We start from the raw sequence: 57,671 nt of genomic DNA on the forward strand, positions 1-57,671 counted from the left end.
GCTTTCCATACTGGGTGCTTACCATTCTACAAATATTTCCAAACTGCGGTAAAAAGCTGTTCACAAGGTGGCGTTCGCGGTGGTGCAGCCACCCTCTTCTACCCAATGTGGCACTTAGAAGTTGAATCACTCCTTGTACTCAAAAACAACCGAGGTGTAGAAGATAACCGTGTACGTCATTTAGATTACGGTGTGCAAATCAACAAACTGATGTACCAACGCCTGATTAAAGGTCAAAACATTAGTTTGTTTAGCCCGTCAGATGTCCCTGGGCTTTACGATGCATTTTTTGAAGATCAAGAAGAGTTTGAACGTTTGTATCTTCAATATGAACAAGATGACAGCGTTAGAAAAACCGTGGTTAAAGCAGTCGATTTATTCTCTTTGATGATGCAAGAGCGTGCATCAACTGGACGGATTTACGTTCAAAACGTCGACCATTGTAATACCCACAGCCCATTTGACTCTAAAGTTGCCCCGATTAGACAATCAAACCTTTGCTTAGAAATCGCATTACCAACAAAACCACTAAACAATATTGACGATCCAGAAGGTGAAATTGCACTGTGTACATTATCGGCGTTAAACCTTGGTGCAATACAAAGTCTCGATGAAATTGAGCCTCTTGCAGATTTAGCGGTCCGTGCTTTGGATAATTTACTCGATTATCAAGATTATCCAATTATTTCAGCAAAAACAGCATCAATGAACCGTCGAACCTTGGGTATAGGCGTCATTAACTTTGCCAACTACCTCGCGAAAAATGGTAAGAAGTATTCCGATGGCTCGGCAAATAACTTAACTCACAAGACATTTGAAGCCATTCAGTTTTACCTTCTTAAAGCTTCGATGTTATTGGCAAAAGAGCAAGGCGCTTGCCCGAAATTCCACGAGACGACCTATTCAAAAGGTATTTTGCCTATTGATACTTATAAGCGTGATTTAGATAAAGTCTGTGATGAACCATTGCATCTCGATTGGGAAACACTTCGCCAGGACATCAAAGCACATGGCCTCCGTAATTCAACGCTGTCAGCATTAATGCCATCTGAAACCTCTTCTCAAATTTCAAATGCGACCAATGGCATTGAACCACCTCGCGGCTTAATTAGTGTTAAAGCGAGTAAAGATGGACAACTCAAGCAGGTTGTTCCGGATTTTGGAGAGCTCAAACACAGCTATGAACTGCTTTGGGATATGCCACAAAACGATGGATATTTGCAACTGGTGGGCTTGATGCAAAAGTTTGTCGATCAAGCAATATCCGCCAACACCAACTATGACCCTACGCGCTTTGAAGCAAACAAAGTCCCGATGCAGGTGTTATTAAAAGATTTGTTGACGGCTTATAAACTCGGTGTCAAAACCCTTTACTATCATAACACTCGTGATGGCGCTTCAGACAAGCACGACAACATCACCAGTGTTGAAGTAGAAGAAGATGACGGCTGTGCAGGCGGCGCTTGTAAAATTTAAGCCCCTGTCGACCAAATCCCGTCGACCATTGTTTTATAGGTATTTAGGCGGCCGAGATTCGGCCTCAACTTGTTTGAAACGGAATAGAAATGGCTTACTCAACTTTTTGTCAAACAGCAAATGATGCAACAAAAGAACCCATGTTTTTAGGTCAGCCGGTAAACGTGGCGCGATACGACCAACAAAAATATGAAGTGTTTGAAAAGCTCATTGAAAAACAACTCTCCTTTTTCTGGCGACCCGAAGAAGTAGATGTCAGTCGCGACAAAATTGACTATGCGAGTTTGCCAGATCATGAAAAGCACATTTTTATTTCTAATCTGAAATATCAAACATTGCTAGATTCTATCCAAGGCCGTTCGCCAAATATTGCGCTGTTGCCTTTAGTCTCGTTACCAGAGCTCGAAACGTGGATAGAAACATGGTCATTTTCTGAGACAATCCATTCTCGCTCATATACCCATATCATTCGTAATATTGTAAACGATCCATCTACCGTGTTTGACGATATTGTTGTGAATGATGAAATCCTTAAACGTGCCGGAGATATTGCTGGCTATTATGATGATCTGATTCAATTGACTCAGGCTTATCATTTACTTGGGGAAGGAACGCACTTAGTCGATGGCAAAGAACGCGTAGTCACAATTCGCGAACTCAAGAAATCGCTGTACCTGTGCATGATGTCTGTCAACGCGCTTGAAGCAATTCGCTTTTATGTTAGTTTTGCCTGCTCATTCGCTTTTGCTGAGCGCAACCTTATGGAAGGTAATGCAAAAATAATTCGGCTAATCGCCCGGGACGAAGCGCTTCATTTAAACAGCACCCAACATATCTTAACCATTATGCAAGGCGGCAGCGATGATCCAGAAATGGCTGAAGTCGCCATTGAATGCCAGCAAGAAGCTTACGATCTGTTCGTCAAAGCTGCAGAACAAGAGAAAGAATGGGCATCTTACCTGTTTAAAGATGGCTCTATGATTGGTCTCAACGAGCAAATATTAGTTCAATACGTAGAATATCTCACCAATGAACGAATGAAAGCGGTTAACCTGCCTTTGCCTTACCCAGAGCAAAGTAACCCACTCCCTTGGATGAAGAATTGGTTAGAAAGTGACGCCGTGCAAGTTGCGCCACAAGAAGTGGAAGTGTCATCATACCTCGTCGGTCAAATTGACGCGTCAGTCGATGAGAGCGAGTTTTTAGACTTTGATTTGTAGGCTAATAAGAAAATGAAACGCGCCTTTGTCAATAAAGCACCGATAGTCAGGCTTCAAGGTCAAGCTGTACTTATATTTAACGACCCAGATCAAAGCCTACTCGAAGCTTTAGAGATAAAAAAAGTTCGGATTTTCTCAGAATGCCGTAGTGGCTATTGTGGCTGTTGTAAAACAAAGATAAAAAGTGGCAGTGTCATCTACCAGAAAGAGCCTTTGGTTCCGCTCGCAGATGACGAATGCTTACCTTGTTGCTGCGCGCCGAATTCTGATGTCGATTTAGAGTTATCAGCTAAAGGGGCTGATGTGTTTATCAGCCCTTTAACGATCAACTCTTCATTCCATCAAACCAAGCAAGAACCAGCCGCGCAAGAATCGACTTCGCCATGCCAGTTAAAACAACAAAAAACTAAACTGTCTGCGCTTCAGCTTGAACTTCAGGAACAGCGTTAGCTTTAATTGTCGCTGGTAACACCTTCAATAACGCGAGCGCAGATACAATGAACATCAGAACGCCAACTAACTCTGCAATTGAGTTTAATACATGAATCGCGACTTGCTGCTCCGCTGGTACAAACACTGCACAGGCACAGATTGAAAAGATAGCAGATAGCCCCCAACTCACACGCTTTAACCATACTCGGTTGTCCTTCCATGTGAGTAATATCAGTGTAAGTGAGAAGACAATCGCGCCAGCTAAAGGGACGAACTTGAATAGCTCAAGTAATACCTGACTATTTTCTGGATCGTCTAGAACGTAAATAGCCCAATAAGGGCTAACCCAGCCAACAATCATCATAAACATTGGCCACATCAGTAAGCCAAATATAAACAATCGAATTGAATTCTTAACCAAAATGCTACTCCCTAAATTAATAAAGACTCATTAAACAGTCAGTTAAAACACATCTGCAGTGAAGATTTACCCTACCCCTTGCATTTAAACCTATGCAACGGCCTTAAATCGAATATGCTTTACATGATTGTGAGTCAGGGCAAAAATCACTCAGGAATGAGACGAAAAATACTCAAGCAACGCCCTAAACATAACCTCAGCTGGTTTTCTCGACTATATCGCAAACCTCTAATAAATCCGACTCGCCCCTGCTTCTATTGGTATATCTACGAATAATTTATACTTATAAAACTGAAGATTGGCTGAACCTATCGAGGAAAAAACTATTGTAACTTCTTAATTTGGTTTAATATCGCGCCATCGCTCAATAGCCAATGGATAGACAAATGAGCCTAATTCGATCGTCTTTGATTCAATGGATTAAACAAGGCAGCATCGCAGTCGAACATATCGACGAAGCTTTAAATCATACACAAATACATCCAAACAAAGCCTCATGGCTGCAATTTATCGATCACCTATTATTGTGGTTCGGTAGCCTTGCCATAGCCATCGCGAGCATTTTTCTCGTGGCATTTAACTGGGATGATCTGAGTCGATTCACCCACTATGCATTACTTGAAGTTTCGGCCTTGGTTTGTATCATCGCCTATTGTTTGTATCACCAAAACCGGGTGGTTTCCCAAGTCAGCTTGATCATGGCGGCACTGTTTATAGGTGCACTTTTGGCGCTTGTCGGACAAACATACCAAACTGGTGCTGATCCATGGCAATTATTTTTCTACTGGGCAATTTTTATCACCGCTTGGGCTATTATTGCACGCTCAGAAAGCCTATGGGTTATCTGGTTAATTCTATTAAACACAAGCATCATTACCTATCAAAATACCTTTGGTATGCCGTTTGGGTCTTCTTTGCCATCAGAGATAACCGCATTCTTAGATCATCAACAACAATTCGTATTTGTCCTATTTGTCTTCAACACGCTCTGCTTATTCGCGTGGGAGCTGATCGCTCATCACGTGCAATGGAAAACCAGTGACTGGGGTGTCAGGGTTCCCGCGATTGCCAGTGGAGTGGCCATCACTGAGCTGACCCAGTTTGGAATTTTTGACGGTGGTTCAGCTTTCTTTGTTTGTTTGTGGCTTGTGTGGGCAGTCGTGTTTTTATTCTCGTATAGAAAACTTCGCCCTGATCTATTTATGCTCGCCGGAGCGAATTTATCAATTATCGTTGTCATCACGAGTTTTATGGCGAATTTGTTGATAGAGCTGGAAAGCTTAGATGGCCTGCTCTTGCTCGCCCTAACCGTAATTGGGCTCGGCGCGGCGAGCGCAATATGGTTAAAAAAGGTTCATATGGAGATGAAATCATGATGGATGATATCCAAGCTTGGAAGTCACTTGAACGACAGGGGCTCGTTCGTGGTGAACAACCTGAGTTCGAAACCCATGATAGTCCTTGGTATATAAAAATTTTGATGGCATTTAGTGGTTGGCTAGCATCAATATTTTTGTTTCTTTTTATGGGTTTTTCTCTTTTTATGACCCTAGATATTTTTGATTCCGAGTTTGCTATGTTTACACTCGGTGGCGTTACTATCTTTGGTGCTTATTTATTATTGATGTCATCTAAAAATGAGTTCATTGAGCATGCAGGCCTTGCTTTTAGTCTGGCAGGTCAAGCTTTTATAGCGTTTGCACTCATCTCTGGAACCAATGACCAACCTCATCTTTTGAGTAGTAGCTTCGCCATACTACAAGGTGCGCTTGTCTTCCTTATGCCAAGTTTTGTGCATCGGGTATTTTCAGCAACAATTGCTTTCTACTGTATCAATTTCACCCTTTCCTTTTTAGGGCTTCCTTATATTGGTATCGGTTTGTTGATGTTGCTGACAAGTTGGCTATGGCTACACGAGTTTCATTACCCTAAATATCAACAGTTCATTTCAGCTTTTGCATACGGTTCGACATTCTCACTACTGTATATAAAAGGCAATTTGTTTTTTGCCCAACAGGAGTTGGTTCTCGATTTGTTTGGCATTGATGCCACCATCTACACTCAACCGTGGCATGGGCAAGCCCTCGCCTGCGTGGCACTTATCTATGTTACATGGAAACTTGCCAGCCGATATCGGTTAGCAACGAACATCCACAAAGGTGTGCTTATTCTTACGACCTTATTGATTTGTGCTGCTTCATTTGAAATGACCGGTTTATTGTTGGGCAGTCTCTTGTTGATCCTTGGGTATCAAAGTAGTCATCGATTGTTGATGGGACTGGGGATCTTAGCATTACTGACTTTCATTTCAGCCTATTACTACTTTCTAGACATTACATTGCTAGAAAAGTCACAAACTCTAATACTGTTCGGGTTGCTGTTACTCATCATACGTTGGAGCCTTAAAAAGTGGGTATTTATAAAAACGGAGGCGCATCATGAATAGGATTATCGCAATAATCGCACTCATTTTTGCACTGGGCGCAATTAACTTCTCGATCATGACTAGAGAAAACCATATTCGCGATGGTGAACTCGTTCTTATTAAACTGGCGCCAGTCGATCCTCGATCATTAATGCAAGGCGACTATATGGCTTTACGTTTTGAAATGGCAGATAAAATTAAAACAGCACATCAACTCACTGAAGAAGCTTTACCTAATGCAGTTGATGGACAAGTGATTGTCAGTGTCGATAACAACCAAGTTGCGCATTTTCAACGTCTATCCGATACACAACCACTAAATGATGATAACAAACGCATCAACTACCGGATCCGTAATAGCCAGGTCAAGTTTGCAACAAATGCTTTTTTCTTCGAAGAAGGTCAAGCAACACTATTTGAGGACGCTCAATATGGAGGCTTTAAAGTGAATAGTAAAGGCGAGCTTCTACTTGTAGCCATGTATAACGAAAAGTTTGCAAAGATTATTGCAAAAGACATCGAATAGACGATGTCTTTTGCACAAGCATCGCTTAACGACGACCGTTAGATCTGCTTTTTAGCCATGACTTTGTGGAGGCGATTAACCTCCATCAAACCTGCACTGCCATACCATGGAACTAAATCCATGACTAAACTGCCGGCCTTGATGGCTGGATCGGTTGCGGTCAAAGCTTGTGCTTCTTCAACCGTTTCAACATTAAAGATATAGATCCCCCGCAGCTCGCCATCATCTAAAAAGGGGCCTGCGAGAACAAGCTTTCCTGCTTCTGCAAGCTTACTGATATTATCTAAATGTGCTCGTTGCAATGCTTCTGCTTCTTCTTGGCTTCTATCTCGACTTGGACCTCGCTTTAAAAAAGCCATCACATATTTTTTCATTCCATATTCATCAGCGCCTGCGATTTGAGCACGCCGAGGATCATATTGAGTGGTAAGTAACTGAGAAGATAGATCGAGCTGTGTTAATACTGCAGCAATTAAAGCCAACGCCACAATGAGCAAACCAAAGCCTTTCATTAGGTTCTCCTTTATCAACCTTCGAGCTAGGCAATATTTACAACCATTACGAATGCCTCACCTGATGTCAAGCGGATAGAGACCTCAAACAAAAAAGGGCACACTAACAGTGCCCCTTAATTAAGACTACATATTCGCGCCTACAAAACAATGCGCTAAATACCACTCTATAACTGCATCGCGAGTTCAGCTCCTTGACGAATCGCTCGCTTCGCATCTAATTCAGCAGCAACATCGACGCCACCGATCAAATGCACAGGCAATCCAGTGTCTAGCAGCTCCTGTTGTAACTCGCGGTTTGACTCTTGACCAGCACACACGACGACTTGGTCTACATCTAAAGTTTGAGGGCTATCATTGACCACAATGTGCAAACCTTGTTCATCAAAACTCTGATATTGAACGCCGGTCATCGATTCAACCTGATGGTTCTTCAAGACACTACGATGAATCCAACCGGTTGTTTTTCCGAGGCCTTTACCGATTTTGCTCGTTTTACGCTGCAACAGGTATACCTGTTTATGTTTTGCTTCAAGTTCAGGCTCAGCTAGTCCCCCACGCGCAGCATAGGTTTTATCGATGCCCCATTGTTTCAGCCATTTATCGGGGTTCAACGTGGTAGATTCTTGCTCGCAAATAAAATGTGCCATATCAAAACCAATTCCACCCGCGCCAATCAAGGCAACCTTTTGCCCTAAAGCCACACTCCCTTGCAGGACTTGTTGGTAATCGACGACTTTATCAGAATCAAAACCGGGTAAATCAAGCTTTCTAGGGATGACCCCTGTTGACATAACGACTTCATCAAACGACTCAGCCTGAAGCACACTCGCATCCAGCCGTGTATTAAGTCTTAACTCGACGTCGTGTCGTTTGAGCTGTTCTAAAAAGTAGCGAATGGTTTCGTTGAACTCTTCTTTGCCAGGGATCTTTCGAGCAAGGTTAAATTGTCCACCGACTTCTGATTTGGCCTCAAACAAGACCACAATATGACCACGCATCGCTGCGTATACAGAAAACGCCATACCTGCAGGCCCTGCACCGACGACAGCAATCCTTTTTCGCTGGCTTGCAGGGGTGAAGTTAATCTCCGTTTCATAGCAAGCCCTTGGATTGACTAAACAGGTGGCCCTTTTCATTGCGAAGGTATGATCTAAACAAGCTTGATTACAGCCGATACAAGTATTGATAAGCTCTGGCGTGTTCTCTTGCGCTTTATTTACAAACTCTGCATCTGCTAGAAACGGCCTTGCCATAGACACCATATCTGCCTGTCCGGACGCAATAACATTTTCGCCTATCTCCGGGGTATTAATGCGGTTAGTTGCAACTAAAGGCACGTTAACTTCTGATTTTAAACGTTCAGTAACCCATGCAAATGCTGCGCGAGGAACACTGGTCGCTATGGTCGGTACTCTCGCCTCATGCCATCCAATCCCTGTGTTAATGATCGTAACGCCAACTTCTTCAAGGGCTTTGGCCAGTTTCACCACTTCATCCCAGGAAGAACCATTGTCGACTAAATCTAACATCGATAACCTAAAGATAATGATGAACTCTTGACCAACCTTTGCGCGTATCGCTTTCACAATTTCAATAGGGAAACGCATTCGCTTGTCAAAGCTACCTCCCCAGTCATCAGTTCGTTCGTTCGTTCTCGCGCATATAAACTGGTTAATTAAATAGCCTTCTGATCCCATCACTTCAACGCCATCATAACCTGCTTTTTTCGCAAGCTTTGCACTCGTCGCATAGTCGTTAATGGTGCCTTTTACCTGGCGATCACTCATCGCAGAGGGTGTAAAAGGCGTAATTGGCGACTTCTTCTTACTGGGGGCAACGGAAAATGGATGATAACTGTAACGACCGGCATGCAGTATTTGCATGCATATTTTTCCGCCGGCTTCATGTACGGCTTGGGTCACAACCTTATGTTTAGACACTTGCCAAGGAAAACTAAGCTGGCATGCGTGCGGGGCCAACCGACCACGCATATTTGGTGAGATCCCACCGGTAACAATTAGGCCAACACCGCCCGCTGCTCGCTCTTTATAAAACGCTGCTAGCTTTTCAAAACCGCCCTTTTCCTCTTCAAGCCCTGTGTGCATAGAGCCCATTAACACGCGATTTTTCAATTGCGTAAAGCCTAAATCTAGCGGCGATAATAAATGCGGAAAAGCCATTCAAACATCCTTTTTAAACAAGTGATTTAATTCAGCATACCCTGCTTCACAAAAATGCTCAACATCAAGCAAAAATCAAAAGATCAAAATCAGTTACAATTGAGTTTTCCAACCCTCGTGTTTTTCAGTTAGCATGTCAAAAGATGACTTACAAAGGAGTGGCAGATGTCCGCTAAACCCTCGTTAATAAAAAGGATATTCATTTATCTTTGGGCTGTGATCAACGGGATCCGTAAAACCGTACTAAACCTGATCTTTTTTGGGATCCTATTTGCAATCCTTATCGCCATGGGTGGTGATGAAGAGATTAAAATTGAAAACAACTCTGCGCTTCTCCTGAACATTGGTGGTTCCATCGTTGATCAGAAGCGACATGTTGATCCTGTCGAAGCGGTTCTTAAGCAAAGCAATAATGCCAGTACGGATCATGAAGTACTTCTATCTGATATCGTTTATGTCATCCGCAATGCAAGCTCAGACCAACGCATTGCTAATATCGTTCTTGATTTATCAAGGTTACATCGAGTTGGCATCAGCAAATTAGAAACGATTGGTAGCGCGCTTGAGGAGTTTAAGGCCTCTGGCAAAAAGATTTATGCCGTCGGTAATTACTACAACCAAAAGCAATATTACTTAGCAAGTTTTGCTGATGAAATTTACCTAAACCCACAAGGCATGGTCGCTATTGATGGCTTAAGCCGTTACCGTCAATACTTTAAATCCGCTTTAGATAAGTTAAAAATCAACGCACATGTATTTCGCGTCGGTACTTTTAAAAGCGCAGTAGAGCCCTTTTTACGTGACGACATGTCTGATGCTGCAAAGCAGGCAAACTCTGATTTGCTTTCAGATATTTGGCAAAGTTATACCGACAAAGTCGCTCAAAACCGAAATATCGAAACAAACAAGCTTGCATTGAATGCCGATGCGTATTTAGCAGCACTAGAAAAAGCCGATGGAGATGCAGCAACGGTATCACTCAATATGAATTGGGTCGATAAGCTCGCAACCGCCGAAGAGTTTCGTTTAGCCATGATAGAACGCGTGGGCCAAACGAAGCACAACCAATATAAGCATATCGATTTTTATGATTACCACACCCTTGTTAAGCCATTGCCACAAATAGTTCCACAAGACAGTGTTGGCATCATCGTCGCCAAAGGTACCATCCTTAATGGTAAGCAGCCTGCAGGCGATATTGGTGGCGAAAGCACTTCTGCACTGTTACGAAAAGCCAGGTTTGATGACAAGATAAAAGCCGTCGTTCTTCGCGTAGATAGCCCCGGTGGCAGTGCCTTCGCTTCAGAACAAATTCGCCAAGAAGTACTCGCACTTAAGGCTGCCGGCAAGCCTGTTGTCGCAAGTATGAGTAGTATGGCTGCATCAGGCGGTTATTGGATTTCCGCTAGTGCTGATTACATTTATGCGAAACCAACGACCCTAACTGGTTCCATTGGCATATTTGGCATGATCACCACATTCGAAAACTCGCTTGCCAGCTTAGGGATTCATACGGACGGAGTTGCAACGTCAGATTGGGCTGGTATTCGTCCAAGCCGAGCATTGACGCCTCAAGTGAAAGCAGTCATTCAACGCCACATTGAACGCGGATACCATGAATTTATTTCAATGGTAGCCTCCGAACGCAACATGACCATTGAACAGGTAGACAAAATCGCCCAAGGCCGCGTATGGTCAGGCAAAAAGGCGTTAGAGATTGGTTTGGTTGATGCTCTTGGTGATTTGGATAAAGCAGTAGCAAAAGCAGCAGAGCTAGCTAAGATGGATAAATTTGATAGCAAAATCATCGAAAAAGAACTGACGCCTGAGGAAATATTTATACAGCAAATGCTTGCTAGTGCAGTAAGTTACTTGCCTGAGTCTGTAAAACAACCGAGTGTATTAGAACGCGTTTTGTCTCACTGGACGCAAACAATCGAAGAGTTTGCGGCCTTCGATGACCCAAATGGCGTGTATCTTTACTGTGACCAATGCAACTTCTAAATTGAGTATAAATAAATCTAGCTAAATATAGCTAGCTCAAGCAAAATAAGCTCGGTTCTCCGAGCTTATTTTATTTATAACGTTTACCAAGAGTTTCTCGCTATCATGTCGAAAAAATCAATCTATGTCGCCTATACCGGCGGTACTATCGGGATGCAAAAAACTGCCAATGGTTTTGCGCCAGTCGCAGGATTTTTAACCGAATGCGTTCAGTCTATGCCTGAGTTTTATCATGAAGAAATGCCTGAATTTACCGTACAGGAATATTCGCCTTTAATTGATTCTTCGGATATGGCGCCAACAGATTGGCAGATGATTGCAAATGACATCAAAGATAATTATGAAGACTATGATGGCTTCGTCATACTCCATGGAACCGACACCATGGCATATACAGCGTCAGCTCTATCTTTCATGCTACAAGGCCTCAGTAAACCAGTCATTGTGACGGGGTCTCAAATTCCACTCGCACAATTACGTTCAGATGGACAAACCAACTTGCTCAATGCTTTATATATTGCTGCAAACTACCCTGTCGCTGAGGTGTGCCTTTTCTTTAACAATAAACTGTTTCGCGGTAACCGGACAACCAAAGCCCATGCTGATGGCTTTAACGCATTTGCATCGCCCAATTACCCGCTTTTATTAGAAGCCGGTATTAAAATAAGAATGAAAGCAGGTGAAATTGCCGAGCAAAGCAATCAAAAGATTGAAGTGGCGAATATTAGTCCACAACCCGTTGGCGTGGTCACCTTATATCCAGGGATTTCAACTGAAATTTTTGACAATATTCTACAACAACCAGTGAAAGCACTGATTTTGCTATCCTATGGTGTTGGCAATGCGCCGCAAGATCCAAAGCTGCTTAAAACTTTAAAGGCCGCCGACGAACGTGGCATTATTCTGGTCAACTTAACCCAATGCTTGCAAGGTAAAGTCAATATGGGTGGCTATGCAACTGGCAATGCGCTCGCACAAGCTGGCGTTATTAGTGGGTCAGATATGACGATTGAAGCGGCGCTCGCCAAGTTACATTATCTACTTTCGAAACAAATGAGTCCTGCGCAGATCAAAATTGCAATGCAGCAAAACCTGGTCGGCGAGCTAAGCCAAGACTAATCGAATCAGATTAAGATTGGAGTAGAAAAACAAAAGCGGCGATTCACCCTTGTGAATCGCCGCTTCTGATTTCAAACCATAAGTTTTACATATCTTTTTCTTTAAACTCGGCAATCGATTCACCTTTAAAGGCTTTTTTCAATTGCGTTTTGCTTAATTCATTGATTTCGCCATGCCGATTAATCGTAAAATGATCGTGTTGATCAAGGTGTTTCGCTTGATACATCATAACCACCTGCATCGTTGACTCTTTTTGTTCAGGGGTTAAAGCTGTGCCATCTTCCCACTTTCCAATCTCAACCGCACTGACCAGCTTCAGATAGATTTCTTCGGGCATCTCGGCGACGACTTGATTAATATCTGTCATGGGTAAATTCCACCATTCCTTATGCTAAACGCTTTTACGCTTGTGTAAAATAATCCGCACTCTAGTAATCATATAACCAACAAATCCAACACTAAAACATGCGCCCCCGATATAAGAGCGCATACCTTCAGCAGGTTCGCCGCCCCAGAACCAGATAACAACACCACCGATAAACAAAGTGAGCGCAATAAAACTATGGTTCATCAATTCGGTTGAGCGTTGAATATGATTAATTCGAGAAAGCGACTCGGTATTACCAGAGAGCTTGGCCTGACAATGATTACATGTCTTGGCCATACTAGAAATACGTTTATTGCAGACCGGACACTGAACTAATGCCATTCATCTCTCCAAGCACTTGAGTTTAAAAAGGCCTTTATCTTAGCTTATCGACAACGGCAAGCATTGCAGTCAAAGATGCTTCACCTAGATACATCGCGCGCTCAGGTGACCAACCAGACATAGGATCTGGCATATTATCATTGTCTTTGAATGGCATCTCTAACGTATTCGACAAACATCCGAATGTTTCAGCAACCCAGTTTGAGCCAACCGTTAGATTCGCTTGACTCGGCTCATCCTTGTCATATCCAAACTCAGTTTGAAAATCGGGGCTAGCCATTTGCAAAGCGCTGACAAAATCTTTCTGAAGCGCCGCCATACGAGCATCGTAACTCGGCACACCTTCACAGCCAGCAAGAAAGACGTAAGGCAAACCTTCATCACCATGGACGTCATAAAACAAATCAACACCAGTCTCATGCATTCGATTCACCACGTAAAACACTTCCGGACTCTGGTTAGGTGAAGGTGATTGCCACTCTCGATTTAAATTCACACCGGCAGCGTTTGTTCTCAGGTGGCCTCTCGCACTCCCATCTGGATTCATATTAGGCACGATATAAAAGTTAGCTTGATCCAGTAACGCCTTTGCAGTTGCATCATCTGGGTCGAGTAATCGACTCAGCAAACCTTCGACCAACCATTCCGCCATTGTTTCACCGGGGTGCTGCCTTGCTGTAATCCAGACATTTTTCTTGTTTTGGTCACCGTTGCCAACTTTAACCAAGGTCATATCTCGACCGTCGAGGGTTAAGCCCAAGTGCTCTAAACTCACTTGAGAGTGCATCTGTATTCCAGCAAGTAAATCTAAATGACGCTCATAACTATAGGGCGCGAAATAGGCAATTTGGATCGATTCGCATTCTAAGGTGAGATCGATAGATAACTGGCCATTCTCATAGCACGTGGGCAGTCTAAACCATGTTTGACGGTCATAACTCGCTACGGCTTGGTAGTTCTCCCAACCTTTGACATAGGAAGCGTCCTTGGCATTGACAATATTTAGCGTATACCGAGAACCCACAGGGCCTTGGCAGCGAAAGTTGAACCACTGGAAAAACTCTCCACCTTCATCTTTACGGATCGCTAACTGAATATCATTGCTATTATCTTGATTAATGACTTCGATGTTTCCGCCATCAAATTGTGCACTTATGCGCATGAATTTTCCTTTATCTGAGAATCATTAGCATTCCAACAAATGACTCTATCTCTCTGAATGCGATTTTTGCGCATGATATCAAATTCCTCTCATGATCAAAATCAATACGGCAAGTTCATGACTGGTCAGCAGAAGTCACAAGGCACTTTGATTTGTGGTGATCGGGAATTAAAAAGAGCTAGCATCGGCCAGCTCTGTATCAAACCATGAGGATAACTATTGCATTAATTCACGAATATGCTTCACCGGTGAACTACCGAAACTCAAAAAGGTTTCGTGGAATGTTTTCAAATCAAATTGCTTACCAAGCTTTTCCTTTTGCTCTTCACGTAGATCATAAATCTCACGATAACCTGAATAGTAACTCGTTAGCTGCACCTGACTCAGCGTTGCTCGACGCCACTTTCCTTCAGCTTCCGCCATTTGTTGGAATGCTTCATTCGTCATTAAATCAATTGCTTGCTCACGTGTCATCCCGTTAACTTGAATACTATAATCAAGAATCGTATTGCAAATGACTCTGAGGTTCCATTTGTAGTACATCAACCAAAGCTCTGGTTCGAAATCTCCATAACCCTCTTCTAGCATCATTCGCTCAGTGTAAACGGCCCAACCCTCAACCATCGCCCCATTGCCAAACAAGCTTTTGACTAGGCTGGGTGACTCATTAGAATAAACCAATTGGGAATAATGCCCAGGGATTGCCTCATGGATATTTAAGACTTGTAAGATCCAATGATTATACTCGCGAAGATAACTCTCGGCAGACTCAGCGGTCATCTCATCAAGTGGTGTAACGTTGTAATAGGTATTGCCATGCTTCTCATAGGGACCAGGAGCACTAATTGAAGCTCCCGCAAAGCCACGCATATATTCCGGAGTTTCTCGAACAACTAGCGGTTTATAAGGGTCTAATGTCAATAGTTTCTTTTTCTCTACAAATTTAATTAACTCTGGAATTTGTTTAGATACTTCATCAACAAAGTTTTCACGCTTTACGTGCTTAGAAGATAACAAATCAATTAATTGTTTTGTGGCTTGATTGGTATCTTTAGGCATCGGTGTGTCAAAGTACTTCGACCAGAGATCCTTGGTGATCTTTGCCATTTCTGCTTGGACATTCGCTTTGTCTTTTAGCGCTTTTTGATACAGGGCTTTTGCTGTCATCCCAGCTTGAATGTCATAGGCAAACTTTTGCTCATATAACGCCTCACCAATACGAAAACTTTTCGCGCCATTCTTTTCTAAATTGGCAGTCAGCTGGGCTAACCAATCGATATGCATTTCGACGGCATCTTTCGCAAGTTCAAAACGCTCGCTAAACAAAGCTTTTTCTGTTTGAGACAGCTTGGAGTCAGCCACTTGCTTCGCCAATTCTTCAGATAAAATGGAGAAAACACCCTTGTTCTGCCCTAAAGCCAATTGTGTATGTTCAAGCGTTGGGTTTTGGATATTGTCACGAGCAGCCGCATAGTAGGCAGGAACATTCTCAAGCCGGGAGATGACGCTGCGCAGCCGCTCCTCTAATGGTGCAAAATCTTCATTTGTAATCTGTGCAAAACCACCTGCGACATTATAAATCGAAGGGTTCCACTGCCACGCTCGGTACGTTTCAATTTCCCACTTCATACTCGCAAGCAAGTTCTCAATGAGGCGGTAATCAATTCTCGATTTCACATCCAGCGAATCAGGTTCAAATTGTGTCAATAACTGCTGCTGTTTATCAATAAATGCAAGTTGCTCAAAACGACTTTGACGATCTGGGATCTGCAATTGGCCATCATACTTGTGGTAGCCACTATACAGCGCCCATGTCGGTGAGATAGTCCAAAGAGAGTCTATAAACTGTAAAGAAAAGTCACTAAAACCCTGCGTCGCTGGTGTTTGTTTAACGAGATTTGTCGGCTCTTGTGGACTATTCATTTGACAAGCACTCGTGCCCGCAAGTGCAGCAACAAGCATCAATGCTAATTTTGTTTTTTTCATAACCAAACTCCCTAGGTAAAATTGCGGCCTAGTACATCATGTCTACAATCAAAATGCAGTACGACAGACAAATTTGATTACAAATAACTGTCATAAAAAAAGACGCCTGAGCGCCTTTTTCACGACTGTATCCTCGAACGATTAAACTTTAAAACCTTTAATAAGCGTTTCTAATCGTTCTGAGCTTTGCTGTAGTTGTTGGCTAGTGCTGTTGATGTCCATGTTGTTAGACTGATTTTGCTCTGACATCTGATTAATACGAGCAATATTATCATTGAGTTCATTAACAACAGCCCCCTGCTGCTCGCTCGCTGCAGCAACCTGATTGTTAGCATCACTAATTTCACCGATTGTTTTTTGAATGTTAGAAAGTGCATCAACAGCAGCTTGGGTTTCATCAACAACAGTGCTCGATTGCCCCAAAGCGTTGGTCACGGATAAATTAACATCTTCAACGCTCATACGAATCGCTTCGATAATCTCGTTTATTTCCTGTGTCGACTCTTGTGTTTTACTCGCCAACGATCGCACTTCATCTGCCACCACAGCAAACCCTCGACCTGCTTCACCGGCTCTAGCCGCTTCAATTGCAGCGTTTAACGCAAGTAAGTTGGTTTGCTCAGAGATGCCGACAATTACATCTAAAATATTGCCGATTTTGCCGGAACTCACTTTTAAGCTTTCAGTCACACTCGATGCTTGCTCAAGTTCATTAGATAGTTGAACAATTTTTTCCATCGCGCTGACAACAACAAGATTGGTATCTTCAGCTTCATGACTTGCTTGCTCTGCATTTTGCGCAGCCTGTTGTGCATTTGAAGTTGCATCGGTAGCAGAGCCTGACATTTGATTGACTGCAGAAGCAACATTTTCAGTTTCTAGCAACATGCTGTGGGTCAGCTCTTTGGTTTGCAGAGATACCTTTTGTAACTCGTCCGCATAACGATGACCTTCAACAACACTGTCCCCTAAAGAGTCCACCAGCCTGGCAATCTTTGATACGAATATATTGAAATTTGTTGCAACCTCTGTGAGTTCATCTTGTCCAGTTTCTGGCAGCCGCACTGATAAATCTCCTTCGCCTTTGGCAATGTTAGCGAGTGCGGCAATTGTGCGTTCTAGAGGCAATGAAATACTACGAACGATCAAAAATAAAATAAGGGTTACCGGCAACCAAATCACACAAAACAAAATCAGATATTGCCAAGAAAACGCATCGGTTTGTTCTGTAATATCATCAATATACACCCCTGTCCCAACGACCCAATTCCAAGGTGCAAAACGTTTGACTACACTCATTTTGGGGCTAGGCGCGGTTGCATTCGGGCGATTCCACATATATTCAACCATACCCGATTCTTGGCTTGCGGTTACGTCCAGCATATTTTGAAACAGCGGCGTACCATTTGGATCTTTTTTACCAAGAACATTAGTATTCACCAATTTTTTTGCAAAAGGATGCTGCACCAATATGCCGCTACGATTCATAGAGAAATAATACTCTTTTTCGTTATAACGCATGTCATTCAGCGCTGCGATAGCAGCTTGTTTCGCTTCGCTTTCGCTCAACTCATTATCTTTAAATTTTTGATGATAATACTTAACTTGAGAGACAGCGACATCGGTCAAAGAGCTCAACTTGGCTCGTTTTTCTTGCACCAGTAACGATTCAATACTCGATAAAGTAAAAAGGTAAATCACTAGCGTCGCCACGATTGATATTGCGAGCATAATTAGGAGCCGTTTTGAAACATTCACTCTTCGAAACAAGCTGGCTGATTTTTTCATACAAACCCCAGTACTCAATTTGGCAAGTTTTATTGTATTCGTTATAAGTTGGATGACTAACGCACGTTAGTTTTTCTACCAATTAAATTGATGCAATCGCGGATCTAAGCATCAACTCAGGCAACAATTCGAGCTCAAGCATACGGAAATCGCATTTCGAGTTCGATTAGTCATAAGTATAGTATAAGGCTGATAATTAACAGCTAATGACTCAAGTGTTCACAAGTATTCCACTCTCGCCGCCTATCCAACATAGCGATCGAAGCAATTCTGCGACCAGGTCATCACCGAAACCGTTCTTGATTGTCGTGGCCATAAAACAACAAGCAAGAGCAGTAAACAGTCAGAAACAAGGGAATGGGTATCGATAAGCGAAACGAAATACACTTGCTTGGACGAGACGATTCATAGAGCCGCGTATGCCCGTAATTTGAACGATATCGTTACCGGCCAGATGTACCTGCACTGCGCGAAGCGTGATTTGGTGAAGGACTAGCATTAGTGGTGCTGTTCACTGCTTTTGGGTGCGGTTTCTTGGCAAACCAACCCCGCGTCACAGCACGATACCCGAGTAAAAAGATGAAAACTCCAATATAAATCGATGGCTCGATAATTTCAGATTTCACCGACCAATAGAAATGAACTGGCGCTAGGATGGCAAGTAGATAAATCGCGTTATGAAGTTTTTGCCACCGTCTTCCTAGCTTGCGCATCATAAACTTTGGAGAGGTCACAGCAAGTAGCAATAATATGACAAACCCTGCGGTTCCGACCATGATGTATGGTCGCTTAATGATTTCTTCTAACAAGAATGACCAGGCAAACAACAGATCAAAACTGACAAACGCGGCAATATGAAGCAAGCCATATACAAACGCATAGAGACCGACTAATCGACGGGTCTGCATTAGGGCTGCTAGTTTTAGCTGCTTAGCCAGTGGGGAAATGAGCAAAGTGGCTACGACCGCATTAATCGTTCCCATCCCCGTATAGTGAATAATAAACTGAACCGGATCGCCCCCGGCTTGATCGTTTAGAACCAGTAACAAAAGATAGGCAATCGGTACTAATCCAATGAAATGAAACACGACTTTCAGCAGCAACACTGAACGGGGAGATAAACGCATTAATAGTATTCCCTCAGATTCATCCCTTTATATAAATCGGATACATACTCACCATACCCGTTAAACATTTGTGTTGGAATGCGTGTTGCTGAGAACAACCCACCCTCTGTAATCCGTCTTTCACTTGCTTGTGACCAGCGCGGATGCGAGACCTTCGGGTTCACATTTGCATAAAAGCCATATTCATGGGACGCCAGCTGATTCCAACTGGTTGGCGGCTGCTTGTCCATAACCCGAATACGAACAATCGACTTGATACTTTTAAACCCGTACTTCCATGGCACAACCAATCGTATTGGTGCGCCATTTTGAGGCGGTAGTGTTTTACCGTAAAGACCTACAGCCATGAAGCTAAGGTCATTCATTGCTTCTTCAATCGTAAGACCTTCAACATAAGGGTAATGGATACCTCCCCCCATCAAACGATTCTTTTGCCCTGGCATCTGCTCGGGATCAAATAGAGTTTCAAAAGCCACATGGGTTGCTGATGTTTTAACCCCGGCTTTTTTGAGTAGCGCAGCAAGTGGAAAACCTACCCAGGGAACGACCATTGACCAGGCTTCAACACAGCGAAGGCGATACGTTCTCTCCTCGAGCGCAATCAACTGAGTAAGATCATCTAAGTCGAGTGTTATCGGATGGTCGACCTCTCCTTCAATCACCAGCTTCCACGGATCGACTTTAAACTTTCGCGCATTGTTGGCAGGCTCGTGTTTTGCAGTACCAAACTCATAAAAATTATTGTGGCGGGACACTTTTTCATACGGTGTAAGTGTTTCTTCCGTTGTATAGCGGCTGTTTTGTTTGAACGTCAAGTCCGTTGTGATAAAACTAGGTTGAGCATCCTTCTTACCAAACAAATCGAATATCCCGGCTTGAACGTGACCCGGTAAACTCGCACCTATTGCCCCCAAACCTAATGCTTTGACGATGGCTCGGCGATCATTAAAAACCTGTTCCGGTGTCACTTCTTGCTCAGGGCTATTCCATGTTGCTTTCTTTAAAATCCCTTGGGTATATTTTTGAGGGTTGCTCATAGGGTATCTCTTCCGCCAATTGCCTGTTCACTAATAGACAGTGTTAAGCCAAAAAAAATTTCCACAGACTCAATAAAGTCGGCGGACTCGCTTAATTGTTAAACACTCTTAATTTTCAGCACTTGCGACTCTATGACTCACATGCCAATCTATTGCCAATCTTCTTTGCCACTTTTCAAACAACGGCCTTTCCATGGATTTAGAACAAATTTCAACGTTTTTTTCAGAGCACTTGTCGCTGACCATTCCACAATTCATCGCACTGGTTGCCACGATAGTCCTCGCAATGATGATCGGCGCTCTGTTTAATCAGCGCAAAACAAGAACACGCTGGGAACAATCGAAAAACCAATTAATCGCAGAACATCAAGCGTCTATCCAATCCTTTGAATCACAGCTAGAACAAACATTAGTCGCGCAAGAACGATTAAAAAACGAAATCGATCAACTACAAGAACGATATGAATTTAAAATTGAATTATTGGGCAAAACACAATCCCAAGCGGATCGAGCAACAGAACTTGAGCAGCAACTGAATCAATTACAACGCAAGCAAGTTGAGACACAACTTGCGCTATCCAAGTCCCATGCACTTCAACAAACAATTCAGGCCACAAGTGAAGCGGAAAAAAATGCTCTGAAGGATAAAGTTGAGCTTCTCGAAAATGCCGAGCAACGGCTACAACTCCAATTTGAAAGTTTGGCAAATAAAATTTTTGAAGATAAAAGCCAGCATCTGAAACAACAAAATGCCTCACAACTTGATGGGGTTTTGGGTCCACTAAAGCAGCAACTCGAAGGTTTCAGACGACAGGTGCATGAGTCATATACCCAAGAACAAAACCAGCGTTCAGCGTTAAAACATCAGTTAGAAAACCTACAAAATTTAAACCTAAAAATGAGTCAAGATGCTATAAACCTCACCAAAGCATTGAAGGGCGACAACAAACAGCAGGGAAACTGGGGGGAAGTCATTCTTGAACGCGTCTTACAAGAAAGCGGGCTCAGACAAAATCATGAATATCAAGTTCAGCAAGATTTAAAAAATGACCAAGGTAAACGCTTCAAACCCGATGTCATTGTCCATTTGCCAGAAGGTAAAGATGTTGTCATTGATGCGAAGATGACTTTGGTGGCGTACGAACGCTATTTCAATAGTGAGGATGATGCTGTTCGGCAACAAGCTATTAAAGATCATATTGTTGCCATTCGCGCTCACCTAAAAGGCTTAAGCCAAAAAGATTACCACAAGCTCCATGGCATTCAGAGTTTAGACTATGTACTCATGTTCATCCCTGTAGAGCCCGCATTTTTACTCGCCATCGAGAAGGAGCCAGAACTGATCCATGAAGCTTTAGACAACAACATCATGCTTGTAAGTCCAACCAACTTGTTAGTCGCTTTGAGGACCATCAGCAATATTTGGCGTTATGAATTACAAAATCAAAATGCTCAAAAAATTGCACAACAAGCAGGTAAGCTCTACGACAAACTCTGTGGCTATCTTGACGACATGGAGAAAGTTGGCCGCGCCCTCGAAACCGCTGACAAAGCCTACCAGCTGGCAATGAATAAACTTGCTAAAGGCAAAGGTAATGTCATCAGACAGGCGCATCAGATGCAAAAAATGGGGATAGAGTCGAGTAAAAGTATAGACAAACAGTTGGTGGAACAAGCTCTCCTCGACGACGAATCAACGATAGCGCTTAGCCCACACACAAACGATGCTCCATTGATTGAACCAAAATTATCAAGCGCAAAGGCAATGAACACTAGTGACAAAACTAACAATAGTAATGGCAGTCAACATGCACCCTAGAACTTACGGCGAGTTTTAAGGCAACACTGCCAGAATCAGCCTCAGGATTGACATACAAATGCCAGATTTAGGCGTTAAATTAGTGACGTTTGGATTGATTACTAAACAACAGGCAACCAACGCTTTATCGCAGTGCGTCGCAGCAGGTTTAGTGAAAGTCTTTGATTAAGGAACTCAGTCCACCTCAAATTGAAAAAGCATGATGTTTCAAGTCGCGAGTGTTAACCACAGTGTCTGCCTATATCACGCTTGTTTCCCAATAATTCACATTGATTATTTGCTAATTTAGTGAATTAATAGGAACGCATGGTGCTGGTGGTGTTTCAAACACCATGCCCTAGCAACGGACGACAAAAACAGAGCCGCTTAGTGTTAGATAAAAATTCATCAGTCAAGGATAGAATTAATAACTATCTTCCTTGTTGGCAATAACGGCTGCTAAAGGGCAACAGTTCCACAATAAATACAAGATAGACCAAAAATTTAGGTCTTCTCGTCATAAACCCATTTTCGCCCCGTTCATATAAATGAACTTCTCTTTGGGCATTGGTTTCGGGAATTAATATGTTAAAAAAAACTCGCTCACTACTATGTACCCTTGCAATAAGCATCAGTGCTTCAACCAGCTTAAGCGCCAATACGATGGGGCTTTCTCAGCTAACCCAACCCCAGCAAGATTATTTGGCTGCAAAAAAGGCTCTTGATCTCAACAAACAAGCAGAATATCGCAAGCTACGCAAACGGCTTCAAGATTATCCTTTAACACTGTATCTCGATTATCATGACACCATTGAAGAAATATTAGCGTCGAGAGGAAGTAAGGCTCAAGCTCAGCTTGAGGCTTTTCGAGATTCTCCACTCTACAACAGTGGTCGATATCGCTATTTGAAACAGACGGGGGGTCATGCACGCTGGCAGGACTTCTTGGTCTTGTCGCCCCAAGAGCCTAGGGAAACGCAACTTCGTTGTTACTATTATCGAGCTTTACTGGCAACAGGAGAAAGCAAGCGAGCCTTTCAAGGCGCAGAAAAGCTATGGCTACATGGTAAATCAAGACCCAAAAGCTGTGACCCGCTATTTTCTGCATGGAGTAAAGCAGGCCACAAAACGCAAGCAATGATTTGGTCCAGAATGCTACTTGCTTTTGAGTCAAATCAATATGGACTCCTCAAGTATCTTTCTAAAAAAGTCACCCGTTCCAAACCGATGACAAAGCAACTGCTAGCGGTCTATAAAGATCCAAATACCCTGCGCCATGTTGACCAGTTTAATAGTACTCAGCAACTCATGAGTGAATTGGTACGTGTTGGTTTAAAGAAGCTCGCACGAAAAGACCTGAAGTCTGCGGTTAGGCTATTTCATCGATATGAACAAAAAAATCGATTCAGTAAATACCAGTCTATTGAAGTTCAACGGTATATTGTTCGTCGCGGCTTGATCAGAAAGGCAGAAGAGATCAAAAGCTTTATCGATACAGCCTTACCAAATATCCAATCTGATGACTTGTTCGAAAAACGTATCCGCTGGGCAATTCATGAAAAAGATAAATCTGCTCAAGATAAGTTTATTCAACTCCTCAGTGAGAAAGCTAAGCAAAGCCATCGTTGGCAATATTGGCAACTCAAAAATGGCCTTATTAACTCACCTGAGTCCAATGCAAGACAACTGCAACAGCAACGAAACTTTTATGGTTTTACCGCTGCGTTTCAGAACAAGCAGGCCATCCAGTTAAACCATCAGTCCAATACAGTTGATAAGCAGGTTCTGAAACAAATTGCCTCAGATAAGGCGCTCTCCAGAATTCAAGAGCTGTATGCCATCGAAAAACTGTCGGAGGCGCGTAATGAGTGGGTTTTACTCCTGCGAAGAGTGACAAAAGAACAAAAAACTCAGCTCGGGCTATATGCTCAACAGCGTCAATGGTTTGATGCTGCCGTGCAAGCCAGTATTCAAGCTAAGCTATGGGGCGACATGCAAATGCGTTTTCCAGAAGCAGAGCAGAAGAATTTTCTTGCGGCCAGTAAGAAATACAAGGTCGATATTGATGAAATTAGAGCGATTGCAAGGCGAGAAAGTGCCTTTTTTGCGCGAGCGCAGTCAGGAGTGGGCGCTCGCGGGTTAATGCAACTAATGCCGGCGACGGCAAAGCAAACAGCCAAAAAAAATAACATTCATTACCGCACGAAATCACAGTTGTTTAATAGTCAACTCAATATCCAGCTCGGTAGTGCTTATTACGCCGAGTTGCTCACCCAGTTTAAGCAAAACCGCGTACTTGCGACCGCAGCCTATAACGCAGGTCCCCACCGGGTTAAAAGGTGGCTGGAAAAATCGAATGGAACTTTAGATGTGATGAGCTTTATCGAAACAATTCCATTCAAAGAGACACGAGAATACGTCCAAGCCGTCATTAGTTACCGTGCCATTTTTCAAAAGATGAATGGCAAGCCCGTTTCCATTTTTACCGAGGATGAGATTAGGTTCAAATATTGACATGAGGTGAGGCACGATTTTTCGAGCCTCACTTCGTTCGCGGCACTCCTTGCCATCTGTTTTATGAATGGCTTTGTGTAAACAAAGCTAGCAGCGAACCGCTATGCAAATGAATAGACTTTTAAACTGAACTCAGAACTCAAACAAGCTCACCACCTCTCACATTTCCTTTCCAGAAATAATGACGATGTTTAAAGTTTAGGCCTTTAAGCGTGAGTTTTGTGCGCCTTGACGGATCCTGAAGCATTAATAGTTGCTTCAAACCGCTCAGATGATAATAATTATCAATACCAACAAGTAAGCCAGAACAAACCATGCCCCAATTTCACATAGAAGACATCAACCAGTTGTCGATGAGTTGTCAGTACCAATGCATTATTAATCCGAACACTCAGGACATATGTGGCTATGAGGCGCTAACTCGATTTACTGATCCGAATCAAAATCTGATCCCACCAAACATTGTTTTTGATGCACTTCATGAGCATCCCGAACAATTTGCATCCATTGAACTCATTGCCAAACAGTTTCAAATTCAGCATGCTCCACAAAATAGCCGCTTATTTATTAACTTAGATCCCCATGCATTACAACCGCACACCCAGCCTCTTATGTTTGACTTACTCATACGCCATCAAGACATCGTCGTTGAAATTATTGAAAACACCTGTATTCAGGACGCGGCATTGTCTAAAACGCTGATTGATGAGTTGAAACGATTCAATATACCGTGCGCACTAGACGACGTCGGTGCCAAACACGCGATGCTGAGCCTAGAGGTTTTAAGCAAGGTCGATCTGGTTAAATTCGATAAAAGCTGGCTTGAATATGACGAATCCACTTCACTCCCTCAACTCCTAAGCGCCCTCATTCAGTTCGCGAAGGTTAGTGGAAAAAAAACGGTTCTAGAAGGGATTGAAACTCGACAACAATTAGCTTTTGCACAATCATTGTCTGTAGATTATGTGCAAGGGTTTTATTTTCAATCCCTATTTTTGACGCCAAAACATAACCTACCACTAAGCAACGCACTTGCTCAGCAAGCTAACATTCCCACGGCAAACCATAAGATTGATTGCAATGCCGAGCCCTATATTCATTTGATGAAACAATCGAGCTAGCGTTATAGTAAATACATCCCAGTTCAAGGAGTGAGCCCGTGCCTCAAACCGCAATCCAGCAAGTCATCTCTCAAATAGAATCTGTTCTACTTGGTAAACCACTACAAGTGCGCCTAGCCATGACTTGTATCCTCGCGAAGGGACATCTGCTGATCGAAGATTTACCAGGAATGGGGAAAACTAGCTTATCCCATGCTCTCGCTCAAAGCTTAGGCTTGAGTTACCAGCGCATTCAATTCACAAGCGATATGTTGCCTGCAGATATTTTGGGGGTCTCAATATTTAATAAAGAACAATCACAATTTGTATTTCATCCTGGCCCAATCTTTAAACAAATGGTGCTAGCAGATGAAATCAACCGAGCGAGCCCCAAAACACAAAGTGCGCTGCTAGAAGCGATGGCAGAACAACAAATAACCGTTGATGGCATTACCCACGCATTACCAAAACCATTTTTTGTCATTGCCACCCAAAACCCAACCGATCAGTCTGGCACATTCCTACTTCCGGAGTCCCAACTCGATCGCTTTATGATGCGTGTTTCGATAGGTTATCCAACCCCAGACTCAGAACTCGCCATGTTAAGAGGCCAACCATTAGGAACCGATCTGCAATCTGTGATTCAATGTGTTGATCTCGTAACACTCACCAAAGCCCAAGAACAAGTTGCACAAATTTCTGCTTCAGATGCTTTACTGCAATACATATTGGCATTAGTAAACGATTCTCGAGAGCAAGCCGAAATCTACGGGTTATCACCTCGGGCGACGAAGGCGCTACTCCATGCAGCCAAAGCCTGGGCTTTTTTGGAGGGCCGCAGATATATCGTCCCAGAAGATGTCCAAGCAGTCTTTCCCAGTGTTGCCGAGCATCGTATTCGACATTCGAGCCAACTCCAGGGAGAAACCATGTCAGATAAAATTCTTTCTCGCATTAACCCTATCCGTTAAGCGAGCGGGTTCATGGTAAAGGCAAACAACACAAAAAAACGCAAACGCCTATGGCTCAATACCCAATTCAGAGCTCGCTGGCTCAAATGGATGGATAAACGCTTACCCGCAAATCGGCACATCCAGTTAAGCCATCGCAGTATTTTTATCTTACCGAGTAAGTTTGGTGTGGTTTGGTTTGGGCTAGTTATTCTCCTTTATTTGTTTGGAACCAACTACCAGAATAATTTGGTTATTGGCTTAAGCATTCTACTGGCCAGCATCCTACACACTTGTATCATATATAGTTATCGTAACCTTGCCGGTCTAAAGTTACAGTCCATGCCTGCAGCGCAGGTTTATGCCGGAGACACCTTATCATTCCCATCTCACCTATCCAGCGAGAAAGGAGCAAATGAAGTGCTGCTAAGCTATCCCTTTGCGCAGGGAGAAGTTGATCAAAGTATTGCTCCGCAAGTCAAACAGGCTCCGGTTAAAGTGCTTGTCTCTTACCCTTCAACCCCCCGTGGCCGCGTGAACCCCGGACGCTTAAAAATTGAATCTTATTATCCCCTTGGCCTGTGTCGAGCTTGGTCCTATGTCGACTTAGCGACAGAACTCATCGTCTACCCCACACCAGTCGAGTCGAAAATAGCCCTTAACGCCCAGCAATCCAATAACCAACAAGAAAATCATCATGGTCGACAGGTTGCCGGCATCGATGAATATCAAGGGCTAAAGGAATACGTCAAAGGAGAATCACTCAAGCAAGTCGCTTGGAAGCAACTCGCCCAAGGTAAAGGCATGCTGACAAAAGAGTTCCAACAACCCTTGGGGGCTCCCATATGGCTCACTCTCGACTCCAGTCAAAGCCGCAACTATGAGACCAAAATAAGCGAACTCACTTGGCAAGTAGAAAAGCTACACCAATCCAACCAACTGTTTGGTCTCAAAATTGACAATATTACCATCGAACCAAGCCATGGTGAGGGCCATCGTCATGCCTGCTTAGAAGCGCTTTCTTTACTACCGAAATTTGATGGGGGGACCCCATCATGATCTCAAATCAAATCGAACAAATCATTTCTCGAAATACTCTACTTTGGCTTTTGATCACCAATGTTGCGATTATTAGTCCACTATACGATAAGTTAACGCTATGGACTGGCGGTATCTGTGCAATCTGCTTTATTTGGCGAATAGGTATCTACTTTGGACGGGTATCAAAACCTCCGCGATACTTGGTCACCCTACTCGCTGTCAGTGCAGCAGGTACCCTCGCCTTAGTGACAAGTAGTATTGGCGCTTTAAGTGCGCTAGTGAACCTGCTAATTCTTGGTTATGCATTGAAATATATTGAATGCACCAATCGCAGAGATGTAAGAGCTATTGTCTTGGTTGGCTACTTTTTAATTGCGCTAACCTTCATTTATAATCAAAGCATATGGAATACAATTCACTTACTTGTGATTTGTGGAATCAATACCTGTGTTTTGGTTAGCCTTTACCAAGAAAAGGTCACCTTAAAATCTACCTATAAACTCGCATTTACCATGGTTGCTCAAAGCCTACCGTTGGCGCTGGTCCTATTTTTGGTCCTACCAAGACTCCCTCCTCTGTGGCTTGTACCGGATATGAAGTCCGCCGTCACTGGGTTAAGTGATACGCTTAACTTTGGTGATATTGGACGATTGAGCCGCTCAGACAAACTCGCGTTTCGTGCAACCTTTGATGAAGATGTTCCGACGAACGCAGAGCTTTATTGGCGGGCATTAATTCTAGACACATATGATGGCTCGACATGGGATAGAAACCAGATCATCAAAGATATCGAAAAAAATGCTTTTGTTATGCAGCCAGATCGCGGTAACCCAGTCGGTAAAACCATTAATTACACTGTAATTGCCGAACCCACACATCAAAACTGGCTCTACGGTCTGGATCAAGCCTTTAGCCAAACTGACGATATATACAATCTACCGGACTACCGTATTTATTCACTTCGTGCGGTTGATCAAAAAGTACAATATCGAGTCAAGTCTGCGCCTAATCAAGCAATGGATAAGTCATTACACCCAAGAATAAAAGAGATTAATTTATCTCTACCAGACGATAGCAACCCAAAAGCAAAACTGTTCGCACAAGACATGCGAGAAAAGTATCCTTCGCCTGTCGATCGTCTCAGTGCTTTCATGCGTTATTTTCGAGACAACCCTTTTTATTACACGCTAGAGCCACCGCGAGTGGGCCCTCAGCAAATCGATGATTTCTTGTTTACAAACAAAGCAGGTTATTGTGCTCACTATGCGTCTTCACTTGTCTTTATTGCTAGAGCTTCAGGCATCCCTGCAAGAATGGTAACGGGTTACCAGGGCGGAGAGTACAACCCTAAAGCAGGATACGTGAGTGTGTATCAATATATGGCCCATGCCTGGGTAGAAGTATGGCTGAAAGGCCAAGGCTGGATTAGGCTCGATCCAACAGGGATGATTGCACCAGAGCGGGTGAATGAAGGATTTGACGCTATCTTCGAGGGTGAAGAAAGTTACCTGAGAGACTCGATATTTAGCGGTTTGCAACTGAAACAATTCCCTTTACTCAATGAGCTCAGGCTAACCCTTTCTAGTATTGATTATTATTGGAGTGTTTGGGTTCTTGGCTTTGACAACGACAAGCAAGAACAAGTTTTACAGGACCTAATCGGAAAAGTGGACAGTAGCAAACTGATCGCTCTAATGCTCGTCAGCCTCAGTCTGGTGGGCATCGCAATCAGCTATAGCGTTGGACTATTTCATTTCCCCAGCCGCCAAGAACCAATAAACAGATTATATGTTCGCATACTCAATGCTTTAGCTAAAAAAGGAATACATAAGCCCCAAGGCATTGGCCCGAATGACTTTGTAGAGCAGGTTTACAAATTGGCCCCAGATTTAGCACCAGACTTCGAGCGGTTCACACAAAACTATATAGCACTTAAATATCAAAACTTACCGTCAACGGCCGCCCAAAAATGCTGGCATGTGTACCGAAAGCAAGCAAGTAAACTTAGAACTGCGATATTTAGGCTCCGCTCGGTTGATAGCGATAAATCAAACACATAGAATAACTCATTCGCTTCATTCGTGGGTACAGCATGCTTTATTTGATCCAATCAAACCAAATGGAATCCTTGAGTGAGCAGCTTGCGGCCGAGCTCGCTAAGCCGGCTGCTGACATGCCCATTTTTATGAATGAGCAAGTATTGGTCCAAAGCCCTGGCATGGCGACTTGGCTGCGACTTGAAATTGCGCAGTACAATAAAATTGCTGCTGGGATAGAGTTTCCGCTGCCTTCAAGCTTTATCTGGCAACTTTGCCATGACCTGCTCCCTAACGTTCCAAAAGAGAACGCATTTACTAAACCATTGATGACTTGGAAGTTAATGCAATTACTCCCAAGTTTGCTCACGCAAGCAGAGTTTGAACCATTAAAACAATACTTAGACGATGAAGCACCACTAAAGCTTTTTCAACTGTGCGGGAAAATTGCTGATGTGTATGATCAGTACCTCGTCTATCGACCTGACTGGATTTTAGCCTGGGAATCTCATGAAGAACCCTTCCCGCTTTCTTCGCAACAAGCTTGGCAACCGATACTGTGGCGCGCATTGATAGATTTCAATGCCAATCCTTTAAACGATGCGAAGTATCAACCCTCGGCTCAAGCAGATACAAATCGACACTACCATCGGACTAACCTTCACCAGTCATTATTCGATGCGCTCGCAAATCCAGATACCGACATCAGCATGCTGCCTCAGCGGTTATTTGTCTTTGGTATATCGTCAATGGCTCCACAAACTCTAGAAGTTTTGCACGGTTTAGCACAACGAATTGATGTGATGATCCTTAGCCTTAGCCCTTGTATGCACTATTGGGGTGATATCGTTGACAGTAAATTGCGCGCTAAATTGGCACTGAGTTATCAAGGGAAAAAGCAATTAGCTGAAGCATGGGAAAGTAAGCTTGAAGTTGGCAACCCCATCCTTGCAAGCAACGGAAAAATGGGTCGTGAGCTACTTGATTTAATGCTGTCCCTGCCCGAAGACAATATTAACCTTAGTCATGATCAGTTTGTAGAAGTTACGCCCCATAACCTGTTGACTCACCTTCAAAACGATATTTTACAGCTGCAAACTCGGGGAGAGTCTCTCGGGCCAGATGGTAAGCTTTACCAATCCACCGATGGTAAACATCAACTCGCCCACGATGATGATTCGATTACATTACGGTCGTGTCATAGCCCTCTACGTGAAATAGAAACGCTTCACGATCATTTGTTGGCACAATTTAGCCGAGATCCTAGTCTTCTCGCAAAAGACATCGTTGTGATGCTGCCAGACGTTGCTAAATATGCGCCATATATTGATGCTGTATTTGCCGCAAAAGAAGGCGCACACTATATTCCCTATGCCATAGCAGACCGAGGTGCAGCGCAAGAATCCCCCCTGATCAATAGCTTTTTGCACCTGTTATCGCTCGATCAAAGCCGATTTGCTTTAAGTGAAATCTTAGGGCTATTAGAAGTTCCTGCTATCTTAAGGCGATTTGAACTTGATGATGATGAACTGCAACTTATTCGTGCTTGGCTAGAACGTGCCGGTGTTCGCTGGGGAAGAGATGGACAAAATCGTCAAGAACTGGATCTGCCAGCATTTACGGAAAACTCATGGGCAACCGGTATACGACGCATGCTCCTTGGTTATGCATTAACCGATGGCTCATCACTTTACGATCACTATCTTCCGGTTTCAGGCATTGAGGGGCACGCGTCTCAAGCGCTCGGTAAGCTACTCAATTTCATAGAGGCTCTCGACGAACATAAGCTATCGCTCGCACAAGAAATTCCAGTGGCCGAACGACTCGAAGCACTAGAACAATTAACAGAATCATTTTATGACGTCGATGATCAAGAGCGTGAGCAGCTGCAAGAAATTCGCGATGCACTCGCAAAACTGAAAGATGAGTTAGAACAAGCGGGCTTAGATGCCCACCTCAATATTCAAGTGATCCAGCAATGGTTTGTCAGCCGACTCACTGAATCTCGAGTGGGACAACATTATCTCGCTGGGAGCGTCAACTTCTGCACCCTGATGCCGATGCGGTCAATCCCATTTAAACTTGTGTGCTTACTGGGCATGAATGACGGAGAATATCCAAGAACTCAACATCCTGTCGGTTTTGACTTAATTGCTCACCAAGGGCCACGCAAAGGCGATCGCTCAAGACGATTGGACGATCGCTATTTATTTTTAGAAGCACTGCTCTCTGCACGGCAGCAATTGTATCTAAGCTATATTGGCCATAGTGAGCGAGACAATGCCGAGCGAATTCCATCAATGCTCGTTTCAGAATTGGTCGAGTTTTGCCAGTTAAGCTTTATACCGCAAGCGTTATGTGAACAAGCCAAACAAATATCGACCGATAATGACAACAAGCAACAAGCATGTTGCGAAGAAAAGTCGAGCACCATGAACAGCGGCGATTCAGAAAAAGACAACCCAAATAGCGTTGAAGTACACAATCAAATCTCAGCAATGCAAAGCTTGCTAGCTCTAAGTGATCAATGCATCGCGGAGCAAATGATCCAAACTCAGCCGCTGCAACCTTTTGATAAAAGGCTATTTACCCGAGCAGAAACTGACACCCAACTATCAGTCCAACTTAGTTATGAAGCTCAGTGGTGTCCAGAGCAAACTTCGTCCGCACATCAAAGCTTGAAAGCAGGCCCGCGAACAAAATTTATTCTAGCCGATGAAATCAGAGCGTTAACGTCTGCCAACAATGGAGAGGAAGCTAACAACACCGGCGTTGAAACCCGCCCAGAAATTGCGCAACCAGCTGCAAATCAAGATTTCGAGCTAGCATCTCTTATTCGATTCTATCGAAACCCTGCACAATACTTCTTTAATCGTTGCCTGAGTATCGATTTGTCTTTAGACATTCAAGTTGATGATAACGATGAACCTTTTACGATTGAGCCTCTACAAAGATATAAAGTTCAATCCCGTTTGTTGGATGAAGCGATTCGCAATGGGCAACTTAAACCCGAAGCATCTGTTATCGAACAATTGAAAGCCTCGGGTAGTTTGCCAATAAAACCCTTTGACGACTTGATTTTAGGGCAATATCTCAAAGACATAAGCCCGCTAATCGATAGAACCTTATATCTCATTGGTGAAACGACTCGCGAAGTAGAAGTTGAAGTAACTTTGACCAGTAACAATCAATTACCGGTAACCCTCACCGGTCGGATCGATCAAGTCTGCGCTAAAGGCATGGTGAGCTATCGACCCGGCAGAGCCAATGGAAGAGACCTAGTCCGCCAATATTTGCGCCATTTGGCATTGAACGCAATGGGTCTAGAAAAAACAAGCTACTTAAATGATATCCACAACTTCCATGCATTTAAGCCTTTAACTAGTACTCATGCACTAAATCAATTACAAACTTGGTTTAACGGCTATCAGCAAGGTCTCATTACGCCCTTACATTTTGCCCCCAAGACATCACTTGCATACGCAGAAGCCGAAGGTGATCATCTACAACGATTAGTTCAAATCAAAGAGGTTTGGATAGATGAGCAAAATGAATTAGGCGAAGGAATGGAACCCCACAATCGACGCCTTTATCAATTTCCACATGACTTCACCGAAATCGGCTTCGGAACGCTAGCAAAGCAGCTACTAGAACCATTATTGAGTGCGTATGAAACGGGTAAATTAGCAGAGCTACAGTCTTACGTTGAGGGAGTAAAATAAATGAGCAAGCCCACTCCCCAGCACACCGCGCGAATTTTAGACCCTATGACCATGCCTTTGTATGGCAAACGATTGATCGAGGCAAGCGCCGGTACAGGCAAAACTTACACCATTTCAGGTTTATATTTACGCTTATTACTTGGTATTGACGAGCACGCAGCGCTGCGCACAGAGGATAAGGCTTTAACGCCTGAACCTGCTGAACTTGGTCAAGCGCTCAGCTGTGAGCAGATTTTAGTGGTTACCTTTACCAATGCGGCGACTGAAGAACTTAGAGATCGGATCCGCAAGCGTATCAACCTCGCCCATCAAAAATTCATGGGATTGACTGTTTCCGATCCTTTTATTGAACATCTATACAACCTCGTTCCCAATTCCGAACGAATGCAGGCGCTAAGACGACTAGATTTAGCACTTAAGTCATTGGACGAAGCCGCTATTTTTACCATTCACAGTTTTTGCCAGCGCATGTTAAGTGATTTAGCATTCGAATCAAACTTACTGTTTGAGTCAGAATTCACCTTAGATGATAGTGAGTTTTTGCATCATGCTGTGCGTGATTTTTGGCGAGAAGCCTGCTATTCACAGCCACTTTATGTTGCACAAATTGTACAGCAAGCGTTCGGCGAGCCTAGCAAATTAGTACAACAACTGCGGCCTTTACTCGGAAACAGCCAAGCCAAAGCCAATGTTTCGCCCGTTAGCTTTTCAAAGCTTGTCGATCAGCTCAACCAATGTTTGAGCCGTCTCAGGATCCGCTGGCCAAGAGAGCGGGACGCAACCTTAGAACGACTTAAGGACTTACCTCTCAATGCCAGCCGCTTTGGTAAGAAAGCAGATAACTACCCCAAGCTTGATGCCGTTTTCGACCAACTCGATAACTGGTGCACAGGCCCTTTGCGCCTACCAGATACAAAAGCACTAGACAATCTACGGCTGGACGATTTAAGGCTAAACAAAGGCGGCGTCACGCCAACTCCGCAACAAGCCCCTTTATTGGCACATATTCAAGAGTTAGCCAACTTAATTGGGCAAATCGGTCCGTCATTTTTGTTGAGCGCATTAGACGGGATTGGGTCTCGGTTCCGTGCCCAGAAGCACAGCCGCAATGTTTTGTCCCCAGATGATTTATTGAGTACGCTTTGCCGGGCCCTTGAAGATGATTCAAGTAAAGAATTATCAAGGTCAATTGTAAAACGTTTTCCCGTCGCATTAATCGATGAGTTCCAAGATACCGATCCCTATCAGTTTAATATTTTCAACCAAATCTATAGCCAAGCAAAACCAGAACAACACGGCTTATTGATGATTGGCGATCCAAAACAAGCGATTTACGCGTTTCGAGGCGCTGATATTTATACCTATATCCATGCTCGCCAAAACACACGGGATCATTACAGTTTAGATACCAATTATCGCTCAACAAATGCGATGGTTAACGCCGTCAATCAAGTCTTTACGCTACAAACCGACCCTTTTATTAGCCAGCAAATTCCGTTTGTTGAAGTGAAAGCGGCTGCGCTTTCAAATAAACAGATAATCGACTGCTCATCGAAAACGGATCCGTCGGCAATGCGAATAAGATTACTTGCAGAAGATCCTGATAAGGGGCTCAACAAATCAACAGCTAGAGCACAACTTGCTTTTGATGCAGCCAATGAAATCGCAACACTACTAAATCAGGCAGAACGCGGCCAATGTCAGATCCAAAAGCAGCAAAGCAATGGCTCTGCGGCATCCGGCACTAAGCTCCTTGCCCGGGATATTTGTGTATTGGTCAGAGACAGAAATGAAGCTGGCTACATCCGTCAGGCACTCTCTGAACGCAACATTGGCTCGGTGTTTCTGAGCCGAGAAAGTGTATTTAATACATTGGAAGCAAAAGAACTGGCATTAATCCTTAAAGCGATGGCAATGCCGAAGGATGAACGGGCGCTACGCAGTGCGATGGCAACTGAGTTACTTGGCTATCAAGCCCATGAAATAATGCGTTTTAACATTGATGAAGAAACTCGCCAAACATACCTTGAGATGTTTCACTATTTAAACCAGTTGTGGCTCAACCGCGGCATTATGCCAGCACTAATGCAACTGGCAAAACAAACTCAGCTAATCAATCGACTATTACTCCAACACCAGAATAATCAAGCGCCAACTTCGAATGCGAGCGCAAACAATGAAAACTCGGTTCTCAATACGTTGATGATGACACAGAGCACTGGCTCCGGTGAACGCCGTTTAACCGACTTCCGCCACTTAAGTGAATTACTCCAAAATAAAGCAACAGAGCTGGATGGGATCAATGCCCTGTTAAACTGGTTTGAACAATCGTTATTGAAACCTTCGCCTTTAGATGAGCAACAATTACGATTAGAAAGCGAACAAAATCTGGTGCAAGTCGTGACCATTCATAAGAGTAAAGGTCTCGAATATCCTATCTGCTTTGTACCTTTTATCAGTTTAGCGCGCGATAGCCGACGCAAGCCTACACCAATGCTTTATCATGAGACGATAGACGAGCAGGAAACACTGGTCTGGGATGTAGCGCAAAGCAATGATGGATGGGCTAAAGCGAAACAAGAAATTCTTGCCGAAGATCTACGCTTACTTTACGTGGCACTCACGCGGCCTGTGTATCGCTGTTACCTGTACATAGCAAACCATTCCAAAAAGCTAAAAGCAGGCATCTCTAGTCAACTTTGTGAAACTGCGATTGGTTATTTGCTCGGAATACAGGATAAACAATGCGACTATGCCGAGTTAAATCTAATGGCGCAAAAGCTTGCAAGCCAAGCAACGTCCGTTGCTCAAATTGAACCCTCGAATTTTCATGTGGTTGCATTTGAATCATTACAACAAGAAGAATCGAAAGAAGCATGTCAGCCCCAAACGCTACAACGTCAACACAATACCCCCTGGCGTGTCGGGAGCTATTCAGGACTCGTCAAAAACCTTGGTCACGAGAAAGTAAAACCTGGCGCTGACGACGAGAGCTATGCGGTGTCAGAAAATCACTCTCCAAATTCAGTTGTCGCGTCAACACCTCAACCCGAGATCGCATCTCATACTGGTGGATCCCCTAAGCAAGACCATGAGAATGCAGGCCTTGATGATGAGGATAACCTCAATCGATTCAATTTTGAACGAGGTGCCAATGCGGGTAGTTTTATGCATTTAGTATTAGAGTTGATTGATTTTCAGGAGGCCGAAACAGATCTATCTCGACACCTCCCCGATGCAATGTTGAAATACGGCGTCGATCAATCTTGGCTAGAAGTTTTGCACGCTTGGTATATTGACATTTTAGCCACTCCGCTCGCACAACATTTAGCGTCTCAGCCCAAAATATCACTCGACAAATCCAATCAAAAGCAAGCCATACCGCTATCGCTAGCAGCATTATCCGAATCCAATAAATTTGTAGAAATGGAGTTTTATCTACCGGTTAAAGCACTGCATGCAGAGCGTCTAAATCAACTTCTGGCACAGTTTGGTTACAGCCATGATCTAGACTTTTCGTCACTACAAGGAATGTTAAAAGGTTTTATTGATTTAAGTTTTTACCATCAAGGTCAGTACTTTATCGCCGATTACAAATCTAATCATCTAGGCGATAGTTTTGCGAGTTATCAACAACACGATTTACATCTTGCAATTCGTAGTCATCGATATGATTTACAATACATACTCTACACCCTTGCCATGCACCGTTTTTTACGACAACGCCTCCCTAACTATGACTACCAAAAGCATATTGGCGGCTGTTACTATTTATTCTTACGAGGCATGAGTGCATCAGCACCTCAAAACGGGATCTACTTCGACAAGCCGCCGCAGGCTTTAATCCTTGCATTAGACGAACTTTTTGAGCAAGGGACATGTTCGCTAATACCCAGTGCGAGCGAAGCGAATCATGATGACAAGAACGATCAACCACAATCCGAACCGAAAAATACCACATCGCAACTGGAGCTTGGTCTATGACGCAGCAGGATATACACCAATTAGACCAAGTAACCAGCGACCAAATGCATCGTGGCCCTCAGGTCAAAATCAATACGCCAGAGTCCATGACACAACTCATTAAACGCTGGCAACAGGAAAAACTAATCACACCGCTTGATCGACACTTTGCACTTGAAATGGCTGCACTTCACCAAGAGGATTCTCCGCTGTTTCTCTTGATTTCTGTGCTCGTCAGCCAACAATTATCGACTCAGCATACATGTCTAGTTTTGGATCACGTTGACTTCAGCAACCCGCTTCACGAACGTCAATCAAGCTGCTACATCACTCTCAGCAAAGAACAGCTTCACGCAGCGCTACTTCGTTTTGCAGCGATTAGCCAAGGTGTCGGTCTTACGGGCAAATCAGAAGCAATCCCCCAAACACCTTTGATCTTGGAGCAAAACCGCCTATATCTCAATCGTTACTATTGCTACGAGTTCGAGCTCGCGGCAGTACTCAAGCGCTTAAATTTGAATGAACAAAACAATCAAACGCTGGCAAAGCAGTCCAGCATTGACCAGCAGCCTTTGGCACTGTTATTTCCTGAACAAGGGTTAGTCACAACAGGAGCACAACCAGCGAATGTCGAAGATTTTGATTGGCAAAAAATAGCCGTTGCAACCGCCTTGCAACAACAGCTCGCAATCATTACCGGTGGGCCGGGAACAGGAAAAACCACAACCGTCACCAAGCTTCTGTGCCTACTTGTGCTGGAATATCAGCAACAAACATCGACCGAATATCAAACGTCAAAAGCTCCGTTCATTAAACTGGTTGCACCAACGGGAAAAGCAGCTGCTAGACTAAGTGAGTCGATAAAAGCGTCCAAACAACGACTAAAATCAGCGCTGAGCAACATCCAAGAGAGTCATTTATTACAACAATTACAAGCAGCAGCATTGCAAATTCCAGAAACAACATCAACGATACACAGGTTGTTAGGCGTGATCCCAAACTCGCCCCAGTTTCGTCATCACCCAGACAACCCTTTGCGCTTAGATGTGCTGATTGTTGATGAAGCCTCGATGGTAGATCTCCCCATGATGTTTAAACTGCTGTCAGCTTTGCCGAAACATGCAAAGGTCATTCTACTGGGCGATCAAGATCAGCTAGCTTCCGTTGAAGCCGGTGCAGTGTTAGCCGATATTTGCCAAGGGCTAAAGCATGCTGTTGCGGGCAGGAATATTCACCAATGGAAAATGCGCTACTCATCAGCAAATATTGAGCAGCTTCATCGTTTAACCAATTATGATTTACAGCAATACGCATGTGAGTCCGTAGGGATTGGTGACAGCCTAGTGATGCTATTGAAGAGTCACCGCTTTGAAGATGATGAAGGCATTGGTCAGCTTGCAAAGGCCGTGAACCAAAGTGATGCCATTACCATTCAAAAAGTATGGCAACACAATTACAAAGAGTTACTTTGGATAGAGCACACAGATCAAACTTCTTTAGCACCATTAACGCAACATAATAAAGCAACCGGACTTACAAGACTGCTCGATGAGGCCATCGATAACTATGGCTTGTACTTAGATCTTGCGAAACAAAAAGGCTCTGATCCAATGATGATTATCGAGTCTTATAATCGTTATCGTGTGTTATGCGCAATGCGGGCAGGACCATTTGGTGTCGATGGGATCAACCAAGCCATTAGCCAAGCACTCACGGACAAGAATCTTATCCAACCCAATAGTGAATTCTATTTAGGGCGGCCGATTATGATTCAAAACAATGATTACAACCTAGAGCTATTCAATGGCGATATCGGACTGATCCTCTATGACAATACTCAACAAAACCGTTTAATGGCCCATTTTATCAAAGCAGACGGCTCTATACTAAAAGTGCTACCAGCGAGACTACCTAGCCATCAAACTTGTTTTGCAATGACTGTACATAAGAGTCAGGGCAGTGAATTTGCCAATGTTGCTCTAGTATTGCCTGAAAAACCCAGCCCCAGCCAGACTCAATTACTCACGAAAGAACTCATTTATACGGCGATAACACGTGCAAAACTAAAATTTAGCTGCCTTGGAAGCGCTAAAGTCTTTGAAAAAGCAAGTCTTAGAGCAACACAAAGGGCTTCAGGGTTAGCACAAAGGCTTTGGGAAACAATGGATTGAATCCATCTGTCACGACCTCGCGCATCGCACAATCAAAATAAATCACCCAAAACAAAACGTTTAAGCACAAATGCGACCGTAACCCACTAACAGAAAGGCCAAAGAATTCAAAAACTTTCACAGCAGCCGCGAAGTAACAAAAGACTGTCGCTATCACAGCACAATTTTGCTCACTGTTTCAGCTCGAGTAAAGCTGCCCAACTTTTATCGTCAAATCAAAATCTTAGTTACTAACCCTAGTCTTTATTTAAAAATGAACTTTAGTTCATAAACCGCGTATAACGCCATTGCTTTTAAACAAACAATAAGATTAAATTCGCAAACGTTCTGTACCTAATCGACTACGCTTATATTTACATGTGTCATTAGGTATTGAGGATGATTCCAACACATAGACACCAATACATCAGCTTAGGTGAAGGCCTTTATTGCTCTGATGATTGGATAACCATGGTGCTCTCGAATACCTCGAATAGACAAGGATAAGAATGGACTCTTTACAATGCGGCCTGATCCAGCAGATGCTCCGACGGAGTTGCGCATTATTGTTATGCACACTATTCGCACTAACGCCAACTCAAGCGAGTGCGAAACACCTCACACTCTCTACGCTTGAAGGTTTAAGTATTACCGAACTTTGCGGGCAAGTTGTTTCGGAAGCCTATAGTAAAATTGACGTAAACGTACGCATTAACCTTTATCCTGCAAAACGTTCTTTATCGGTTTCTAATGGCGGCGATGTCGACGGTGAACTGATGCGCATTGCTAATGCAGAAAAAAAATACCCCAACCTAATTCGCATACCCACATCGATCTGCTCAATGTCTAGCCGGGTCTATTCTAAAAATCCCAATCTAAATCTTGAAGATTGGAACAGTCTCAAGCCATACCGTATTGGCATTCATCGCGGTCATTTATATGCGCTAAACGGCACGCAAGGCATGCAAGCTATACAAATCAATAGTAACGAATCAATGTTTAAGATGTTAGATGCAGACCGAGTTGATGTCATCGTTGCGCATGTGCCAGATGCAACTCGTACCATTGGCCAAATGCGCTTAAAGAATGTGTATCCAGTAAGTCCCATCATTTCAGATGTGAAGCTCTATCACTACCTTCATAAAAAACATCAGGATCTGGTGCCACAAATCGATACGGCATTGCAAGAAATGGAGCAAAATGGCCGAATTGCCCAACTCGCTGAAGAATTTTTAAAATCAGTAGAGCAGTTAGCAGTAAGGCGGCCTAGCCATTAACCCCCATCGATGTGTGTAACCAATAAAAAGCCAGCTATGTAGCTGGCTTTGTCTATTTTTAGGTTCGCCGTCGACTCAAGAAGACATGTATCTACGACGATTAAAACCGCGCATTAACGACATCACCGTAATATACGCCCTATTTATAATCCATGACTAAAAACAATCACCAGGAACGCGTACCCAACCTTCCATCAATACCCGAGCACTACGACTCATCACAACTTTGCTGACTTGCCACTCACTGTTGTTTAAGCTTGCTTCTGCGCCAACCTTGAGCGTGCCAGAAGGATGCCCAAACCGCACTGCTGGTTTATCTCCGCCACCAGCCGCTAAGTTAACTAATGTACCAGGAATTGCTGCTGCGGTACCAATAGCAACGGCTGCAGTGCCCATCATCGCATGGTGGAGCTTCCCCATCGACAATGCGCGTACGAGTAGATCAACATCGTTAGCAGAGACTTCTTTGCCACTTGAGCTTTCATAGGATTTTGGCGGCGAAACAAAAGCAATTTTCGGCGTATGCTGCCGCGTCTGCGCCTCTTGAATATCTTGGATCAACCCCATATGTTTCGCACCATATGCGCGAATGGTTTCGAAACGCTGCAACGCCTGCACATCGCCGTTAATCGCATCTTGCAATTCAGTACCCTGATAACCGATTGATTCCGCGTTGACAAAGATTGTAGGGATCCCAGCATTAATCATGGTGGCTTTAAAGCATCCCACACCCGGGACTTCTAACTCATCAATAAGATTTCCCGTTGGGAACATCGCCTCTTTCCCATCCACTGGCGCAATAAACTCCACTTCGACTTCTGCGGCAGGAAATGTCACACCATCCAACTCAAAAAGTCCGGTTTCCTGAACTTGACCATTGCGCATAGGGATTTGTGCAACAATCGTTTTGTTGATGTTAGCCTGCCAAATCCGTACCTTCGCGATGCCATTTTCAGGTAGTCGGCTCGCTTCAACGAGGCCATTGCTAATGGCAAAAGCACCAACCGCAGCTGTTAAGTTGCCACAATTACCGCTCCAATCAATAAATGGCTTATCGATAGCAACTTGGCCAAATAAATAATCTACGTCATGATCGGCGACCGTCGCTTTAGAAATAATCACTGTTTTGCTAGTACTTGAAGTCGCGCCGCCCATCCCATCGGTATGTTTCCCATAGGGATCTGGACTACCAATCACACGAAGCAACAGCGCATCTCTAGCGGCGCCCGGCTGCTGTGCCGCTTCTGGTAGATCGGTCAAACTAAAAAAAACACCCTTACTCGTACCGCCACGCATATAGGTCGCAGGGATCTTTACTTGTGGTACAAAGCTCATTGTTTCGATTCCTTTTTAAATCTAAAAACAAGGGGAGACATGAAATGCTCCCCCTGAAAAAATGTACGATTCACAGGTTCTTAGCCATCCCCTCGTGAATCGCTAACTCAGGTTTACTGAGTATTATTCGCCAAAAAGTCTTCAGCAAAACGCTGCAAAACACCACCAGCTTGATAGACCGACACTTCTTCTGCCGTATCGAGGCGGCAAGTGACAGGAACATTCAATACATCGCCACTGGTTCGCGTAATTACGAGCGTTAGCTCTGCCCGTGGTGTTGGCGTGCCTAGGACATCAAAGGTTTCTGTGCCATCGATACCGTAAGTCTGGCGGCTCTCGCCCTTTTTAAACTCTAAAGGCAATACTCCCATACCCACGAGATTCGTGCGATGGATGCGCTCAAAACCTTCAGCGACAATTGCTTCAACCCCAGCAAGACGAACCCCCTTTGCAGCCCAATCTCTTGATGATCCCTGACCATAATCGGCACCAGCGACAATGATAAGCGGCTGTTTTCTATCCATGTAGGTTTCAATCGCTTCCCACATGCGTGTTACTTTGCCTTCCGGTTCAATTCTCGCTAAAGATCCCTGTTTAACTTCACCATTTTCCTGAACCATCTCATTGAGCAATTTAGGATTAGCAAATGTCGCACGTTGCGCAGTTAAATGATCACCACGGTGAGTCGCGTACGAATTAAAATCCACTTCGGGTAAACCCATTCGGGCTAAATATTCACCCGCAGCACTTGAGGCCAATATCGCGTTCGACGGTGATAAATGGTCGGTCGTAATATTGTCACCAAGGACAGCTAATGGTCGCATGCCTTTTAACGTTCTGGCACCAGCTAATGCACCTTCCCAATACGGTGGTCTGCGAATATAGGTACTTTCCGGACGCCACTCATATAGCGGGCTGATTTCATTGCCATATTCAACGGCGACATCAAACATTGGCGTATAAATTTCGCGGAACTGCTCTGGCTTCACACTACTCGCAACAATGGCATCGATTTCTTCGTCGGTTGGCCAGATGTCTTTCAGGCGAATATCATTACCTTGCTGATCTTGCCCCAGCACATCCTTTTCAATATCAAAACGGATAGTACCGGCTATCGCATAAGCGACAACAAGTGGCGGCGAAGCCAAAAATGCTTGTTTAGCATAGGGGTGGATCCGACCATCAAAATTACGGTTGCCGGATAAGACCGCAGTGGAATACAGATCGCGATCAATCACTTCTTGCTGTATGACAGGATCTAGCGCACCACTCATGCCGTTACATGTTGTACAAGCAAAGCCAACAATTCCGAATCCAAGCTGTTCTAACTCCGGAAGCAAGGCTGACTCTTCCAGATAAAGCTGAGCAACTTTTGAGCCCGGCGCAAAGGAAGATTTAACCCAAGGTTTACGAGTCAAACCCAGTGCATTCGCTTTACGGGCAAGTAGACCCGCGGCCACGACATTGCGAGGGTTACTGGTATTTGTACAACTCGTAATTGCCGCAATAATCACAGCACCATCTGGCATCAAGCCTTCTTCGTTTTCAACGGTGCCAGAAATTCCTCGCTCCGCAAGCTCCGATGTTGGCACTCGACGATGGGGATTCGACGGACCAGCAATATTTCGAACCACAGAAGACAGATCAAAACGCAGGACACGCTCATACTCCGCTTCTTTTAAACTATCAGCCCACAAGCCCGTTTGTTTGGCATAGGTTTCGACAAGTTTAACTTGCTCAGGCTCTCGACCGGTTAGCTTCAGATAATCGATGGTTTGCTGATCGATATAAAACATTCCCGCAGACGCACCAAACTCCGGAGTCATGTTTGAAATCGTAGCGCGATCACCTAAGGTGAGATCCGCAGCGCCTTCACCATAAAATTCCAGATACGAAGACACAACCTTTTGCGCACGTAAGAATTCGGTAATTGCTAAAACAATATCGGTTGCTGTAATGCCAGGCTGGCGCTTACCGGTTAATTCCACACCAATAATATCAGGAAGGCGCATATACGAAGCGCGGCCTAACATGACGTTCTCAGCTTCTAGCCCGCCAACACCAATCGCAATAACCCCTAGCGCGTCAACGTGAGGTGTATGACTGTCTGTTCCGACTAAAGTGTCAGGAAAGGCAACCCCTTGACGTGACTGAATAACCGGTGACATTTTTTCCAAATTAATTTGGTGCATAATGCCATTACCAGGTTGAATGACATCAACGTTTTTGAACGCTTTCTTCGTCCAATTGATAAAATGAAATCGATCTTCATTGCGACGGTCTTCAATGGCTCTGTTCTTATCAAATGCATCTTTATCAAAGCCCGCATGCTCAACTGCTAGCGAATGGTCAACAATGAGCTGCGTGGGTACCACTGGGTTCACTTTAGAAGGATCACCGCCCTTGTCTGCGATGGCATCCCGCAAGCCGGCTAAATCAACCAGCGCGGTTTGACCCAAAATGTCATGGCAAACAACACGTGCTGGATACCAAGGGAAATCTAAATCCCGCTTACGTTCAATAATTTGTTTCAAAGAATCTGTGAGCGTTTCAGGGCTACAGCGACGCACAAGGTTCTCTGCAAGTACCCGTGACGTATAAGGCAAGGTCGCATAGGATCCAGGTGCAATCGCTTCTACTGCGGCTTGTGTATCAAAAAAGTCTAGGCCAGTATCCGCAAGGGGTTTACGGTATTGAGTGTTCATAATTCATCCAAATTCGCATGGGGAAGTCTGGTCGACCTCAGCATGATGCAAAGGTCGACACCCGATTTATCGTTCGCTGATTGGCGTAACCTTTCTTGGCTCGCTACCAATATAATCAGCACTTGGGCGAATGATTCGATTGTTATCGCGTTGTTCCATCACATGCGCAGCCCAACCAGTTAAGCGTGAACACACAAATATCGGTGTAAATAGTTTGGTCGGGATCCCCATGAAGTGATACGCCGAAGCATGGAAGAAGTCGGCGTTACAAAATAGCTTTTTGGTATCCCACATGTATTCTTCACAAGCCACCGAAATGTCATAAAGCGAACTATCACCAAATTCCTTCGAAAGCTGTTCAGACCATGCCTTGATAATCACATTACGCGGATCCGACTCACGATAAACCGCATGGCCAAAGCCCATGATTTTTTCTTTACGCTCTAGCATGCCTGCCATTTGTGTTTTGGCATCGGCTGGCGAGCTAAATTTTTGGATCATTTCCATAGCCGCCTCATTGGCACCGCCATGCAAAGGTCCACGCAGTGAGCCAATAGCTGCTGTAATACAAGAATACATATCTGACAATGTCGATGCACAAACACGCGCGGTAAAGGTCGATGCATTAAATTCATGCTCTGCATAGAGAATTAAAGACACATCAATGACACGACGATGAAGCTCTGATGGCGTTTTACCCGTTAATAAACGTAAAAAGTGACCACCGATGGTGTCTTCATCAGACACACAGTCAATTTCCACACCCTCATGAGAATAGCGATACCAATAAGTCATAATCGCCGGGAATGCTGCTAAAAGGCGATTTGCAGCCTTATTTTGTTGGCTGAAATCAACTTCTGGCTCTAAGTTACCCAAAAACGATGCGCCGGTACGCATCACATCCATCGGATGCGCATCTGCAGGAATACGTTGTAAAACTTCCTTCAACGCTTTTGGTAAGTCACGCATCGGCTTCAACTCGGCTTTGTATGTCTCGAGTTGATCAAATGTGGGTAATTCACCATTGAAAAGTAAGTACGCGACTTCTTCGAATGTTGCGTTCTCGGCTAAGTCAGAAACATCATAACCACAATAGGTTAATCCACTTCCTGATTTACCAACGGTACATAGTTTGGTTTCGCCTGCGCTTTGGCCACGTAAGCCAGCGCCCGATAGTTTCTTATCAACCATGATTATTTACTCCATAAAGTAGCGGCTAGTGCTATCTGTTTATTTGATTATTTTTATATTATTTTTGTCTGTGTTGTGTCGGGCGCGCTCCAAAGACCAGAGTGAAGCACGCGTTCACAGCAACACATCAATGGGTTTGAGCTATTTGTTCTTGCCTTCACTAAAAAGCGAGTCAAGTTTCTGTTCATAGTCGTGGTATCCAAGATAGTCATAAAGATCCATTCGGGTCTGCATGATATCGATGACGGCTTTTTGGTCACCATCTCGTAACAACGTCTGATAAACAGTTTCTGCTGCTTTATTCATTGCACGGAACGCAGACAACGGATATAGCACCATCGCGCAGCCCCATGCACCTAACTGTTCTTTATTCCACAACTCGGTCTGACCAAACTCTGTAATATTGGCTAGCACAGGTACATCTAGCGCTTCAGTAAACGCTCGGTAGTGCTCTTCGGTTTTCACCGCTTCGGCAAAGATGCCATCAGCGCCAGCTTCTACATATGCTTTTGCTCGGGCAATCGCTGCCTCTAAACCTTCTTGGGCAAACGCATCGGTACGAGCCATGATGAAAAAGTCAGGGTCTGTTCTGGCATCCACAGCAGCACGAATTCGATCAACCATTTCTTCAGTCGACACCACTTCTTTATTGGGACGGTGACCACAACGTTTTTGAGCAACTTGATCTTCCATATGCACTGCTGCAGCACCGGCTTTTTCCATATCTCGAATGGTTTTGGCGATATTAAAAGCGCCACCCCAACCGGTATCAATATCGACAAGCAGCGGTAAATCACAAGCTGCAGTAATACGTTGAACATCGACTAAAACATCATTTAAAGAAGTCATGCCAAGATCCGGTAGACCATAGGAAGCATTCGCAACCCCGCCTCCAGAAAGATATATCGCTTGATGTCCAACTTGCTTGGCCATCATCGCCGTATATGCGTTAATCGTTCCAACAATCTGTAGTGGTTGATTGTCCGCTAACGCTTGACGAAATTTTTTACCTGCACTCATGGCTTATTCTCTCTATGTCATGGGTTAAACCCGAATCTTAACAAGGGCTAAGTTCCTGAATTTAACTTCGTTTCTATACTGTTTTTTGAATAAAGAATGTGGCGACGCATTAATATTTCCGCCAACTCAGGGTCGCGCTGTGTAATAGCACGAACGATATTTTTATGTTCATCGAAAGCACTATTAACTCGAGGGCCAGCCATTCCTAGCTGAACTCGATACATTCGAACAAGGTGATAAATGCCATCAATGAGCATACGGATTAGGTGTTGATTTTTGCTGCCCACAATAATTCGGTAGTGAAAATCAACATCACCCGCTTCTTGATAGTAGGATTCGTCCGATTGGACTTGATCAAATTGCGATTCTAATAATTGTGCGAGATCATTCACCTCATCGTCAGTCATGTTGGTCGCAGCTAAGCGGGCCGCCATACCTTCCAATGATTCACGGACTTGATAAAGCTCAACTAACCCTTCAGGTGTGAGCGATACAACGCGCGCACCAACATTAGGCTTTCGTTCCACGAGGTGACAGGATGCTAAACGATTGATTGCTTCACGAATGACAGCTCGGCTTACCGCGTATTTTGTCGACAATTCTGCTTCACTGAGTTTCGAACCCGATGGCACTCGCCCTTCAACGATATCTTTTCTTAATAAAAAGAATGTTTTATCTGCAATCGTTACGGGTTGTTCTTTAAAGAAAGTCATAAATTTCGCAAATACTTATTTAGAACATTGTCGACAATATAGCGCCACATTGAGACATAGATCAAGTTAAAAGCACTTATTGTCGACAAAAGTATAGGTTGGCTATGCAATAACGCATGACTCATCCGCCAGTACGAAGCCATTCGTCCCAAATACGAGCATGAAATCACAAAACATGACTTGACCCTTCGAACTAGAGACCCCATTAGTCATTGAATTTAAACAGGTAATTCATTCATTCTGATTAAAGCAATGAGTTAAGCTGATAAGTCTTGGTTTACGTATGCAACATAAAATTTTGATCATCAGCGCAAACTGAAAAGAAGAAGAAACAAAGAAAGTCTTTTCGTTAACGGATTGATTTACGGTAAACTAACGCCTGATAAACTAGGTACCCATCGAACATAGCACTCAGCTGTGTTCTTGGTCGTGTTGAAAGTACAACAGGCAAGGCTGTTAAAGCTAAGTTGCAGTAAAGGGATCTATGACGCACTCAAGAAATACATTTAGCAATAACTATCAATCGATTCGAGGTTTTACCCTCATTGAGCTTGTGGTTGTCATCATTATCCTCGCGATTATCGGTGTTGTTGTTGCTCCTAAATTTATGTCATTAACCCGAGATAGTTATCAAGCAAATATGCAAGGCGTTGCTGGAGCAATAAAAAGCGCAACCGCTTTAGTACATTCTAAATGTGTCGTTGACACCAGTTGCGACGAATCAGCCGCACCAGCAGCCGGCAACGGTCTTGGCAATCGTATTATCGTACAGGGTGAAAGCATTACCCTCGCCTATGGGTATCCACGCCACACGGCGGCCGGGATTGCTAGAGCGATTAATATTGAAGACTTTGCTGATGGCGGCGACTTTCGCCTTACCACGTATACAGCATCAGGTCGTCCTGGATTACGTATCCGCCCAAACCAACAGTACGACGCAAATGATTGTGAGATAAAATATTCCCAGCCCTTATCCGCCGGAGAAACACCTTTTATCAGTATTGATATCGACAACTGTTAACACGCCAAGCTAAATTTATCGCTCACAAAACTCTCCGACTATCCTCGGTCAATTGTTCATCGAATTCGCTAGCATTATTACCAATCTCGCTATGCAGCGACGCAAGCCTAATCTGGCTCCTCCTGTCTCCCCTAGCGATCAACCTGTTTCAAAGGACCTTTAATATGGCACGCGAACCCACTTGTACATTCATCCAACCCAATAATTGAATATGTCAAAGCAATGCACCCCGATGAGCGTGAATATATTCTATTACCAAGCCAGCGCTTTTAAGCGTATAAAAAGTAAGGGGGTGAGATCAAATCGCACAAATACATATGGTTACAAATTCAAAACAGGTTCGTTCTAACGATAACCATTCCTAACCAATAGCTTGTAAACGTCCGCCTTGAGTTCATTTAAAATCATCACAATACCGTCAAAACCCAGCGACGAACAAAATAACACATTACATACAACTGCTTAAAGACACTAAATGGTTGGCCGCAAACTGAACGCCGCCCTATAAAATGAATCCTCAATAGCCTGTATCAGTAAAAACAACGACACTTTTAATGTGAATACCTATTTACATATCGTCATGCGCCTGTATATGATGTGACCAAGATCACAATCAATACCAGCGTGATCAACAAACCAAATGATGAAATCACAGCTTAAAAGGTAAGTTATGAATCCACCTTCTCTACAAAAGACAGCATTGACGGTCGCCCTAAAAATTGCACTCGCGACAGGATTGTTCGCTGCGCACCCTGCGAATGCTGAAACCAGTACCAGTCAAATTCATAACCAACATGGGAATCATGAAATAGCCTCCCCCATGCAAACGACGAAAAAGCTGAAAGAGAAGCTGAAGCCTTCAAGTAAAAACTTCATCATTTATGATCAGTCTGTCATCGCAATCCACAACGTAACGTTAGTTGATGGAACCGGTTCACCAGCAAAACATAATCAAACTCTTGTCATGACTAACGGCAATATTTCCCAAGTTGGTGACAGTAAACACGTAAAAATCCCAGAAGGCGCGGTACAAATTGATGGTCAGGGTCATACGATCATCCCTGGGCTTGTGATGATGCACGAACATATGTTCTATCCAACAGGTAAAGCTAACTATACCGAGATGCTATATAGCTTCCCTCGCTTATATCTGGCAGGGGGCGCAACAACGATCCGTACCGCTGGAACAACGGCACCGTATGCTGATTTAAGTCTGAAAGATGCTATTCAATCTGGTAAAACCATTGGTCCCGATATGGATGTCACTGCACCATACCTTAACGGACCCGGCCTGCCCATTTTGAAAATGAAGCCTTTACGAGATGTCGAAAACGCAAAAACGATGATGAAATATTGGATTTCTGAAGGCGTGACATCATACAAAGCATATATGCATATCCGACAAGATGAATTAGCAGCAGTAATTCAGCAAGCGCATAAACAGGATCATAAAGTCACCGCGCATTTATGTTCGATTACCTACCGAGAAGCCGCAGAACTGGGAATAGATAACCTTGAGCATGGCTTTTTTGCTGCTACAGATTTTGTAAAAGACAAAGAAAAAAACAAGTGCCCTTCAAATGCGCACCAATCGCTGGTCGATCTTGACATCAACAGCAAAGAAGTTGATGACTTAATCGCACTGCTTATCGAAAAAGACGTCACGCTTACCTCTACTTTAACTGTTTTTGAAACCCTCACTAAAGGGCGCCCTAAAGCATACCCCAAAGCACTTGATGCGCTCATTCACCAAGTTCGCGATCAGTATGAGTCTCGCTGGGAAAAAATTGCAGCCCAAGAGAACGCAACATGGCCGATTGTATTTGACAAGATGATGAAGCTAGAGAAAAAGTTTGTTGAGGCTGGCGGTAAGTTAATGGCGGGAACGGATCCTACCGGATATGGGGGTGTTATTGCCGGGTTCTCAAACCAGCGTGTTGTTGAACTTCTTGTCGAAGCAGGCTTTACCATTGAGCAAGCTGTACAGATTTCAAGCTTAAATGCTGCTAAATATTTGGAGCGAGAGCAAACAATCGGTTCACTTACTGTCGGAAAGCGAGCAGACTTAGTCCTGCTGCAAGGCGATCTCAGCCAAGACGTCTCTGCAATACAGCAAATGAAAGTCGTGTTTAAACAAGGTAAAGGCTACGACAGTGAAGCCATCATTGCCGATACCAAAGCCGTCGTCGGTTTACACTAGATGATTGCCGAATGATTTCGTCATTATCACTCAAGTCCACCGTGGCACTTCTGAAAGACGGCGCGGCGGACTAAATCTTTGTTAATACCGAGAATCGATGCTCATAAAAACAGTGGCAAGTCGTTAATCAAACTGGTCACTGTTTTTAATCAATTCAACACAGGACAAAACGCAGCCTCATGTACCACAAAGCGCAAATTGACCTGCTGACCCAAACTCAATCACAGCCCCCCACCCTGACTTCAATGAAAAAACCAACACCGGTTATCACATCGTCACAAGATTTGCCCTCACAAAGTCTCGCTAAACCTTGTTCAGATCATATGGATCGCACGAGCTAATATTTTTATGTTGCTGTTTTAAATCAAAAACCGCATTATTTAGTGGCACACTAATGCAAACGACTTAGAGCCATAGAATATGCCTTCGAATGCGATCATCCTACCGCAGCAACAACGTAGTCAAGAAACCCAACGCCGGTTACTGGATGCGCTGCATCATTGCTTACAAACCAAATTTTTTGAGCATATCAGCATAAAAGAGCTCGCTGAGCACGCAGATGTTTCGGTCGGTACCTTCTATCGACGCTTTAAAAATAAAGAGTCCTTGTTACCTCTACTTTACCAGGACTTCGGCAATGACTTGCTGCAATGGACACAATCACTCGAAGAAACCTCCTACACTTCGCTCGATCATGCCATTGAGGATATCACTCTAGAAACATTTCGATTTTTATCCAGTCGCAAAAGCATATTTAGAACATTGCACCTTAATGCTCGCCTCCACACAGAACTTGTTGATTCAGACAAAATTGTCGACCGCAAAGTTGTTTATAAGCGCCTTGCTGCAATATTTCTGCGCTTCGAACAACAAATGCATGCTCAACATCGGGAAGAAACCGCAGGAGTCATGGTCTATACCCTAGTCACCACCCTACTCGACAAGGTGCTATATCCAAATGTAACCCCAGCAATCGCAAGCGATCTCGATGCCAAAGCGTTCACCGCCGAACTCACTCGCATGCTAAAAGCCTATACAGGCTCGCGCTAACATCTAAGCCCGCCCTTCTGGCAAATACTGGTCGCTTTTAAAATGTATAAAAGCTCAGTGTGCAACGATTCTTCAATTGCAACAAAACGCTATTTGGCTGCATCATAAGCAGCTTGTAGCCAGGTGATTAGCTCCGAGTCGACTTCTGAAACATCTGCAATACGAACTTTGTAGTTACACATCTGTCCAGCAGCTAAAGCTTTTAATCGTGGGCTATCTGGTAGCTGTTTTACATTCAAACCCAGCTCGACTTGCGTGTTAGTGGCGGGGCCAACCAAACAAAATTGTTTACGACGCCGATAGCTAATATTGGCCTTTTTAGGTGCCGTCTCAAACTCACCCAAATTTGCCAGCGCCTTGGAAATTTGTTGATGAATCGGTAGTAAATGCTGCTTTTTATCAACGTAGATCCGCTGAAACGCCTGACTTTCACTTTCTGCGTCATCGGTCGCAAATGCGCCACTTTTCTTCGCATAATGCACCACAACATTCGCATCTCCGTGTCCTAACCCATGATCAGACTTTAACATTTTCACTAATTCACCATGTTTTTGCGCTTCGCTACTCAACACAATATGACTCAGTGCTTGCAACGTCTGACCGCTGCGTTGTTCAATATTGTTTAACTGGGTTTCTAGTGCTTTATCCATTGTTGCCATCATCGCTCCTAGTTGCATCATTAGTCTAAGCTTGCTTTAACTCTAGCCTGAATTCGCGTATAGATGAACTATGATTCATTGGTTAGCCAACACGTTAACGAGGCGAATTCCAAAATTCAGGGAATTTATATCGGTTTTAATTCGCATAACCTGACGCATCAAAGGTATCGAGTTCAAAAAGAAGATGATTAAGAAGTTTTAAGAGGCCATCATCAGCGAACTAATATGTGAGGGAACACAATGCACGAACACGTCGCACTATTATTGTCAGTTTTGTTGCTTCTTATTTATGGTCTAATATCAAAAGTCGCCGAAAAATCTCCCATCACCGCGCCAATGGTATTTTTAGGCACAGGGCTTTTGTTTAGTACTTTTGGCTTCAACCTCACCCAAGTTCATATTGAAACCAACGTCTTAAAATTACTAGCGGAACTGACGTTAGTCATCATCTTATTTGTCGATGCAAGTTTGATCCGCTTTAACCACCTAATCAATGTATTGCGCGGCATACCTGCTCGACTATTAGGGATCGGTATGCCACTCACCATGCTTTGCGGCTGGTGTGTTGGTGTCCTGTTATTCCCAAATTGGAGCTATTGGAGTATTACGCTCGTTGCGCTCATCCTCGCACCGACTGATGCAGCTTTAGGTCAAGCGGTTGTAAAATCCCCCCATGTCCCTCAAAACATTCGCGATGGCATTAGTGTAGAAAGCGGTTTAAACGATGGACTCGCACTGCCAGTGATTTTGATCTGTATTGCCGCACTTTCATCCGATGCAGCGGTCTTTCAGGGGGATGGCCATTGGTTTAGTTATATCGCACTACAATTAACTTTGGGTCCCATTATCGGTGCCCTAGTTGGTTATGTTGGAGGCAAATTGATTGAATTTGCTTCTCAAAGAGACTGGATGGAGCCAGTATTCCAAAGCCTATCTGCTCTTTCTTTGTCCATACTAGCTTTTGCTTTTGCTGAAATATTGCATGGCAATGGATTTATCGCGGCCTTTTTCGCTGGATTAATGCTTGGGGTTAAAAAGCCACAAGTACGCGAGCGTATTCAGGAGTTTGGCGAGGCACAAGGTCAATTCCTATCACTCACCATATTTCTAGTGGTCGGCTTAGTTGCTGTGCCACTATTTGCGGAATATTGGACGTGGAAAGTGTGGCTTTATGCCTTTCTCAGTTTAACCGTGATCAGGATGCTTCCTGTGTTACTGGGACTCAAAGGATTAAAAGTTAACACTTATTCAAAATTATTTATTGGATGGTTTGGTCCACGAGGCATCGCATCATTACTTTATGTACTTATCGTCATCGCAGAACTTGGGTTACAAAATTATCAAGGGCAACTCAGTGTTATTATTCTTACAGTGACCTTGAGTACTTTTTTGCATGGCATCTCTGCCATTCCGTTAAGCTTAAAGTTTAAGCGCTATGACGCTTAAACGCTGCGGTAAACCACCCGCTTAACGGATAGATAAAGGCGATCCGCTTTTACTATGCTCACTGCCAATCGTTCAAGAAAATACGATGTATGAATCGCGGAAAAAACAATAAACTAACTCAATTCTTTTTCAATTGCGTAAATATCATCATCAATGGATTCAACGCGTGCTTCAAAGATCGCACGAGCATCATGAAGCCCGCGGTTATAGTAATATGCCCCCATTTCCTTGGCGAAGAAGTCTAAAAGAAATTCAGCATCGAACTGCTCAAGCTCTTGGTTGAGCTCACGATCAAAGTAAGACTGAAGCTTAGTCACCATGCGTTCCGTTTCTGCATGAGTAAACTCAATTTTGGCCATATTATTCTGTTCCTTAACAATTATTGGGTTCTATAAACCAGTCGACATTGGCATTTGATGTTTAGCGTTTAGCGGCTTGTGATGTAGCCGAACAACGAGGGCCAACATTAGCACACCAAAATAAGCCAATACCGACAAGTAAAACACCAAAAGCAGAACGCTCTCCTTGAATGCCACTGACGTAGATCAATGGTACTGCAGCCATAGCGATTGAGACAACGAGATATAGAACCCTTTGCTTACCATTTGACTCATATATACATTTTCGCCACTTATGTAGGAAAAGAGTACCAAACGGCAAATACACCAACATGAAGATTTCAAACATGCTCATCTCTTCCTGACACGAATACATCATGACTCCCCACAAAGATGCTGATCTCCAATCAATCGTGGGTTAGCTGAAGCCAGAGCCATCTTAGTTTTGTTAAAGAAACTAAAAATTGGAGATCAGCATGAGCTGACATTACATAATTTTCATAAGCTTAAATACTCACAAAGAGTTCATCCAAGTGACCTATATTGGACATCACTTCATTATGGTAACAGCGGGCCAAGAGCGTGCACGAAACTTGATTGCGGAATATCAAGAATGGTAATGGGACCCTGGGGTCTCCTAAAGACCCAACACCAAAAATCCAAAACCATTTTACTTTTGTTCAACACCTTCGTCTCTGATGAAGCGTCCCTATAAAAACCAAAATTGATGCAACCATGTTACCAATGTTACACAGTTGTTAACCCCAGTTTGTTGTGCTAGTGTCAAAACGTCCTAAGAGAAATATTTAAAATGATTCAGGGCAATCAAAATCGGGTATCAAAATTTTTATTTCAAATTGGTGGAGCAAAATTTCATGAAATTATCAAAGATTTCTAGTGCCATTATTGCGTTGACAGTTGGCATGTTAGGAACAGCATCTGCAGCTGATGATCGTTATGTAATTCAAGTCGATAATAGTAAAAAGGGCGTCGTTAAGGCGCTTGCTAAAAAACTTGGTGGGCAAATCCACATCGATGGAGAAGGCTTTTTCTCGGCCAGTTTTTCGGGAAAAGATCTAGCTCAAGTAAAGGGATTGCTAAACAACCCCCATGTAAAGCTGGTGGAAGAAGATCAACGTCGCCATCTGATGGCGCAATATAATGATGATAGCGGCAACCCGATGACTCAACAAATTACACCTTATGCCGTGTATCAGTCGCAAGCTGACCAACTTTCCTTTAATGCTGCCGCAGGAACAAAAGTATGCGTCATCGACTCAGGTCTTGACCGTAGCAACCCAGATTTTGAATGGAATAACATTAGCGGTGATAACGATTCTGGTACCGGAAATTGGGATGAAAATGGTGGCCCCCATGGCACCCATGTTGCCGGAACCATCGGTGCCGCCGATAATAATCTTGGTGTTATTGGTATGGCGCCAGGTGTCGACATGCACATCATCAAAGTATTTAACGCAGATGGTTGGGGTTACTCTTCAGATTTGGCCCATGCAGCTAACCTTTGTAGCCAAGCTGGAGCAAATATTATCAGTATGAGTTTAGGTGGTGGCGGTTCAAACTCTACCGAGTCTAACGCATTTAAAGCATTTTCAGAGGCTGGGGGCCTTGTTGTCGCCGCCGCAGGTAATGATGGGAATAATGTTCGATCCTACCCCGCAGGCTACCCTTCAGTGATGATGGTCGGCGCAAACGACGCAGACAATAACATTGCTGATTTTTCCCAGTTTCCGACTTGTACAACAGGAAAAGGGCGACGCGCTGTAACGGATAAGAAAACCTGTGTTGAAGTAACAGCAGGTGGTGTTGATACACTTTCAACCTACCCAGCAGGCATGGCGACCTCTGCCAATATGACGGCAAACGATGTCGCGTACGCTTCATCTGCTATGGAAAATTCCGGCAATGCATCTGGTAACAGTTACTACATGGGAACGGCAGAAGCAACCGATGGTGGTGCAAACGGAAACATTTGTGTAATCGACCGAGGAGTTATTTCTTTCCATGACAAAGTAGCGAACTGTGAAGCATCTGGCGGCATTGGTGCTGTCATCATCAATAATGAAGCCGGAATGCTATACGGCACATTGGGTGACACCAATACAACCACTATCCCTGCCGTTGGTGCGGCATTTGAAGACCGCTCTGCATTAGTCGCTGCTTCTAGTATGAGCATTGACATTGGCACTTCTGACTATGGTTTAATGAGTGGTACTTCGATGGCAACACCAGCTGTATCAGGTGTTGCAGCATTAGTGTGGTCGAATCATTCCGGATGTACAGGTGAACAAATACGAGATGCGCTAAAAGCCACCGCTCAAGATGGTGGTGCTTCAGGTCATGATGTTTACTTTGGTGATGGTATTGTCAAAGCAGCCGCAGCAGATGCTTACCTAACGCAACAAGGTTGTGGTGGGGGGGTTACTCCGCCACCAACTGGTGATATTACGCTCACCGCTTCGACCGGCACAAGCAAAGGTAAACCAGTTGTTAATTTGACGTTTGATGGCGCTGCAACCAGTAACGTCGACATCTACCGCAATGGCTCCTTGTTGGTCACAACAACAAATGATGGCAGCTACCGTGATAGTTTTGGTAAGCGAGATTCAGGAACATACACATATAAAGTGTGTGATGAAGGGTCATCTAATTGTAGTGTCGATGTCACAGTCACTTTCTAAGAAAGTTCGAGTACGATAACAACGAAAGGTCAGCATTTGCTGACCTTTTTATTGAACCAATACACATAGCAAAATATTTCTCGTCATGCCAAATAGTACATCATACCAAACTAAGCCCTTGATCTATGGTAAGGCCCCACTTCCCTAAACACTTTCTAAGTTCCGAAACCAAACGTATTCCACCTTTCTAACCTTAATAATAAAAATGCGTCGCTATTTGATCTAATATTCAAAATCAAACGATTGACGTTTTTTCAAACACTCAGGCTTACAAACAAAGTAGTATCCGATAAAATCAAATTTTAATATCAGACATGTTTTTTCACGACAAAGTCATTCCTCCAATAAATAAGAAGGTCCACCATGAAAACAGTTAAAACTCTTCTTGCTTTTTCCTTATCGGGCTTACTTGTAGCATGTGGTGGTAGCAGTGACGACACTACTGCACCGCAAACGGGACTATTTAGCTTAGGGGTGTCAGATAACCCGAGTGACGCAAAAGAAGTGACTGTAGCTTTCAAGCAAGTCGTACTGAAAAATGATTCTGGCAGCATTTCATTCGATGTGTCTAACAATGGCGCATTAAAACAAGTCAATTTACTCGAATTTCAAGGTA

General features: G+C 43.8%; 42 protein-coding genes (2 of these 42 cut by a window edge). 24 read left to right on the top strand and 18 right to left on the bottom strand.

Going from position 1 to position 57,671, the window contains the following annotated elements; all coding sequences use genetic code 11:
* The 3 genes from nrdA to yfaE form a co-directional block, all read left to right on the top strand.
* A protein-coding gene (gene nrdA / locus IEY18_RS15450; RefSeq protein WP_188922473.1) for a class 1a ribonucleoside-diphosphate reductase subunit alpha crosses the window boundary here: on the top strand, positions 1-1,476 show its 3' portion. Its footprint begins 816 nt before the window's first position; only the last 1,476 of its 2,292 coding nucleotides appear in the window; its start codon lies off the left edge, out of view; the stop codon is at positions 1,474-1,476.
* Between the two features lie 89 nt (positions 1,477-1,565).
* Positions 1,566-2,696: a class Ia ribonucleoside-diphosphate reductase subunit beta gene (gene nrdB / locus IEY18_RS15455; protein WP_188922475.1), complete on the top strand. Its 1,131-nt coding sequence runs from the start codon at positions 1,566-1,568 to the stop codon at positions 2,694-2,696.
* A 12-nt stretch (positions 2,697-2,708) separates the two neighbouring features.
* Positions 2,709-3,146, top strand: a complete 438-nt coding sequence (gene yfaE, locus IEY18_RS15460) for a class I ribonucleotide reductase maintenance protein YfaE (RefSeq protein WP_188922477.1) — start codon at positions 2,709-2,711, stop codon at positions 3,144-3,146.
* Here yfaE and IEY18_RS15465 read toward each other — a convergent pair.
* Positions 3,103-3,549 (bottom strand): hypothetical protein, encoded by a 447-nt coding sequence (locus IEY18_RS15465; protein ID WP_188922479.1) that lies wholly within the window; start codon positions 3,547-3,549, stop codon positions 3,103-3,105. The genes yfaE and IEY18_RS15465 overlap by 44 nt on opposite strands.
* Before the next feature lie 386 nt (positions 3,550-3,935).
* Here IEY18_RS15465 and IEY18_RS15470 point away from each other — a divergent pair, with 386 nt between their 5' ends.
* Genes IEY18_RS15470 through IEY18_RS15480 form a run of 3 tightly spaced genes read left to right on the top strand, consistent with a single transcriptional unit; the run spans position 3,936 to position 6,500 of the window.
* Positions 3,936-4,925 carry a DUF2157 domain-containing protein gene (locus IEY18_RS15470; RefSeq protein ID WP_188922481.1) on the top strand — a complete coding sequence of 330 codons (990 nt, stop codon included), beginning with the start codon at positions 3,936-3,938 and terminating at the stop codon, positions 4,923-4,925.
* Positions 4,889-5,995 carry a DUF4401 domain-containing protein gene (locus tag IEY18_RS15475; RefSeq protein ID WP_194468934.1) on the top strand — a complete coding sequence of 369 codons (1,107 nt, stop codon included), beginning with the start codon at positions 4,889-4,891 and terminating at the stop codon, positions 5,993-5,995. The genes IEY18_RS15470 and IEY18_RS15475 overlap by 37 nt, the downstream gene beginning before the upstream one ends.
* Complete coding sequence (locus IEY18_RS15480; RefSeq protein WP_188922485.1) at positions 5,988-6,500, top strand: GDYXXLXY domain-containing protein; 513 nt, start codon at positions 5,988-5,990, stop codon at positions 6,498-6,500. Before IEY18_RS15475 ends, IEY18_RS15480 begins: the two co-directional genes overlap by 8 nt.
* Before the next feature lie 38 nt (positions 6,501-6,538).
* Here IEY18_RS15480 and IEY18_RS15485 read toward each other — a convergent pair whose 3' ends face one another.
* Positions 6,539-7,012, bottom strand: coding sequence for a YciI family protein (locus IEY18_RS15485; RefSeq protein ID WP_188922487.1), 474 nt, complete (start codon positions 7,010-7,012; stop codon positions 6,539-6,541).
* 167 nt (positions 7,013-7,179) lie between these two features.
* Positions 7,180-9,195, bottom strand: coding sequence for an NADPH-dependent 2,4-dienoyl-CoA reductase (locus IEY18_RS15490; protein WP_188922490.1), 2,016 nt, complete (start codon positions 9,193-9,195; stop codon positions 7,180-7,182).
* Between the two features lie 165 nt (positions 9,196-9,360).
* Here IEY18_RS15490 and sppA point away from each other — a divergent pair, with 165 nt between their 5' ends.
* A complete protein-coding gene (gene sppA / locus IEY18_RS15495) occupies positions 9,361-11,199 on the top strand; it encodes a signal peptide peptidase SppA (protein ID WP_188922492.1) in 1,839 nt (612 codons plus the stop codon).
* Positions 11,200-11,304: 105 nt separating this feature from the next.
* Complete coding sequence (gene ansA / locus IEY18_RS15500) at positions 11,305-12,318, top strand: asparaginase (protein WP_188922494.1); 1,014 nt, start codon at positions 11,305-11,307, stop codon at positions 12,316-12,318.
* A gap of 85 nt (positions 12,319-12,403) precedes the next feature.
* On the opposite strand, the gene IEY18_RS15505 is transcribed toward ansA, so the two are convergent.
* From IEY18_RS15505 to msrP, 7 genes are all read right to left on the bottom strand, one after another.
* Complete coding sequence (locus IEY18_RS15505; protein WP_188922496.1) at positions 12,404-12,685, bottom strand: YeaC family protein; 282 nt, start codon at positions 12,683-12,685, stop codon at positions 12,404-12,406.
* Positions 12,686-12,709: 24 nt separating this feature from the next.
* Positions 12,710-13,027, bottom strand: coding sequence for a zinc ribbon domain-containing protein (locus IEY18_RS15510; protein ID WP_188922498.1), 318 nt, complete (start codon positions 13,025-13,027; stop codon positions 12,710-12,712).
* Positions 13,028-13,061: 34 nt separating this feature from the next.
* Complete coding sequence (locus IEY18_RS15515) at positions 13,062-14,189, bottom strand: M14 family metallopeptidase (RefSeq protein WP_188922500.1); 1,128 nt, start codon at positions 14,187-14,189, stop codon at positions 13,062-13,064.
* A gap of 216 nt (positions 14,190-14,405) precedes the next feature.
* Positions 14,406-16,175: a DUF885 domain-containing protein gene (locus tag IEY18_RS15520; protein ID WP_188922502.1), complete on the bottom strand. Its 1,770-nt coding sequence runs from the start codon at positions 16,173-16,175 to the stop codon at positions 14,406-14,408.
* A 141-nt stretch (positions 16,176-16,316) separates the two neighbouring features.
* Positions 16,317-17,963, bottom strand: a complete 1,647-nt coding sequence (locus tag IEY18_RS15525) for a methyl-accepting chemotaxis protein (RefSeq protein WP_188922504.1) — start codon at positions 17,961-17,963, stop codon at positions 16,317-16,319.
* 443 nt (positions 17,964-18,406) lie between these two features.
* Positions 18,407-19,090: a protein-methionine-sulfoxide reductase heme-binding subunit MsrQ gene (msrQ, locus tag IEY18_RS15530; RefSeq protein WP_188922507.1), complete on the bottom strand. Its 684-nt coding sequence runs from the start codon at positions 19,088-19,090 to the stop codon at positions 18,407-18,409.
* Positions 19,090-20,127, bottom strand: coding sequence for a protein-methionine-sulfoxide reductase catalytic subunit MsrP (gene msrP / locus IEY18_RS15535; RefSeq protein WP_188922509.1), 1,038 nt, complete (start codon positions 20,125-20,127; stop codon positions 19,090-19,092). The genes msrQ and msrP overlap by 1 nt, the downstream gene beginning before the upstream one ends.
* 193 nt (positions 20,128-20,320) lie before the next feature.
* Here msrP and rmuC point away from each other — a divergent pair, with 193 nt between their 5' ends.
* The 10 genes from rmuC (at position 20,321) to IEY18_RS15585 (ending at position 40,678) form a co-directional block, all read left to right on the top strand.
* A complete protein-coding gene (gene rmuC, locus IEY18_RS15540) occupies positions 20,321-21,946 on the top strand; it encodes a DNA recombination protein RmuC (RefSeq protein ID WP_188922511.1) in 1,626 nt (541 codons plus the stop codon).
* A gap of 564 nt (positions 21,947-22,510) precedes the next feature.
* Positions 22,511-24,439, top strand: coding sequence for a transglycosylase SLT domain-containing protein (locus IEY18_RS15545; protein WP_188922513.1), 1,929 nt, complete (start codon positions 22,511-22,513; stop codon positions 24,437-24,439).
* A gap of 314 nt (positions 24,440-24,753) precedes the next feature.
* Positions 24,754-25,560, top strand: a complete 807-nt coding sequence (locus IEY18_RS15550; protein WP_229779976.1) for an EAL domain-containing protein — start codon at positions 24,754-24,756, stop codon at positions 25,558-25,560.
* A 38-nt stretch (positions 25,561-25,598) separates the two neighbouring features.
* Positions 25,599-26,510 (top strand): AAA family ATPase, encoded by a 912-nt coding sequence (locus tag IEY18_RS15555; protein WP_229779977.1) that lies wholly within the window; start codon positions 25,599-25,601, stop codon positions 26,508-26,510.
* Between the two features lie 12 nt (positions 26,511-26,522).
* Positions 26,523-27,548, top strand: coding sequence for a DUF58 domain-containing protein (locus IEY18_RS15560; RefSeq protein ID WP_229779979.1), 1,026 nt, complete (start codon positions 26,523-26,525; stop codon positions 27,546-27,548).
* A complete protein-coding gene (locus tag IEY18_RS15565) occupies positions 27,545-29,590 on the top strand; it encodes a transglutaminase TgpA family protein (RefSeq protein ID WP_188922515.1) in 2,046 nt (681 codons plus the stop codon). The genes IEY18_RS15560 and IEY18_RS15565 overlap by 4 nt, the downstream gene beginning before the upstream one ends.
* Positions 29,591-29,622: 32 nt before the next feature.
* Entirely contained in the window at positions 29,623-33,288 is a 3,666-nt protein-coding gene (gene recC / locus IEY18_RS15570) for an exodeoxyribonuclease V subunit gamma (protein WP_188922517.1), read from the top strand.
* Positions 33,289-37,272, top strand: a complete 3,984-nt coding sequence (locus IEY18_RS15575; protein WP_188922519.1) for a UvrD-helicase domain-containing protein — start codon at positions 33,289-33,291, stop codon at positions 37,270-37,272. It abuts the gene before it with no gap.
* Positions 37,273-37,358: 86 nt separating this feature from the next.
* Positions 37,359-39,422 carry an exodeoxyribonuclease V subunit alpha gene (gene recD, locus IEY18_RS15580; protein WP_428848196.1) on the top strand — a complete coding sequence of 688 codons (2,064 nt, stop codon included), beginning with the start codon at positions 37,359-37,361 and terminating at the stop codon, positions 39,420-39,422.
* A gap of 488 nt (positions 39,423-39,910) precedes the next feature.
* On the top strand, positions 39,911-40,678 hold the full coding sequence (locus IEY18_RS15585) for a substrate-binding periplasmic protein (RefSeq protein ID WP_188922521.1): 768 nt from the start codon (positions 39,911-39,913) through the stop codon (positions 40,676-40,678).
* 156 nt (positions 40,679-40,834) lie between these two features.
* On the opposite strand, the gene prpF is transcribed toward IEY18_RS15585, so the two are convergent.
* The 5 genes from prpF to IEY18_RS15610 form a co-directional block, all read right to left on the bottom strand.
* Complete coding sequence (prpF, locus tag IEY18_RS15590) at positions 40,835-42,013, bottom strand: 2-methylaconitate cis-trans isomerase PrpF (protein ID WP_188922523.1); 1,179 nt, start codon at positions 42,011-42,013, stop codon at positions 40,835-40,837.
* A 113-nt stretch (positions 42,014-42,126) separates the two neighbouring features.
* Positions 42,127-44,718 carry a Fe/S-dependent 2-methylisocitrate dehydratase AcnD gene (gene acnD, locus IEY18_RS15595; protein WP_188922525.1) on the bottom strand — a complete coding sequence of 864 codons (2,592 nt, stop codon included), beginning with the start codon at positions 44,716-44,718 and terminating at the stop codon, positions 42,127-42,129.
* Positions 44,719-44,784: 66 nt separating this feature from the next.
* Positions 44,785-45,909: a bifunctional 2-methylcitrate synthase/citrate synthase gene (gene prpC, locus IEY18_RS15600; protein ID WP_188922527.1), complete on the bottom strand. Its 1,125-nt coding sequence runs from the start codon at positions 45,907-45,909 to the stop codon at positions 44,785-44,787.
* A gap of 141 nt (positions 45,910-46,050) precedes the next feature.
* A complete protein-coding gene (gene prpB / locus IEY18_RS15605; protein ID WP_188922529.1) occupies positions 46,051-46,929 on the bottom strand; it encodes a methylisocitrate lyase in 879 nt (292 codons plus the stop codon).
* 47 nt (positions 46,930-46,976) lie between these two features.
* On the bottom strand, positions 46,977-47,642 hold the full coding sequence (locus tag IEY18_RS15610) for a GntR family transcriptional regulator (protein WP_188922531.1): 666 nt from the start codon (positions 47,640-47,642) through the stop codon (positions 46,977-46,979).
* A gap of 484 nt (positions 47,643-48,126) precedes the next feature.
* On the opposite strand from IEY18_RS15610, the gene IEY18_RS15615 reads away from it, so the two are divergent.
* From IEY18_RS15615 to IEY18_RS15625, 3 genes are all read left to right on the top strand, one after another.
* Positions 48,127-48,663: a prepilin-type N-terminal cleavage/methylation domain-containing protein gene (locus tag IEY18_RS15615; protein ID WP_188922533.1), complete on the top strand. Its 537-nt coding sequence runs from the start codon at positions 48,127-48,129 to the stop codon at positions 48,661-48,663.
* Between the two features lie 670 nt (positions 48,664-49,333).
* Positions 49,334-50,863, top strand: coding sequence for an amidohydrolase family protein (locus IEY18_RS15620; protein ID WP_229779981.1), 1,530 nt, complete (start codon positions 49,334-49,336; stop codon positions 50,861-50,863).
* A 420-nt stretch (positions 50,864-51,283) separates the two neighbouring features.
* Positions 51,284-51,913 (top strand): TetR/AcrR family transcriptional regulator, encoded by a 630-nt coding sequence (locus IEY18_RS15625; protein WP_188922535.1) that lies wholly within the window; start codon positions 51,284-51,286, stop codon positions 51,911-51,913.
* An 89-nt stretch (positions 51,914-52,002) separates the two neighbouring features.
* Here IEY18_RS15625 and IEY18_RS15630 read toward each other — a convergent pair whose 3' ends face one another.
* A complete protein-coding gene (locus IEY18_RS15630; RefSeq protein WP_229779983.1) occupies positions 52,003-52,593 on the bottom strand; it encodes a DUF5655 domain-containing protein in 591 nt (196 codons plus the stop codon).
* Between the two features lie 219 nt (positions 52,594-52,812).
* Here IEY18_RS15630 and IEY18_RS15635 point away from each other — a divergent pair, with 219 nt between their 5' ends.
* Positions 52,813-54,018 (top strand): cation:proton antiporter, encoded by a 1,206-nt coding sequence (locus tag IEY18_RS15635; RefSeq protein ID WP_188922537.1) that lies wholly within the window; start codon positions 52,813-52,815, stop codon positions 54,016-54,018.
* A 113-nt stretch (positions 54,019-54,131) separates the two neighbouring features.
* Here IEY18_RS15635 and IEY18_RS15640 read toward each other — a convergent pair whose 3' ends face one another.
* Positions 54,132-54,377: a DUF2164 domain-containing protein gene (locus IEY18_RS15640; RefSeq protein WP_188922539.1), complete on the bottom strand. Its 246-nt coding sequence runs from the start codon at positions 54,375-54,377 to the stop codon at positions 54,132-54,134.
* A gap of 61 nt (positions 54,378-54,438) precedes the next feature.
* Positions 54,439-54,705: a hypothetical protein gene (locus IEY18_RS15645; protein ID WP_188922541.1), complete on the bottom strand. Its 267-nt coding sequence runs from the start codon at positions 54,703-54,705 to the stop codon at positions 54,439-54,441.
* 526 nt (positions 54,706-55,231) lie between these two features.
* Between IEY18_RS15645 and IEY18_RS15650 the strand changes: the two genes are divergently transcribed.
* Both IEY18_RS15650 and IEY18_RS15655 read left to right on the top strand, forming a co-directional pair.
* On the top strand, positions 55,232-57,055 hold the full coding sequence (locus tag IEY18_RS15650) for a S8 family serine peptidase (RefSeq protein ID WP_188922543.1): 1,824 nt from the start codon (positions 55,232-55,234) through the stop codon (positions 57,053-57,055).
* Positions 57,056-57,418: 363 nt separating this feature from the next.
* On the top strand, positions 57,419-57,671 hold the start of the coding sequence (locus tag IEY18_RS15655) for a DUF4382 domain-containing protein (protein WP_188922545.1). 770 nt of this gene lie beyond the right edge of the window; the window shows 253 of its 1,023 coding nt (coding positions 1-253); the start codon lies at positions 57,419-57,421; its stop codon lies off the right edge, out of view.

Source organism: Shewanella gelidii, assembly GCF_014647855.1.
GTDB classification, from domain to species: domain Bacteria; phylum Pseudomonadota; class Gammaproteobacteria; order Enterobacterales; family Shewanellaceae; genus Shewanella; species Shewanella gelidii.

Coding starts and splice junctions, on each gene's coding strand:
- IEY18_RS15630 (WP_229779983.1), bottom strand. CDS start 52,593: ATGATGCAACTAGGAGCGATGATGGCAACAATGGATAAAGCACTAGAA.
- IEY18_RS15585 (WP_188922521.1), top strand. CDS start 39,911: ATGGACTCTTTACAATGCGGCCTGATCCAGCAGATGCTCCGACGGAGT.
- rmuC (WP_188922511.1), top strand. CDS start 20,321: ATGGATTTAGAACAAATTTCAACGTTTTTTTCAGAGCACTTGTCGCTG.
- acnD (WP_188922525.1), bottom strand. CDS start 44,718: ATGAACACTCAATACCGTAAACCCCTTGCGGATACTGGCCTAGACTTT.
- IEY18_RS15550 (WP_229779976.1), top strand. CDS start 24,754: ATGCCCCAATTTCACATAGAAGACATCAACCAGTTGTCGATGAGTTGT.
- prpF (WP_188922523.1), bottom strand. CDS start 42,013: ATGAGCTTTGTACCACAAGTAAAGATCCCTGCGACCTATATGCGTGGC.
- nrdB (WP_188922475.1), top strand. CDS start 1,566: ATGGCTTACTCAACTTTTTGTCAAACAGCAAATGATGCAACAAAAGAA.
- yfaE (WP_188922477.1), top strand. CDS start 2,709: ATGAAACGCGCCTTTGTCAATAAAGCACCGATAGTCAGGCTTCAAGGT.
- IEY18_RS15640 (WP_188922539.1), bottom strand. CDS start 54,377: ATGGCCAAAATTGAGTTTACTCATGCAGAAACGGAACGCATGGTGACT.
- sppA (WP_188922492.1), top strand. CDS start 9,361: ATGTCCGCTAAACCCTCGTTAATAAAAAGGATATTCATTTATCTTTGG.
- IEY18_RS15635 (WP_188922537.1), top strand. CDS start 52,813: ATGCACGAACACGTCGCACTATTATTGTCAGTTTTGTTGCTTCTTATT.
- IEY18_RS15645 (WP_188922541.1), bottom strand. CDS start 54,705: ATGTTTGAAATCTTCATGTTGGTGTATTTGCCGTTTGGTACTCTTTTC.
- prpC (WP_188922527.1), bottom strand. CDS start 45,909: ATGGTTGATAAGAAACTATCGGGCGCTGGCTTACGTGGCCAAAGCGCA.
- ansA (WP_188922494.1), top strand. CDS start 11,305: ATGTCGAAAAAATCAATCTATGTCGCCTATACCGGCGGTACTATCGGG.
- IEY18_RS15625 (WP_188922535.1), top strand. CDS start 51,284: ATGCCTTCGAATGCGATCATCCTACCGCAGCAACAACGTAGTCAAGAA.
- IEY18_RS15475 (WP_194468934.1), top strand. CDS start 4,889: ATGGTTAAAAAAGGTTCATATGGAGATGAAATCATGATGGATGATATC.
- IEY18_RS15470 (WP_188922481.1), top strand. CDS start 3,936: ATGAGCCTAATTCGATCGTCTTTGATTCAATGGATTAAACAAGGCAGC.
- IEY18_RS15525 (WP_188922504.1), bottom strand. CDS start 17,963: ATGAAAAAATCAGCCAGCTTGTTTCGAAGAGTGAATGTTTCAAAACGG.
- msrP (WP_188922509.1), bottom strand. CDS start 20,127: ATGAGCAACCCTCAAAAATATACCCAAGGGATTTTAAAGAAAGCAACA.
- prpB (WP_188922529.1), bottom strand. CDS start 46,929: ATGAGTGCAGGTAAAAAATTTCGTCAAGCGTTAGCGGACAATCAACCA.
- IEY18_RS15545 (WP_188922513.1), top strand. CDS start 22,511: ATGTTAAAAAAAACTCGCTCACTACTATGTACCCTTGCAATAAGCATC.
- IEY18_RS15510 (WP_188922498.1), bottom strand. CDS start 13,027: ATGGCATTAGTTCAGTGTCCGGTCTGCAATAAACGTATTTCTAGTATG.
- recD (WP_428848196.1), top strand. CDS start 37,359: ATGACACAACTCATTAAACGCTGGCAACAGGAAAAACTAATCACACCG.
- IEY18_RS15650 (WP_188922543.1), top strand. CDS start 55,232: ATGAAATTATCAAAGATTTCTAGTGCCATTATTGCGTTGACAGTTGGC.
- recC (WP_188922517.1), top strand. CDS start 29,623: ATGCTTTATTTGATCCAATCAAACCAAATGGAATCCTTGAGTGAGCAG.
- IEY18_RS15515 (WP_188922500.1), bottom strand. CDS start 14,189: ATGCGCATAAGTGCACAATTTGATGGCGGAAACATCGAAGTCATTAAT.
- msrQ (WP_188922507.1), bottom strand. CDS start 19,090: ATGCGTTTATCTCCCCGTTCAGTGTTGCTGCTGAAAGTCGTGTTTCAT.
- IEY18_RS15575 (WP_188922519.1), top strand. CDS start 33,289: ATGAGCAAGCCCACTCCCCAGCACACCGCGCGAATTTTAGACCCTATG.
- IEY18_RS15615 (WP_188922533.1), top strand. CDS start 48,127: ATGACGCACTCAAGAAATACATTTAGCAATAACTATCAATCGATTCGA.
- IEY18_RS15520 (WP_188922502.1), bottom strand. CDS start 16,175: ATGAAAAAAACAAAATTAGCATTGATGCTTGTTGCTGCACTTGCGGGC.
- IEY18_RS15485 (WP_188922487.1), bottom strand. CDS start 7,012: ATGAAAGGCTTTGGTTTGCTCATTGTGGCGTTGGCTTTAATTGCTGCA.
- IEY18_RS15620 (WP_229779981.1), top strand. CDS start 49,334: ATGAATCCACCTTCTCTACAAAAGACAGCATTGACGGTCGCCCTAAAA.
- IEY18_RS15610 (WP_188922531.1), bottom strand. CDS start 47,642: ATGACTTTCTTTAAAGAACAACCCGTAACGATTGCAGATAAAACATTC.
- IEY18_RS15565 (WP_188922515.1), top strand. CDS start 27,545: ATGATCTCAAATCAAATCGAACAAATCATTTCTCGAAATACTCTACTT.
- IEY18_RS15505 (WP_188922496.1), bottom strand. CDS start 12,685: ATGACAGATATTAATCAAGTCGTCGCCGAGATGCCCGAAGAAATCTAT.
- IEY18_RS15480 (WP_188922485.1), top strand. CDS start 5,988: ATGAATAGGATTATCGCAATAATCGCACTCATTTTTGCACTGGGCGCA.
- IEY18_RS15490 (WP_188922490.1), bottom strand. CDS start 9,195: ATGGCTTTTCCGCATTTATTATCGCCGCTAGATTTAGGCTTTACGCAA.
- IEY18_RS15560 (WP_229779979.1), top strand. CDS start 26,523: ATGGTAAAGGCAAACAACACAAAAAAACGCAAACGCCTATGGCTCAAT.